This is a genomic window from Pseudoalteromonas sp. OF5H-5 (assembly GCF_021530695.1).
GTDB lineage: Bacteria > Pseudomonadota > Gammaproteobacteria > Enterobacterales > Alteromonadaceae > Pseudoalteromonas.
Window position 1 is genome coordinate 461,372 of the sequence record NZ_JAKGBF010000001.1, and the last position, 57,671, is coordinate 519,042.

Annotated in this window: 48 protein-coding genes (2 of these 48 running past the window's edge); 27 read left to right on the plus strand and 21 right to left on the minus strand. The window is 44.1% G+C overall.

All coding sequences use genetic code 11. The annotated features are described in order from the left end of the window. The 4 genes from clpB to L1271_RS02150 form a co-directional block, all read left to right on the plus strand. Positions 1 to 1,620, plus strand: the 3' portion of a protein-coding gene (clpB, locus tag L1271_RS02135; protein ID WP_235366652.1) for an ATP-dependent chaperone ClpB. 954 nt of this gene lie to the left of the window's left edge; only the last 1,620 of its 2,574 coding nucleotides appear in the window; its start codon lies off the left edge, out of view; the stop codon is at positions 1,618 to 1,620. A gap of 128 nt (positions 1,621 to 1,748) precedes the next feature. Then, positions 1,749 to 2,684 (plus strand): NADP-dependent oxidoreductase, encoded by a 936-nt coding sequence (locus L1271_RS02140; RefSeq protein WP_235366653.1) that lies wholly within the window; start codon positions 1,749 to 1,751, stop codon positions 2,682 to 2,684. Positions 2,685 to 2,812: 128 nt separating this feature from the next. Next, positions 2,813 to 4,390 (plus strand): glutamate--cysteine ligase, encoded by a 1,578-nt coding sequence (gene gshA / locus L1271_RS02145; RefSeq protein ID WP_010606682.1) that lies wholly within the window; start codon positions 2,813 to 2,815, stop codon positions 4,388 to 4,390. 129 nt (positions 4,391 to 4,519) lie between these two features. Further along, positions 4,520 to 5,128, plus strand: a complete 609-nt coding sequence (locus L1271_RS02150; RefSeq protein ID WP_010606683.1) for a transglycosylase SLT domain-containing protein — start codon at positions 4,520 to 4,522, stop codon at positions 5,126 to 5,128. 453 nt (positions 5,129 to 5,581) lie between these two features. Here L1271_RS02150 and L1271_RS02155 read toward each other — a convergent pair whose 3' ends face one another. Beyond that, a complete protein-coding gene (locus L1271_RS02155) occupies positions 5,582 to 6,844 on the minus strand; it encodes an HlyC/CorC family transporter (protein WP_010606684.1) in 1,263 nt (420 codons plus the stop codon). Positions 6,845 to 6,912: 68 nt separating this feature from the next. Continuing rightward, a complete protein-coding gene (locus L1271_RS02160; protein WP_174169988.1) occupies positions 6,913 to 7,719 on the minus strand; it encodes a cytochrome C assembly family protein in 807 nt (268 codons plus the stop codon). 207 nt (positions 7,720 to 7,926) lie between these two features. Here L1271_RS02160 and ffh point away from each other — a divergent pair, with 207 nt between their 5' ends. Then, a complete protein-coding gene (gene ffh, locus L1271_RS02165; RefSeq protein WP_010606686.1) occupies positions 7,927 to 9,306 on the plus strand; it encodes a signal recognition particle protein in 1,380 nt (459 codons plus the stop codon). 60 nt (positions 9,307 to 9,366) lie between these two features. Here ffh and L1271_RS02170 read toward each other — a convergent pair whose 3' ends face one another. Then, the gene (locus tag L1271_RS02170) at positions 9,367 to 11,025 is read right to left on the minus strand and encodes a tannase/feruloyl esterase family alpha/beta hydrolase (protein ID WP_235366654.1); all 1,659 of its coding nucleotides are present in this window, start codon (positions 11,023 to 11,025) and stop codon (positions 9,367 to 9,369) included. Between the two features lie 256 nt (positions 11,026 to 11,281). On the opposite strand from L1271_RS02170, the gene rpsP reads away from it, so the two are divergent. The 5 genes from rpsP (at position 11,282) to tyrA (ending at position 14,601) form a co-directional block, all read left to right on the plus strand. Next, the gene (gene rpsP, locus L1271_RS02175; protein WP_010371051.1) at positions 11,282 to 11,530 is read left to right on the plus strand and encodes a 30S ribosomal protein S16; all 249 of its coding nucleotides are present in this window, start codon (positions 11,282 to 11,284) and stop codon (positions 11,528 to 11,530) included. 17 nt (positions 11,531 to 11,547) lie between these two features. Next, positions 11,548 to 12,081 (plus strand): ribosome maturation factor RimM, encoded by a 534-nt coding sequence (gene rimM, locus L1271_RS02180; RefSeq protein WP_010606688.1) that lies wholly within the window; start codon positions 11,548 to 11,550, stop codon positions 12,079 to 12,081. Beyond that, entirely contained in the window at positions 12,081 to 12,848 is a 768-nt protein-coding gene (gene trmD / locus L1271_RS02185) for a tRNA (guanosine(37)-N1)-methyltransferase TrmD (RefSeq protein ID WP_174169990.1), read from the plus strand. Before rimM ends, trmD begins: the two co-directional genes overlap by 1 nt. Positions 12,849 to 12,881: 33 nt before the next feature. Next, positions 12,882 to 13,241 (plus strand): 50S ribosomal protein L19, encoded by a 360-nt coding sequence (gene rplS / locus L1271_RS02190; RefSeq protein ID WP_017216162.1) that lies wholly within the window; start codon positions 12,882 to 12,884, stop codon positions 13,239 to 13,241. A gap of 211 nt (positions 13,242 to 13,452) precedes the next feature. Next, the gene (gene tyrA / locus L1271_RS02195) at positions 13,453 to 14,601 is read left to right on the plus strand and encodes a bifunctional chorismate mutase/prephenate dehydrogenase (protein ID WP_102057173.1); all 1,149 of its coding nucleotides are present in this window, start codon (positions 13,453 to 13,455) and stop codon (positions 14,599 to 14,601) included. 288 nt (positions 14,602 to 14,889) lie between these two features. Here tyrA and L1271_RS02200 read toward each other — a convergent pair whose 3' ends face one another. After that, positions 14,890 to 15,822: a DMT family transporter gene (locus L1271_RS02200; protein ID WP_102057172.1), complete on the minus strand. Its 933-nt coding sequence runs from the start codon at positions 15,820 to 15,822 to the stop codon at positions 14,890 to 14,892. A 93-nt stretch (positions 15,823 to 15,915) separates the two neighbouring features. Here L1271_RS02200 and L1271_RS02205 point away from each other — a divergent pair, with 93 nt between their 5' ends. From L1271_RS02205 to L1271_RS02215, 3 genes are all read left to right on the plus strand, one after another. Continuing rightward, the gene (locus L1271_RS02205; protein ID WP_102057171.1) at positions 15,916 to 16,833 is read left to right on the plus strand and encodes a LysR family transcriptional regulator; all 918 of its coding nucleotides are present in this window, start codon (positions 15,916 to 15,918) and stop codon (positions 16,831 to 16,833) included. Between the two features lie 505 nt (positions 16,834 to 17,338). Further along, entirely contained in the window at positions 17,339 to 18,814 is a 1,476-nt protein-coding gene (locus L1271_RS02210) for a tetratricopeptide repeat protein (RefSeq protein ID WP_235366655.1), read from the plus strand. A gap of 221 nt (positions 18,815 to 19,035) precedes the next feature. Further along, positions 19,036 to 19,899, plus strand: a complete 864-nt coding sequence (locus tag L1271_RS02215; RefSeq protein WP_235366656.1) for an AraC family transcriptional regulator — start codon at positions 19,036 to 19,038, stop codon at positions 19,897 to 19,899. Between the two features lie 950 nt (positions 19,900 to 20,849). Here L1271_RS02215 and L1271_RS02220 read toward each other — a convergent pair. The 7 genes from L1271_RS02220 to L1271_RS02250 form a co-directional block, all read right to left on the minus strand. Next, on the minus strand, positions 20,850 to 21,707 hold the full coding sequence (locus tag L1271_RS02220) for a sugar phosphate isomerase/epimerase family protein (RefSeq protein ID WP_235366657.1): 858 nt from the start codon (positions 21,705 to 21,707) through the stop codon (positions 20,850 to 20,852). Positions 21,708 to 21,775: 68 nt separating this feature from the next. Then, positions 21,776 to 22,525, minus strand: coding sequence for a gluconate 2-dehydrogenase subunit 3 family protein (locus L1271_RS02225; RefSeq protein ID WP_010606696.1), 750 nt, complete (start codon positions 22,523 to 22,525; stop codon positions 21,776 to 21,778). After that, on the minus strand, positions 22,525 to 24,204 hold the full coding sequence (locus L1271_RS02230; protein ID WP_235366658.1) for a GMC family oxidoreductase: 1,680 nt from the start codon (positions 24,202 to 24,204) through the stop codon (positions 22,525 to 22,527). Before L1271_RS02230 ends, L1271_RS02225 begins: the two co-directional genes overlap by 1 nt. Before the next feature lie 2 nt (positions 24,205 to 24,206). After that, on the minus strand, positions 24,207 to 24,902 hold the full coding sequence (locus L1271_RS02235) for a 3-keto-disaccharide hydrolase (protein ID WP_095727396.1): 696 nt from the start codon (positions 24,900 to 24,902) through the stop codon (positions 24,207 to 24,209). 53 nt (positions 24,903 to 24,955) lie between these two features. Next, complete coding sequence (locus L1271_RS02240) at positions 24,956 to 26,173, minus strand: MFS transporter (protein ID WP_235366659.1); 1,218 nt, start codon at positions 26,171 to 26,173, stop codon at positions 24,956 to 24,958. 14 nt (positions 26,174 to 26,187) lie between these two features. Further along, the gene (locus tag L1271_RS02245; RefSeq protein ID WP_102057164.1) at positions 26,188 to 27,243 is read right to left on the minus strand and encodes a sugar phosphate isomerase/epimerase family protein; all 1,056 of its coding nucleotides are present in this window, start codon (positions 27,241 to 27,243) and stop codon (positions 26,188 to 26,190) included. Between the two features lie 7 nt (positions 27,244 to 27,250). Beyond that, positions 27,251 to 28,411, minus strand: a complete 1,161-nt coding sequence (locus tag L1271_RS02250) for a Gfo/Idh/MocA family protein (RefSeq protein WP_235366660.1) — start codon at positions 28,409 to 28,411, stop codon at positions 27,251 to 27,253. A 157-nt stretch (positions 28,412 to 28,568) separates the two neighbouring features. On the opposite strand from L1271_RS02250, the gene L1271_RS02255 reads away from it, so the two are divergent. Beyond that, positions 28,569 to 29,303, plus strand: coding sequence for an AraC family transcriptional regulator (locus L1271_RS02255; RefSeq protein ID WP_102057162.1), 735 nt, complete (start codon positions 28,569 to 28,571; stop codon positions 29,301 to 29,303). Here the strand turns inward: L1271_RS02255 and L1271_RS02260 are convergent. Together L1271_RS02260 and L1271_RS02265 are read right to left on the minus strand one after the other, a co-directional pair. Further along, positions 29,283 to 30,143: a BadF/BadG/BcrA/BcrD ATPase family protein gene (locus L1271_RS02260; protein WP_235366661.1), complete on the minus strand. Its 861-nt coding sequence runs from the start codon at positions 30,141 to 30,143 to the stop codon at positions 29,283 to 29,285. The two genes, L1271_RS02255 and L1271_RS02260, sit on opposite strands and share 21 nt — an antisense overlap. Then, positions 30,140 to 30,886, minus strand: coding sequence for a copper homeostasis protein CutC (locus L1271_RS02265; protein ID WP_010606704.1), 747 nt, complete (start codon positions 30,884 to 30,886; stop codon positions 30,140 to 30,142). Before L1271_RS02265 ends, L1271_RS02260 begins: the two co-directional genes overlap by 4 nt. 384 nt (positions 30,887 to 31,270) lie before the next feature. Between L1271_RS02265 and L1271_RS02270 the strand changes: the two genes are divergently transcribed. Together L1271_RS02270 and L1271_RS02275 are read left to right on the plus strand one after the other, a co-directional pair. Next, positions 31,271 to 34,255 carry a TonB-dependent receptor gene (locus L1271_RS02270; protein ID WP_235366662.1) on the plus strand — a complete coding sequence of 995 codons (2,985 nt, stop codon included), beginning with the start codon at positions 31,271 to 31,273 and terminating at the stop codon, positions 34,253 to 34,255. A 144-nt stretch (positions 34,256 to 34,399) separates the two neighbouring features. Further along, complete coding sequence (locus tag L1271_RS02275; RefSeq protein WP_235366663.1) at positions 34,400 to 37,240, plus strand: discoidin domain-containing protein; 2,841 nt, start codon at positions 34,400 to 34,402, stop codon at positions 37,238 to 37,240. A gap of 514 nt (positions 37,241 to 37,754) precedes the next feature. Here L1271_RS02275 and pheA read toward each other — a convergent pair. After that, on the minus strand, positions 37,755 to 38,909 hold the full coding sequence (gene pheA, locus L1271_RS02280; RefSeq protein WP_235366664.1) for a prephenate dehydratase: 1,155 nt from the start codon (positions 38,907 to 38,909) through the stop codon (positions 37,755 to 37,757). 371 nt (positions 38,910 to 39,280) lie between these two features. On the opposite strand from pheA, the gene L1271_RS02285 reads away from it, so the two are divergent. Continuing rightward, positions 39,281 to 42,244, plus strand: coding sequence for a bifunctional diguanylate cyclase/phosphodiesterase (locus tag L1271_RS02285; RefSeq protein WP_235366665.1), 2,964 nt, complete (start codon positions 39,281 to 39,283; stop codon positions 42,242 to 42,244). Positions 42,245 to 42,284: 40 nt separating this feature from the next. On the opposite strand, the gene L1271_RS02290 is transcribed toward L1271_RS02285, so the two are convergent. Then, on the minus strand, positions 42,285 to 42,614 hold the full coding sequence (locus L1271_RS02290; RefSeq protein ID WP_017216143.1) for a translation initiation factor: 330 nt from the start codon (positions 42,612 to 42,614) through the stop codon (positions 42,285 to 42,287). 143 nt (positions 42,615 to 42,757) lie between these two features. Between L1271_RS02290 and L1271_RS02295 the strand changes: the two genes are divergently transcribed. From L1271_RS02295 to L1271_RS02310, 4 genes are all read left to right on the plus strand, one after another. Continuing rightward, on the plus strand, positions 42,758 to 43,063 hold the full coding sequence (locus tag L1271_RS02295; protein ID WP_010371095.1) for an STAS domain-containing protein: 306 nt from the start codon (positions 42,758 to 42,760) through the stop codon (positions 43,061 to 43,063). Positions 43,064 to 43,084: 21 nt separating this feature from the next. Next, entirely contained in the window at positions 43,085 to 44,743 is a 1,659-nt protein-coding gene (locus tag L1271_RS02300; protein WP_235366666.1) for a fused response regulator/phosphatase, read from the plus strand. A gap of 127 nt (positions 44,744 to 44,870) precedes the next feature. Further along, positions 44,871 to 45,536 carry a GAF domain-containing protein gene (locus L1271_RS02305; protein ID WP_235366667.1) on the plus strand — a complete coding sequence of 222 codons (666 nt, stop codon included), beginning with the start codon at positions 44,871 to 44,873 and terminating at the stop codon, positions 45,534 to 45,536. 179 nt (positions 45,537 to 45,715) lie between these two features. Then, a complete protein-coding gene (locus L1271_RS02310; RefSeq protein WP_010606712.1) occupies positions 45,716 to 46,906 on the plus strand; it encodes an amino acid aminotransferase in 1,191 nt (396 codons plus the stop codon). Between the two features lie 94 nt (positions 46,907 to 47,000). Here the strand turns inward: L1271_RS02310 and L1271_RS02315 are convergent, their stop codons facing one another. Next, a complete protein-coding gene (locus L1271_RS02315; protein WP_010606713.1) occupies positions 47,001 to 47,315 on the minus strand; it encodes a YebG family protein in 315 nt (104 codons plus the stop codon). A gap of 270 nt (positions 47,316 to 47,585) precedes the next feature. Here L1271_RS02315 and L1271_RS02320 point away from each other — a divergent pair, with 270 nt between their 5' ends. Further along, complete coding sequence (locus tag L1271_RS02320; RefSeq protein ID WP_174170006.1) at positions 47,586 to 47,894, plus strand: ComEA family DNA-binding protein; 309 nt, start codon at positions 47,586 to 47,588, stop codon at positions 47,892 to 47,894. 51 nt (positions 47,895 to 47,945) lie between these two features. Here L1271_RS02320 and L1271_RS02325 read toward each other — a convergent pair whose 3' ends face one another. From L1271_RS02325 to L1271_RS02335, 3 genes are all read right to left on the minus strand, one after another. Further along, a complete protein-coding gene (locus tag L1271_RS02325; protein WP_017216140.1) occupies positions 47,946 to 48,251 on the minus strand; it encodes a hypothetical protein in 306 nt (101 codons plus the stop codon). A gap of 12 nt (positions 48,252 to 48,263) precedes the next feature. Then, positions 48,264 to 48,773, minus strand: a complete 510-nt coding sequence (dsbB, locus tag L1271_RS02330) for a disulfide bond formation protein DsbB (protein WP_102057153.1) — start codon at positions 48,771 to 48,773, stop codon at positions 48,264 to 48,266. Positions 48,774 to 48,972: 199 nt separating this feature from the next. Beyond that, positions 48,973 to 50,472 (minus strand): amidohydrolase family protein, encoded by a 1,500-nt coding sequence (locus L1271_RS02335; RefSeq protein ID WP_235366668.1) that lies wholly within the window; start codon positions 50,470 to 50,472, stop codon positions 48,973 to 48,975. Positions 50,473 to 50,617: 145 nt separating this feature from the next. Here L1271_RS02335 and L1271_RS02340 point away from each other — a divergent pair, with 145 nt between their 5' ends. The 3 genes from L1271_RS02340 to L1271_RS02350 all read left to right on the plus strand — a co-directional run bounded on the left by L1271_RS02340 (position 50,618) and on the right by L1271_RS02350 (position 54,588). Further along, positions 50,618 to 52,375, plus strand: coding sequence for a winged helix-turn-helix domain-containing protein (locus L1271_RS02340; RefSeq protein ID WP_235366669.1), 1,758 nt, complete (start codon positions 50,618 to 50,620; stop codon positions 52,373 to 52,375). 573 nt (positions 52,376 to 52,948) lie between these two features. After that, positions 52,949 to 53,662 (plus strand): fatty acid metabolism transcriptional regulator FadR, encoded by a 714-nt coding sequence (fadR, locus tag L1271_RS02345; RefSeq protein ID WP_010371123.1) that lies wholly within the window; start codon positions 52,949 to 52,951, stop codon positions 53,660 to 53,662. A gap of 320 nt (positions 53,663 to 53,982) precedes the next feature. Then, positions 53,983 to 54,588, plus strand: a complete 606-nt coding sequence (locus L1271_RS02350) for a peroxiredoxin (protein WP_235366670.1) — start codon at positions 53,983 to 53,985, stop codon at positions 54,586 to 54,588. 418 nt (positions 54,589 to 55,006) lie between these two features. Here the strand turns inward: L1271_RS02350 and L1271_RS02355 are convergent, their stop codons facing one another. Together L1271_RS02355 and smrB are read right to left on the minus strand one after the other, a co-directional pair. Beyond that, positions 55,007 to 55,249: a hypothetical protein gene (locus L1271_RS02355; protein WP_045990797.1), complete on the minus strand. Its 243-nt coding sequence runs from the start codon at positions 55,247 to 55,249 to the stop codon at positions 55,007 to 55,009. Positions 55,250 to 55,485: 236 nt separating this feature from the next. Beyond that, positions 55,486 to 56,037: an endonuclease SmrB gene (gene smrB, locus L1271_RS02360; protein ID WP_010371129.1), complete on the minus strand. Its 552-nt coding sequence runs from the start codon at positions 56,035 to 56,037 to the stop codon at positions 55,486 to 55,488. 96 nt (positions 56,038 to 56,133) lie between these two features. Here smrB and prmB point away from each other — a divergent pair, with 96 nt between their 5' ends. Further along, positions 56,134 to 57,069, plus strand: a complete 936-nt coding sequence (gene prmB, locus L1271_RS02365) for a 50S ribosomal protein L3 N(5)-glutamine methyltransferase (protein ID WP_235366707.1) — start codon at positions 56,134 to 56,136, stop codon at positions 57,067 to 57,069. Positions 57,070 to 57,116: 47 nt separating this feature from the next. Then, positions 57,117 to 57,671: the 5' portion of a chorismate synthase gene (gene aroC / locus L1271_RS02370; protein WP_010606720.1), read on the plus strand. The gene runs 543 nt beyond the window's last position; 555 of the gene's 1,098 nt are visible here — the first part of the coding sequence; the start codon lies at positions 57,117 to 57,119; its stop codon lies beyond the right edge, outside the window.

The window sequence follows — 57,671 nt, forward strand, 5'->3', positions numbered from 1 at the left end:
TATCGTCAGTATATTGAAAAGGATGCGGCACTTGAGCGTCGTTTCCAAAAAGTATTTGTTGCAGAGCCAACCGTAGAGGACACCATCGCGATTCTACGTGGCTTAAAAGAGCGTTACGAGTTGCACCATTCAGTGGATATTACCGATCCCGCGATTGTCGCTGCGGCTAATTTATCACATCGTTATATCTCAGATCGGCAGCTTCCAGATAAAGCTATCGATTTGATAGACGAAGCAGGGTCTTCAATTCGGCTGCAAATTGACTCAAAGCCGGAGCAATTAGACAGACTAGAGCGCCGTATTATCCAACTAAAATTGGAAGATAACGCGCTGGCAAAAGAGAAAGATGAAGCGAGTCAAAAGCGTCGCACTGAGATGCAAACGCTCATTAATGAATTAGAAGCTGAGTATCGAGAGCTTGATGAAGTGTGGAATGCCGAAAAAGCCTCACTACAAGGCACACAAGTGATTAAGGCTGAGCTTGAGCAAGCGCGTTTAGATCTAGAAGTCGCGCGTCGAGCAAGTGACTTGCAACGCATGTCCGAACTGCAATACGGTCGGATCCCTGAGCTTGAGCGAAAACTAGACCTTGCTTCTCAGGCTGAAATGCAGGAAATGAGCCTTTTAAAAAATCAGGTGGGTGAAGATGAAATTGCAGAAATTCTATCTCGCTGGACTGGGATCCCGGTCGCAAAAATGCTTCAAGGTGAGCGTGAAAAGTTACTGCAAATGGAAGACGAGCTTCATAAAAAAGTGATTGGTCAAGACGAAGCCGTTAATGCGGTTGCCAACGCTATCCGTCGCTCACGAGCCGGGCTTGCAGACCCAAATCGCCCAATTGGTTCGTTTTTGTTCTTAGGTCCAACAGGGGTCGGTAAAACGGAGCTGACCAAAGCGTTAGCCAACTTTATGTTTGATACGGAAGATGCCATGGTGCGCATTGATATGTCCGAGTTTATGGAAAAACACTCAGTTGCGCGCTTGGTTGGTGCACCTCCTGGCTATGTTGGCTACGAGGAAGGCGGCTATTTGACAGAAGCGGTAAGGCGTCGTCCTTATTCTGTGATTTTGCTTGATGAAGTGGAAAAAGCGCATCCAGATGTATTTAATATCTTGTTGCAGGTCTTGGACGATGGTCGCTTGACTGATGGTCAAGGTCGCACGGTTGATTTTAAAAATGCGGTGATCATCATGACCTCGAACTTGGGGTCGGATGTCATTCAAGAGCAAGCAGGAAATAACGACTACGCGACACTCAAGGAGCGTGTTATGGGCGTGCTTGCTAGTCAGTTTAGGCCTGAATTTATTAATCGCATTGATGAAACTGTGGTGTTCCACCCGCTTATCAATGAGCATATTAAAGAAATTGCGAGTATTCAGTTAGACAGATTGAGTAAACGCTTAACTGAAAAAGGCTTTTCGCTTGAGTTCAGTGAGGCCGCGCTTGATAAAATCGCTGCGAGCGGGTTTGATCCGGTATATGGTGCCCGTCCTCTAAAACGAGCCGTGCAACAACATATTGAAAACCCGTTGGCGCAGGACTTGTTACAAGGTAAGTTTGTGACTGGCGATACCATTAAAGTCGAGGTTGTCGACGACCAGATAGTGTTCAATCACTAATATAGCTAAACGCTCTTACAGTCATTCTGTAAGAGCGTTTTTCCTTCCCATACTGTAAATTTCTTCAAACTCCTTACCCTTTCGCGTATTCTACAAAGATAACAAACTGTCTTCTAAGAACGCCGCATATGATAAATAACTCAACCACTTACGGTATCTACGAATTTGGTGATAGCAATCAGCTGTGTAGTACCACCATTTCTTTGCCAGCACTTACTTCAGGCCTAGTGCGCATAAAAGTAAACAGTGCCAGCATAAATCCTATTGAAGTGAAAACCAGACAAGGCCTTGGTTATGTTGCGGCGCAAAAAGGCGCAGGTGCCTTTTTGCCGCTCGGATATGATCTGTATGGTGAGGTGGTTGAAGTTTATGGCCCAGATAATCAATTTAAAGTAGGCGACCTTGTCATCGGTATGATTGGATTTGCGAGTAATCCCGGAACCTATAGTGATTATGTAGTGGCGCTTGAGGCAGAGCTCATCAAGGTTTCTTTGCAAGAAAATCCAGATATTGCAGGTCTTTGTCTTGCGGGTCTTACTGCAAAACAAGCGCTAGATAAATTTTCGAATCATAATCGTCCACTATATGTATTGGCACCAACCGGTGGCGTGGGGCATTTAGCAGTTCAACTAGCACAGCTTGAAGGTCGAAAGGTAGTTGCTGTCTCGACCCGCCCTGAGCACGAATTGTTGTCAAAGCTTAAGGTAACGGCAATAAGTTATGACGAATTTTATCAGCACCAAGTTGAATGCGATTTACTGGACTTAATTGGTGGCGATATTGCATTACAGTGTGTCGACTCGATGAAGCCGGATTCGCACCTAGTGACTATTCCCAGCGTCACCAAAGAAATGGTCTGTGAGCGAGCTACGACAAGGGGTGTAAGGGCTGAGGGGATGTTGGTTGCGAGTAATTTAGACGATCTTAAATATTTGTATCAGGCGTACCAAGCTGGCAAAATCAGCATAAACGTAAGTCATTACTTTGCGATGGCGGATATTGCGCTGGCTCATCACTGTATGGAAAGTGGTAAGCATGTTGGCAAAGTTATTATTAAGGCCTAAGTGTACTAAAAGTAACCATATTTAAATTGATTGCTCGGTTTAAATCACTCATTTAATGAATACACTTGGTATAATTTGGTTTCGACCCCATAAACTTGAAATTGGCCTGTAGGTTCGAGGAAGAATTTTTGAAACAATTAGACTTAAACACTAAGCTGGACTTATTGTCTGACGGCGCGCATCGCGGCGTTTTCAAAGGTATCAAAAGAGGTATCGAACGTGAGGCATTGCGGATCCAAGGGTCGGGAAAAATAGCGAAAACACCGCATCCAGAAAAGACGGGCCACGCACTGACCAATGGTCATATCACCACAGATTTTTCTGAGTCGCTACTCGAATTTATCACTCCAGTGAGTGAGGACCCACAAGAGACATTAGCGCAACTTTCTGATCTACAGAAGTTTACTTTGGCTAACATGGGTGATGAGTTACTGTGGCCTTTGTCGATGCCGTGCTTTATTGAGGATGAAGAAGATATTGTCCTAGCACAGTTTGGCACTTCTAATATCGGCAAAATGAAAACCCTATATCGTGAAGGGCTGAAAAATCGCTATGGCAGTATGATGCAGGCCATTGCGGGTGTGCACTTCAATATTTCGTTTCCAGAGACCGTATGGCAAAGCCTGCAAGTGATGTCTGAAGATGATAACCCTCAACAATCATTTATCTCCCAGCAGTATTTAGGCCTCATTCGTAACTTCAAGCGTGAAATGTGGCTGATAAGCTACCTGTTTGGCGCATCTCCTGCGCTTTGTCCGTCATTTTTGCAAGGCAAAAAGAGCGACTTGCCATTTAGTAAGCTAGAAAATGGCTCCATATATCTTGAATATGGCACCGCACTTAGACTGGGTGATTTAGGTTATACCAATAGCGCACAAAGCTCGCTTAAGGTGATGTATAACGATCTGGATGAGTATATTGAAGGCTTGCGACAAGCCATTCGTTGCCGCTCCGACTTATATCATGAAATTCCAGACTATCGAGCAGCAGAGCCAAAACAGCTGAATCGCAACATTTTACAAATTGAAAATGAGTTCTACTCACCAATTAGACCAAAACGCAATGCCAAGTCTGGTGAAACGCCGACTCAGGCACTTGAACGTGGTGGTATCGAATATATCGAAATTCGTGCGCTGGATGTTAACCCATTCGAGCACACCGGTGTGAGTCTGGAGCAAATCCACTTCCTAGACGTGTTTTTAACCTATTGTTTGTTAAAGCCAAGCCCTGAACTTTCGTTTGAAGCGCAGAAGCTCGCTGGTAAGAATTTACATCAGGTGGTTAACCAAGGTCGCTGCACAGCACTTGAACTGAGTAAAGCGGGTGAGCCTGTGAGTGTGAAACAGTGGGGCACAGAGATTTTTACAGACTTACTCAAAGTCGCAAAAATGTTAGATGCGAGTACTGAACAATCAGTCTATGTGGCGACGGTGGAAAAATTAATGTTGTCAATTGAAACGCCTGCACTTACTTTTTCTGGGCAGTTGCTATCTCAACTGAAGAGTCGTACCTTAGAACAAGGCTCAATGGGCATTGAACTTGCGAAAAAATATAAGCAACTTCATCAAGATATTAAATATGGTTATTACGATGAAGATACGCTGAAGTCATTTGCACGTCAGTCTTTCGAGGATGAGGCTGCGGTTAGAGCTGCGGATACGGTAGACTTCACGGCTTTCCTTGACGATTATTTTTCAAGGGCATAATGCACAACACAAAAAAAAGCGCAGCCATAAGGCTGCGCAAATAAATTTCAGGGATGAAACAATGCTAAACTGCTGCATTCATAAGTTCAGACCAATGCAAATTGTAAAAGTTCATTAGGTTTCGAAAAAATGCAAAAAAAATTAATTTTAATTAGCCTCGTCGCCGTTTTATCCGGATGTGCTACTGCACCACCTAAACAACCTCATGATATTTGTAAAATTTTTGAGGAAAAAGAAGATTGGTATTATGATGCTCGTGATGCTCAAGAAAAATGGGGCTCACCAAAGCATGTACTGATGAGCATGATGTACCAAGAAAGCTCTTTTCGTCACGATGCGGCTCCTCCTATGGAATATTTCCTGTGGTTTATTCCTGTTGGCAGAGTGAGCTCTGCTTATGGCTACTCTCAAGCCAAAACTCCGACCTGGTCTGATTATATTCGTGAAACTGGAAACTCAGGTGCAGATCGCGATGACTTTGAAGACGCCATCGATTTTATGGCTTGGTTCGTATACAAAACTCACAAAGTAAACGGCGTGTCAAAATGGGACGCTTATGCACAATACCTCAATTATCATGAAGGCTGGGGCGGTTATCGTCGTGGCACTTATAAAAATAAGAAATGGTTAATGCAAGTCGCAAATAAGGTAAAGCATCGAGCTGCGCGCTATGCCGTTCAACTTAAACGCTGTGAAGATGATTTAGATAAGAACTGGTTCGAGCGAATTTTTTCTTGAGGAAATTGCGGTGTTACTTTCAACACCGCAATTGAGTTTACTTGCTTAAGAGTTATACCAATTAGTCTTAATACTTGCTCAATTTGAAGGATAAAATCTGACGCTAACTGCGTTAAAAATTTCTCATTTAGAACAACTAAATAACCTGAGCTGCGGATAATTAATGCCTTTCTAGCAGCCAGTTTTAGCGCTAACTGCGTTGAATTCACTTCCAATAGCCAGCTATTGGTGCGTAAATTCGCCTTGTTTTCCCTAAAACTTGCTGGCTAGACAAGGAGAAAACTAAGTTCTGCTTTAGCAACAATGAGTTGGAACATTCCTTATCCAAACCTCAGGTTAAATAGTAAAATTTTTGCCTTGCCTATATGGATGTAGGTACCTTGGCGATAGCAGGACGTGGTAGCGGTGTTATCGACAAGATTTTCTTGCCTCAACATAGACCACTTAATTAAGCTAATTGGTATTAGAAGAAATTTTCACCATCTTGATCATGTTTTCTTTTATCTCAATGACTTCCATCTTATAACCAGAAATCGTTAAGCCAAGAGGCGCATCTGGAATATCTTCAAGGTGCTCTACAATCAGGCCACTCAGGGTTTTAGGACCTTCGGTAGGTAAGTCCCAACTCATTTCCTTATTTAAGTCACGCACGTTTACACTGCCGTCAACCATAACTGAGCCATCACGCTGCATGTTTACGTCTTCGCTCGGCGCACGCGTCTGCGTGGTGGTAAAGTCACCTACAACTTCTTCAAGAATATCTTCGAGTGTAACCAGACCTTGAATGTCACCATACTCATCAACAACAAGACCAATACGCTCTTTGGCTTCTTGGAATTTAATCAGCTGTGTATTGAGCGAGGTATTCTCTGGTACATAGTAAATCTCTCTTACCGCACGTAGTAGTGACGGCTTATCAAACTGCTCTTTTGTCAGTAGGCGTAGCGCATCACGAGCGTGAATAAAACCAACTGCATCATCAATTTGGTCACGGTAAAGTAGCACTCGGGTGTGCTGCGCATTCGTGAGCTGGCGAGCAATATCTTTCCACTCGTCATTGATATCTATCGCATTGATTTCACTGCGTGGGATCATAATGTCTTCTACGGTCACGTGATCCAAGTCTAAGATAGAAGTGAGCATGTTTTGGTGGTTTGAGGGCAACATAGCGCTCGACTCATTTACCACGGTTTTTAATTCTTCTTTACTTAGGCTGTGCTCTTCAATCTCTTGTGGTGTGATCCCGACCAACCGCAACATACCATTGGTGATCCAGTTGGTTGCCACAACTAAAGGGAACAATACCTTCAACAATACTTTGAGGATAACAGAGCTTGGGAACGCGACTTTCTCAGGGTATAAAGCCGCGAGAGTCTTAGGTGTAACTTCAGCGAAGATAAGAACCACAAGTGTGAGACCAAAAGTAGCAACTGCGATACCCATATCGCCATACAGGCGTAATCCAATGATGGTAGCCACTTGCGCAGCGGCAATATTGACGAGGTTATTTCCAATCAGGATCAGACCAATCAGTCTGTCAGGACGGTTAAGGAGGTTACTTACACGCTTCGCACCACGGTGATTCTCTTTTTCAAGATGGCGTAGACGAATACGGTTGATTGACATGATACCGGTTTCTGAACTAGAAAAATAAGCCGACATCAAAATGAGCACGCCGAGTATGATAAACAAGGCGCTGGTCGATATGTCTTCCAACAGTGGATCCCTTTTTTACTTACGAAAGAGTATTAAGCGTTAGTGAGTTACGATAGTCAAGTTAAAGTTTAAAACCTGCCTAAAATCACTTCTTGTATAAAGCGACTACCAAAGTAACCTAAAGTTACGATGCCAGAAGCCGCTATGATTGAAATCACCACAGACTTACCGCGCCAGCCGAACTGCTTATGCCCAAATGCGACGACGACATAAATAAGCCATGCAACGATAGATAAAATGGTTTTGTGAATAGTCTCTTTGGCGAACATACCGTCTAAAAAGTAAAAACCGGATGCCAATGCCAGCGTTAATAAACCTGTGCCTACAAATAACAGTTGATAAAGCTGCCTTTCCACTTGCATAAGTGGCGGTAGATGGCTGGTCATAATCGCCAAATCCCGCTGCTTTAGACGTTTATCAATAAACATAAATTGAATGGCGTAGAGGGTGGCGATGATAAGTACGCAGTAAGCCAACAATGAAAGTGAAATATGCAAAACGAGACCAACATCTATGTTTATTGTATGCATAATAATATGGTGCGGAATAAACAGGCTTGCTAATAACAAAATAGCGGCAAAGCCATACACCACAGGTAGTAATAGTGTTGCAGGGAAGCGCAAAGATACGGTCGTTACAGAAACGACGATAACCCAACAGGTTAACAAGGCAACGTTGACGGTACTGAGATCTTGTCCTTGATGCGTAAACACTGAATTCACCAACACTAGCATATGAGTCAAAATGGCGACGGTGCTTAATATTAAGGTTTTCTTTTGATCTGGACCTTGTTTGTCAAATAAGCGCGATAAAACATGGCTAGTGGCCATGACGTAAAAGAGACAGGCGATTAATGACAAGCTAACAATCAACATAAAAATAAGTGCCTAATTTTTGCTTTCCTTTTTTAGCTATTGTATTTAAAGCCTCTGCGCTTGCATAGGGTTTTATTTCAATCCGTTAACTTATTCTTATTTTCGTTCAACGAAAGCGTAAAAAGCAGAACAATCGGCTTGAATACTGTATTAGTGGCTCGCATATCAGTATAATGCCCGACAATTTCGAGATTTTGGAACCGATACATGTTTGAAAACCTCCAAGAGCGTTTAGGAAAAACGCTTAAAAACATCAGTGGCCGTGGCCGACTAACTGAAGACAATATTAAAGAAACACTCCGTGAAGTACGCATGGCATTGCTTGAGGCTGACGTTGCCTTGCCGGTTGTGCGCGACTTTGTAAAACAAGTAAAAGAACGCGCGGTTGGTGTAGAAGTCACAAAGAGTCTGAGCCCAGGCCAGGTTTTCATCAAGATTGTTCGCGAAGAACTTGAAAAGTCGATGGGTGAGGCCAACGAGGAGCTGAACCTAAACGCGCAGCCGCCAGCTGTCGTCATGATGGCAGGTCTTCAAGGTGCGGGTAAAACCACCAGTGTTGGTAAGCTGGCTAAATTCCTTAAAGAGCGCAAAAAGAAATCTGTATTGGTGGTGAGTGCTGACGTTTATCGTCCTGCAGCTATCAAACAGCTTGAAACGTTAGCAGCAGAAGTTGACGTCGAGTTCTTCCCCAGTGATATTTCACAAAAGCCGGTAGATATCGCAACGGGTGCTATTTCTCACGCGAAGAAAAAGTTCATTGATGTGGTACTTGTGGATACCGCAGGTCGTTTGCACGTAGATGCAGACATGATGGACGAAATCAAAGATTTACACGCGGCGATTGATCCGATTGAAACCTTATTTGTCGTTGACTCAATGACAGGTCAGGATGCTGCAAATACAGCAAAAGCGTTTGATGAAGCGCTGCCACTTAGCGGTGTTATCTTAACTAAGACGGATGGTGATGCGCGCGGCGGTGCGGCTCTGTCTATTCGTCATATTACCGGTAAACCCATTAAGTTTATCGGTGTGGGTGAAAGAACCGATGCCTTAGAGCCATTCCACCCTGACCGTGTTGCATCTCGAATTCTAGGTATGGGCGATGTACTGTCGCTTATTGAAGAAGTCGAAATGAAAGTCGATAAAGACAAAGCCCAAAAAGTGGCTGAGAAAGTCTTTAAAGGCGACGGTTTTACACTGGAAGATTTTGCTGAGCAGCTGCGCCAGATGAAAAACATGGGCGGTATGATGTCGATGATGGAAAAGCTGCCTGGTATGTCGAACTTGCCAGATGCAGTAAAAGGTCAAGTAAACGATAAGACCTTTAACCAAATGGAAGCCATCATAAGCTCAATGACGCCAAAAGAGCGTGCACGTCCTGAAATCATCAAAGGCTCGCGTAAAAAGCGTATCGCTGCGGGTTCTGGTACGCAAGTACAAGACATTAATAAGTTGCTGAAGCAATTTACCCAAATGCAGAAGATGATGAAGAAGATGAAAGGCAAAGGCGGCATGATGAAAATGATGAAGAACATGAAAGGCATGATGCCGCCGGGCATGTTCGGTGGCGGTGGGCCTAAGTTCTAACACCGTTTTATAGTCTGTATAATGTGAAAGGCAAGCCATGAGGCTTGCCTTTTTGTTTACTTAGTTATTCTTAAAATTGGGCACTATTGGCCTAAAGTTTTCTGCTTTTTTAGGGTCGCCTGTACCAATGTACTGGGCTTCTTGTGGATAGGGGTAAACAGGGCGAGTGAAAAGAATATTGCCCTGCGGATCTTCTTTTTGCGTCATAAGCGCATCCGGTGCTATGCCTGTATCAAGCCAATGCACTAACGCTGCGATGGCATCAAAGGTTTCAGCGCCAGGTCCCTCGATACCACAATGCACCAATCCTGGTGGCAAGAATAGCCGAGCAAAGTCGTAGGTGTTGTCTTTACCCATATAGTTGATAACTGACTCATACCAATCAATAGTTGCATATGCGGGTATTGCAGCGTCTGACCATCCATGTAAAACAATCATTTTGCCACCGCTATTTTTAAATCCAGTGAGATCAGGGTGATCGGCGTCCATAAAGCTTGAGATAGGTGAAAGCTCGCCAACCTCATTGTTATAAGAAAAGTCTCTCCAGTTGCCTTGATTGTATCTTTCTCGAGGAAAAGCCAAGTACTTTAAATACTCGGTTGCAGCATAATAGTGATAAGGCTTGATAAACGGTGCTTCAGGGAACAACCAACCTGTCCATTCAGGTTCAGAGCCATAGGGTAGGCCGCCATAAATGACGTTACCTTGTTGGTCGTAGGATGGTGCATATATGTCCTTAATTGCGTTAACTTGGCGAGGTGTCAGGCATTTACCCGTGGTGTTGTTGCTGCACAGGAGCGTTTGCGGGTCAAAATCGCAGCGTCTTGGGTCGCTTATTAATCCATCAACTAAGCCATCTTTATGATCACAAGCTTGCATGACGGCCTGTGAAATAAAGTTCGTGTAGCTTGCATCGAGCAGTGCGTTATCGTTTTCATCCAAAATAGCTTTTGCGTTATCCATGCAGTTAATTAGATTGACTTTGGTGTAATTAATCGTCGGTCCTCTGGCAATCACGCCATCAAAATCATTTGGGTAACGCTTTGCGGCCATTATCCCTGCATGACCTCCCTTCGAACAACCCGATATAAATGAGTACGTAAGTTGTTTACTATAAAAGCGCTCAATAACCGCCTTTGCTGCAACAGCAACCACATGATTCGCTCGGTAGGCAAAGTCCTCCCTTAATGGCACATTGTTTTTAGCCCACAAACCATCGAATCCGGCAGCAGTATGGCCGCCATCATGAGACATGGTTGCGTAATTACGCATAACGCCAGCCATCGTTGGGTAGTTGGATACTTCGCCACAAAAGCCCATACAGGCATTGAGTAAGAAACGTTGGTTCCAAACTTGATCTATTGGCAACCTAAGCTGAAAACGTATCGTCGGTGCGGCATAGCCTTCAACCAAACAGTGCTCAGGTAAAGAGTTTATTCCTTTTGGTATAGGTGCACCCAATAGGCGACTATACTTATATGTCCAGAGTTCGGTGTCGGCATCTAGGGTTTGGCTTGGTACATATTCTGCGTTGGTGATACTCATAGCAGCATTACCTTGCTCTAGCTGCGAGAAGTCACCAAAACGTAACAGTTTACAAGCCGTTATTTCTTCATTGTTTGCTGCAAGTGTTGAAGTAGCAATGAGCGCAAAAGAAAAGAGTGGTATACCTAGAAGTAGATGTTTAATTGAACGTTTTGCTTTGCGCATTTGGTTCATATGTGTGCTTTCCTTATAAATGAAACAACAGGGATTTTCGACTTTCCAGCAGTGCTGAAAAAGCCAATTTTTTGTACCACTATTGGGACGAATGTGCCGTGCGAAACTTCAGCGGTAACTTTGTAGCAGGGTCTAATAAAGCATCAACTTTGGAATTAACTTGCATTGCGCGTGAAAATGCGTAAAATGCCCGAGCTTCCCGTAATGGGAAGTACAAACTTATTAATGAAAACAGTCAATCTATGTAGAGGACGGTATGGTAACTATTCGTTTGCAACGTGGCGGCGCTAAAAAGCGTCCATTCTATCAAATCGTGGTTGCGGATAGCCGTTTCTCGCGTGACGGTCGTTTCATCGAGAAGGTAGGTTTCTTTAACCCTATCGCTGCAGGTCAGGAAGAAAAAGTACGTTTAGATTTATCTCGTGTTGATCACTGGGTAGGTCAAGGTGCAGCTCTTTCAGATCGTGTTGCGAAGCTGGTTAAAGACGCTCGTAAAGCGGCTTAATAGGCGTAAGTGTAACCATGAGTCAAAGTAAAACCTCGACAATCGTTGTTGGTAAGCTTGGTGCTCCTTATGGCATCAAGGGTTGGCTTAAGGTGCATTCATTTACTGACGATCCCCAAGGGATCTTCGATTTCAGCCCATGGTTGATAGGGCAACAAGGTAAATGGCAAAACCTTGAAGTGAGCGACTGGCGTCGTCACAACAAGGGATATATCGCTAAATTTGCACAGGTAAACGACAGAGACGAAGCAGTGGCTTATACCAATGCTGAAATCGCTGTTTATGCTGAGCAGCTTCCTGAATTACCTGAAGGGGAGTTTTATTGGCGAGATCTCATCGGCATGTCAGTAGTAACCGATAAAGGCTACGACTTAGGCATAGTTGATGACTTGATGGAGACTGGTTCAAACGACGTTTTGGTTGTGAAAGCAAACAAAAAAGATGCATTTGGCCAATCGGAAAGATTAATTCCATTCTTAACAGACTCTGTTATTTTGGATATTAATCATGACGAGAGAAAAATTACGGTAGATTGGGATCCAGCGTTTTAATGAGCGATCAGCAAAAGCTATGGGTTGGAGTGGTTTCACTTTTTCCTGACATGTTTAATGCGATAACTCAGCAAGGCGTAACGGGTCGAGCTGTGAAAAACGGCTTGATTGAGTTTAATTGTTGGAATCCGAGAGACTACGCCACTGATAAACATAGAACCGTGGATGACCGCCCTTATGGTGGTGGCCCGGGAATGTTGATGATGGTTGAGCCTCTTAAAAAGGCTATTCTTGATGCCAAAACGGCAGCAGGAGCAGGCGCTAAAGTAATTTATATGTCCCCTCAAGGGCGAAAGCTAGATCAACAAGGTGCGACTGAATTGGCGCAATCTGAAAAGTTGATTTTAGTAGCGGGTCGTTATGAAGGTATTGATGAGCGGATCATCGAGTCTTATATAGACGAAGAGTGGTCCATCGGCGATTTTATACTGAGTGGTGGTGAGTTACCAGCCATGACATTAATCGATGCAGTCGCGCGATTAGTGCCAGGTGTGTTAGGTCATAACCAATCAGCAGAACAAGATTCATTTTCGGATGGCTTGTTGGATTGTCCTCATTATACTCGGCCGGAAACATTGGATGATAAACAGGTGCCTGCTGTATTACTCAGCGGAAACCACCAAGAAATAGCCAAATGGCGCTTAAAGCAGTCTTTGGGTAGAACTTGGCAACGTCGTCCTGACTTGTTGCGTAACCTAGCTCTGACTGAGGAGCAGGCGGCATTACTTGCTGAATTTCAGCAAGAGAATGGCCAAGCTTGTGGCTAGAAGACAGTTACACCTAGGAATGTGAGAAATAAAATGGCAAAAGTAAACCAAAATATTATTAAAGAGCTTGAAGCTGAACAGCTTAAGCAAGACGTACCTGCGTTCGGCGCTGGTGATACAGTAGTTGTACAGGTACGCGTAAAAGAAGGTAACAAAGAGCGTCTACAGGCCTTTGAAGGTGTTGTAATCGCTAAGCGTAACCGTGGTCTACACTCATCTTTCACTGTTCGTAAGATTTCAAGCGGTGAAGGTGTTGAGCGTGTATTCCAAACGCACAGCCCTCTTATCAGCAGCGTAGCAGTTAAGCGTCGTGGTGCGGTTCGTCGCGCTAAGCTTTACTACCTACGTGAGCGTTCTGGTAAATCTGCACGTATTAAAGAGAAACTTAACTAATACGTCGCATTTATCAAATGCAGATAAAACAGGCCGCTTTATGCGGCCTGTTTTGGTTTTATCCCTCTCATTATTTCCATTCTGTGAATACTCACTGACATCTCAGGCGTCTTGTCACGATATTTTCATGGTTGCTTACTTTTAAAGCGGCGTACTTCTTGTTAGACTCGGTGTATTATTTAATTTACTACTGTACATATAAGTTTACATCATGAATGGGGCTAACGATTTAGAAGCAATACGCGTTGCAATAGATGATTGCGATAGCGAGCTTGTCGCGCTACTTGCAAAGCGCAAAGCATTGACCGAACAGGTTGGAAAAATAAAACAGCAAAAGGGCGCACCGCTACATGTGCCGAAGCGCGAAGCGGAGCTGATCAAAGCCCGGCGCGCAGAAGCGGATGCTAAAGGGGTAAACCCTGATTTAGTTGAAGATATTCTGCGTCGTATGATGCGAGAAGCCTACGAAAACCAGCAAAGTGAACTCGCCTGTGCTGCACCAAAAATGTCGCCGGTCGTTATTGTCGGCGGCCAAGGTGCCATGGGTAAATTGTTTGCGAAACAGTTTAGACGCTCAGGCTACGAAGTACGCATTTTAGACAAAGACAATCAATCACAGGCTACTGAGCTACTGAGTGATGCAAAATTGGTGCTGGTGAGCGTACCAATTAACGCGCTAGAGCAAGTCGTTAACGAGTTACCAGCGCTACCTGATGATTGTATTCTTGCAGATATTACCTCTGTGAAGCAAGCCCCGCTCAAAGTACTAATGAACAAGCACAACGGCCCTGTGGTCGGTCTACACCCTATGTTTGGTCCAGATATATCTCACTGGGTTAAGCAAACTGTTGTGGTGTGCGAAGGGCGTATGCCAAAGCAATGTGAAGGATTAATCAAGCAACTAAAGATCTGGGGCAGCCAGTTGGTACCGATGGATGCTAAAAAACACGACCAATCCATGCAGATCATTCAGGTGATGCGCCACTTAACTACGTTTGTATATGGTCAGTTTTTATCTAAGCAGTGCCATTCATTAAAAGAGCTAAGAAGCTGCTCATCGCCTATCTACCAATTAGAGCTGATGATGGTTGGGCGACTGTTTGCACAATCCCCTGAGCTTTATTCAGATATTATGCTCGCGCAATTTAATGATGTAGAAGGGTTATTGGCAAGCTATCAAGATACCTTTGAGCAGACATTGACCAAGCTACAACAAGGCGATAAAGAAGGTCTAATGCAATCTTTCTCACAAGCCAAACAGTATTTCTCAGAAAGCGCGAAACACTTCCTATCACAAAGCCGAGGCCTGCTTAACAAAGCCAATGACGCGAAAGTGTTGGATTATGAGGAAAGTATTTAGCGCCAAGTTATGCCTCCTACATCACAGTGCGAATAGCGTTGTGGGAGGCTTTACGCCACGATTTTACGTAGGTCGCCATTTATGGCGACAAATAACTTTGATGCTGATACCAAAGAAATTTGTTCCAATCCCTAGCCTGACGAAGCGAAGTATCAAATAACACCCGTTACTATCTGCATCAATGCTGATAAGTCAACTTCAAAGTTGAGTGGTGCGCTGTAAATATGGTATGAAATAATTCTGAATGAATACGCAAGTGTCTTATTCACTTGCGTTTAATATATTCACTCAACTTTTAAAAGGTAAAGTTACGGCTCGGTTTCTTGTCACCTGCTTTATCATCAATGGTAGTGTCAGGCCAGTTAATACAATCAACATACCTGCCAGTTGAATCCCTGTTACACTTTGCCCCATCAGCAAAGAAACCAGAGCTGCGAACACTGGCACTAAATTAAAGTACAAAGAGGCATTGGCAGAACCAAGTGTCTTCACTCCATTGTTCCAACACAAATATCCAACAACAGTGCCAAACACACCTATGTACAGCATGCTCATCAATAACGGCCAGGGTAGTGCAATCAGCTCTTTTACTGGGTGTACTTTTGCCTGAAACCCACTTGCAACAGATAGCCCAATTAGACCAGCAGCCATGGTAAGCAAAGAAAATTCCAGCGGCGGCAGCCAGCTCGATACCTTGGAACCACACACGGTATAACCTGACCAAGCAAGCATGCCCAGCATAATAGTGATATCTCCATGATTAAGCTGTAAGTTCAAAAGGCTCCTCAGGTCACCGTTTACCACAACCAGCAATACACCGCCAAAAGCGACCATCAGCTGCAAAAGCTGAACTCGGGCTATCAGTGTTTTGTTCAGTAACGCAGCCATCAGGGTCGTTACTATGGGACTGAGTGCCATGATTAACGCGCCATTGGTTGCCGAGGTATGAGACAGCCCCGAGAACAACGCCAAATTCAGACCGCCCACGCCTATCACACCTATAACGCCAAGTATGAGATACCTGCTTAACGATAGAGGTATCATGCGCATTCGGGCCAGACGAATAAAAATAAACAGGCTGATCAGCGCGATAGCAAAGCGCCAGATTGACATCGAAAGTCCGGACATGTGCAGCAAAATGTCTTTGGCAACGGGAAAAACACTGCCCCAACAAAATACGCAGATCAGCATCATCACTGTGGTTCGAATTGGTGTACTCATATATCCTTACTTTTCATTGACTTATTGAGCTGCTAGTTTATATTTTCCATTTAAGGTAAAAAATACCGTTTTTTGAGACTTTAAATTCCATTAATGAAAAATAACTATTCACTAGATGATATGCGCTTGTTCTGGGTTGTGACACAACACGGCAGCTTTAGTCAGGCGGCGCAAAGCCTGAACATGCCTGTTTCAACTCTGAGTAGGCGAATCAAACAGCTGGAAAATACCCTCGGACTGAGGCTGCTAAACCGCGATGCTCATCGTGTAACATTGACTGGTAGCGGGGCACAGTATGCCAAGCGCTGTGGGCCTTTGCTAAGTGAGTTACAAGACATCAGTGATGCCTTATCGGCGCAAAGGCACGAAGCACACGGCTGCATTCGCATATCCGCTCCAAGCAACCTCGCTCAACACCAGCTTGCCCATATCTTTAGTGCCTTTTTACATGCGTATCCCGGAATTAAAATTGAGTTATCACTGTCGAACAGAAATATCGATATCGAGGGGGAGCATATCGACATTGCATTTCGGGCTAGCGAGCATTTTCCCCAGGATTGGATAGCTAGGCCACTGGGGTCCGTGGAATCCATAATTTGTGCCAGTCCGGACATGGCATTCAATAGCGACATAGTGCACCCCAAACAGTTACTTGATTTGCCAGTGATCCTTAGTAATCCGGTGCGAGTCTGGAAGTTACACAATCAGCAAAGTGGAGAGCAGTATAGCTATACTCCCAGTACAATGATTCGTCTGGAAGCGGACGACTTGAACGTGGTTTCACAAGCCGTCAGGGACGGTCTGGGTATCGGTTTTATTCCCCGCTTTATAGCGCAACATCAGATAGACCAGAACCTGATGATTCAATTGGTTAGTGATTGGGCGGGTCAGTCAAGAAGGTTAATGATGCTCTATCACGACCGCGTTAATATGCCGTACAGATTGCGCTTATTTATAGATTACATGCTTGAGCACTACGGCTCAATCAATCCAAGATTGAGAGACACATAGTTGATGTTTCCATATATCTTTGTTTTTGTGGATGCCAATGTGGAGCGGTTTGTGAAAGCTGCTTTACGCCACAACCTTATGAGGTCGCCGTTTATGGCGACAAATAACTTCGATGCTGATAATGCAGCTCTAAGCTTCAGGTGAGTGTCAGCGATTTCGCACAAATAGTATTGTGGGAGTGGCTTTACGCCACGATTTTATGTAGGTCGCCATTTATGGCGACAAATAACTTCGATGCTGATACAAAAGAAATTTGTTCTTAGCCCTAGCCTAACGAAGCGAAGTATCAATAACAAGATTTCCAAATTTGAGGTGGGGGTCAGAGACTTCTTCGATTTTCACGCTTGTGCCCAAACTACGTGAAAGCATTCCCTCTTAGTACAGACAACCTACACTTACTGATTAAAATCTATCCCATTGTCAGTCATCACAAAATATCGTTTAATAAGGGCATTCAGCCCCAATCATGATGTTTACGGGGTTAAGCAGTTTAAAAGGAATATTGATGTTAGAACAGAACCCCGAATTAACCCCAGAGACTCAAGCACTGATTGAAAAAGCTCAGAGAGGAGATGCAGATGCTCAGTGCAACCTGGGTCTTATGTATATAAATGGTCAAGGCGTAGCGCAAAGTGATGAGAAAGCGGTTGAGTATTACCAGTTGGCTGCAGAGCAGGGAGATTCGCGCGGTCAGTGCTATTTGGGTCTCATGTATGAATATGGTCAAGGCGTAGCGCAAAGTGATGAGAAAGCGGTTAAGTATTACCAGTTAGCGGCGGAGCAGGGAGATGCGCGCGGTCAGTGCAACCTGGGTGTTATGTATATAAATGGTCAAGGCGTAGCACAAAGTGATGAGAAAGCAGTTGAATATTTCCAGTTAGCTGCTGAGCAAGAAAACGCTCGGGCTATATTTACTCTGGCCTATTGCTACTTTCGGGGAAAAGGTGTCACTCAAAGTTTTACAGAGACCAAAGCTTTGTGTGAACAAGTGTTCAAAGACCCTCTACTAAGCTTTGAAGCCTATGAGCTTCACGATAGAGCTGAGCGTTTTGAACAATCAAAATCAATTAGCGCTTTAAGAGAGGAGATACTCTCTCATTTGAAAGTCAGTAAAAATCTTACGATGACTCACTATACCGCTTTCGACGTTGGCCAAGCAATTTTGTTGGAAAAAAGCCCTTTTAGGCTGGGGCACATTAACGCAGTAAATGATCCTAATGAGGGAAAATTACTCTGGCAGGAATTAGGTTACGAGCCGGAAGAGGGTAACCCCGTGTTTATTGGTTGTTTTTTACCAGACAGCGACAGCCTAAATATGTGGCGCTTTTACAGTAAAAACCACTTAAATGACGATGCCTGCGGCTGCGCCATTACCTTTAATACCGGGCGCTTTTTTGACTATCGTTTAATGAAAGATCAGAGCAACCACACTGAGCAAGAGCTGCGAGTGCCCTCATTTGCCAATACCGGACAATCTCCTCAGGAAAGTGCTGCTTTTTACCGGGTTGTGTATCTAAAGGATAATTTTAAGATACTGGGCCAGGGTGCCAAAAAGCTGCAAGATGACTTTAAAAACCTCAAAAAAGAAGTTGATAAATTTGTTGGCAAGAAACCTACGCCTGAAAAATTACAAACACTTGCCTGGCTACTCGGCCCGCTGCCTTATCTGCTAAAAGATGCCAACTACAAGGATGAGCAGGAACACAGGGTGATAGTCACGCATCTGGACTATGGCGCAAAAGAAATAAAGAGTGAAGATCCCGACTTTGCAAATGGCAAAGCACCGCGCTTATATCTGGAGCTGCACAGAGACGATCATCTGGCTCCAATTGAGTACGTTACGCTTGGCCCCAAAGCGCCGAACAAAGAGATGATGGCACCGTACTGGCGACACCAGTTGGCCAGCAAGTTTGAATCGCAGCTGGAAAGACGCAAGGATAACCCTCTGAATATTAACCCCTCGCGCTGCGCTTATAAGTAGTGCGAGGGGGGCCTCTGTGCCTGTAGTCGGGCGTTTAGCGCGTTCGACCACGAGCTGGCCCGATAGCGCGATTAAATGGTAAAATAGTGACACCCCTCGCTATTTCCATCTTTGTGGATGGATATTTCCTCATTCTCTCTTACATCGAGCAATTTCAATCAAGTATCTTGCTTTTGATATGATTAAGCTTGTCTGCAGTTCTACTAACACATAGGCGCTTTATGCAAAGCAACCTTTTACAGCAGCGTATTTCGCTCGTTTGCGATTATATCAATCAACATTTAGATGATGAATTAACGGTGAGTTTGCTTAGTGATGTTGCTGCTTTATCTAAATTTCATTTTCATCGTGTATTTGTGGCTTTTATGGGCGTGAATGTGGGTAAGTACATTTTGCTGGCGCGATTAAAGCGGGCGTCTTTTCGCCTAGCATTTGAGCGCGATATTAAAATTATTGATATTGCACTCGAAGCAAAGTTTGATAGTGCTGAGGCCTTCTCTCGAGCTTTTAAACGTACTTTTGAACAAAGCCCTTCACAGTTTAGACAAGCTGCAAATTGGCCTAGTTGGTATGACGTTTTTAATTTTTCACCACAAAATTTAGGAGTGCAGACAATGCAGGTCGATATTATTAACTTTGAACAGACTCAAATTGCTTTTTTAGAGCACAAAGGGGCAGCAAAACTGATATTTGAAAGTGCAGGCAAGTTTATTGCTTGGCGACAAAATAGCGGACTTTCACCAATTAATACAAGTCGAACATTTGGCATGCCAAATGGCGACCCAGAAACTATGGCTGAAGACGCATTTCGTTTTAAATTGTGTGGCTCAGTAAACACTGAAGTACCAGATAACACGTTTGGCGTCGAAAGAGGTGTTATTCCACAAATGCGTTGCGCCAAGGTAAGGCATTTAGGGAGTCACGACAATATGGAGCAAACTATACGCTGGTTGTATCAAAACTGGCTAGCAGACAGTGGTGAATTGCCAAATGCGCATTGCTGCTTTTTTGAATATCATAATTTTGTGCATCAAGTGGATGAGTGCGACTTGATCACCGATATTTACCTGCCATTGCAAAATTGATGATAACGTTACTTGGTTTGCATCTATGGCTAATGTATCTGCCTATACGCAAGTTACTAATATTTGTTTGCTTTGTTATAGCAATCATTGTTGCTCTAGCGAAGCAAGTTCTCAGCGCTGCAAGCCGAGTCTGAGCATTTATTATCAAGACTAACCAACCTTCCTAGCTTTGACACTTTACGCAGTAATCTTACGTAGGTCGCCATTTATGGCGACAAATAACCTTGCGACATATGAAGTTGAGCATGTTTTAATGCGATAACTAAACACTATGTGTACTTAACGAGCCAACAGAAGACCCGGATAGATCACCCCTCGCATATAGCAAGTGATTTGTGTGTTGAAATTGTAACCTTTGACTGATAAGTTACTAAAATTATTAAATAAAGCTAGTTTGATAATTGTCGTTTTTTACTTAAAAATAAGTGAGATACTCGAGCGTTCAAGCTAATGGGCTGTTATTTTCCTAAGGAAGTTCATTATCAGCAAACTACTAGAGAGAGTATTAATTCCGTTTGTTGGGGTTCTACTTTTGTTTTGCTTTAGTTGGTTTTTATTATATGAAAAGCCACTTTATGCATTAGGTTTTGGTGGCGTATTTGTATTGTTTTGTGCCGAACATGTTTTCAATTTTTTTAGTCGAACAAAGGTACATGGTATTCAAAAACTATCAGGTACAGTATTTCAAAGGCCTATATCGCTATTGCTGTCAGTTTCTATTTTGCTTTGCTTATATTTTGTATTCGGTAAATAACAAGCTGTTTATGAAGTGGACGTCTAAAGCTTGGCTAGCGCTCATTCTTCGCTAGTGTAGTCAAGCTTAACCCGTCACATAATAGGGCGTTTACCATTTCCCACTCTCGCATCATTCAACAGTCAAGTTCGATCGAACCCCACGATCAAACCTGACAGCGATAATTAACTATTTCAGATAAACATATTCCCGCTTGTTACTCACTCAGTATCTTATCTAAATTCGCTTTTGAGCGGGCGACGCTTTCTAGTGGTGTAAGGCCACTTGGGTATTCTTCTTGTTCGATTACCAGCCACTGTGTACCGCCGTGTTGCTGCATGGTTTGGATGAGCGCTTTCCAGGGGTAGTGGTTTTCGCCAATGATTGGGCTTTTGTCATCTCCTTGATGAGTACGTATTTTAATATGTGTCGATACGGTTCTTCCTGCATATCGCTTAACATAATCGCTGGGTGATTTACCTGCGTAAATCACCCAGCCGACATCGAGCTGCAGTGGGAAATCGCTAGGGGTATTGGTGGCGATATAATCCCAAAACGTGCTATTAGCGTATGGGTTAAATTCCTTCTCATGATTATGAAATCCGATCCTCATATCATAACGTTTGGCAATTTGGTGCACTTGGTTAAGCTGTTTTACAAATGCTTGCACTTGGTTTTTATCCCATGCTCTTTCATCCCAAGGAATAAAGAGCGTGGATACGCCTAAGGTTTTGTAAAAGAGTAGGGTGCTTGCTCGTTTTTCTTCAGCTAATGCGTCAAAACCGATGTGGGCGCTGCTCGCAACTAAGCCGAGTTCGGCTAACCTTTGTTTTAATTTGCTTGGGTTATCGGCATAGCTGCCAAAGTTTCCAGCAAATTCAACGCCATCAAATCCCATGTTGGCGAGTGCTTGCAAGGTGCCATCAAAGTCTCTTGCCAATTCATCTTTTACCGACCACAGTTGAACGCTAACGGGCAAAGGTTGAAGGGAAGGCTGTGCATACAGTGGCGAGATAAAAATTAAAGCAATGAACAGCATTACTTGCTTTAATCGGTTGGTGTTTTCAACAAACATGATCTACTCCTAAAGAAAAAGCAGAGCTAGACTCTGCTTCGGTTAGTCATAACAAAATGACTCAAGGGTTAGTCGCGGTACGCATACTGGCTTAGCCCAAGCTCTGCGAGTACGCCATCTAGATGCGCCTTGGCTTCGGCAGTAGGCCCTGGATAATCACCTGCAATTGGCATATTGCCCAGATAACCTATGTCTTGACAGCCCTCAGGTGTGCAGAAGTAAGCGCCGAGAACGAGATCTTTAAAGCGCAAGAATGCTTTACCTATACGCTGAAATTGCTCTGGTGTTTGTGCATTAAAATAAGCAATATCATCCATAATCTTACTTTGCTGCGTTGCGCTAAGTTGTATAAATGGCTTTTTAAAGCGCAAAGTCGACTCATCGTCAATCCAAGCAAGCGCATGGAGTATTGTCACTCTGTCTTTTTGTTGTCCGTGATACGGTGCGCTTACCCATTCATCGATCACACTCGGTACTTGTACTTCAGAAGCCGATGGATGATTTCCTTCCTTTGGCACAATAAAATCAGCTAGTACTGCAACTAACGTGAGCTGCGCTTCGGTGAGGGTGAGCGGCCAAGGTGATTCTGGCGGCATGATCATGTTTGGATCGGTGCCATACCCTTGAGCGCTAACTGGCTTTATTTCAATATCTGGCCAGTGCCCAGCTGCAGCCGTTTCACCTTCAATGGCCTTACTGCAACCAGCGGTGAGTGTCACCGCAGATCCAGCAGCAAGCAAGCCTAACCACTTTAATGACTCGCGACGTGTCATGCCTGAAATATATTTATAAGAATCAACGCGGACAGGTGTATTCATCACAGCGCTCCTTTATCAATTTGTGCTGCCAACCAGGTGGAGTTTCGCATCGCTAAGGTCATAATGGTTAAGGTGCAATTTTTATGGGGGTTAGACGCAAAGACGCCGGCATCCATCACAAATAGATTGTCACAGTCCCATGTTTGCCCCCACTGATTCGTTACCGATTCTTTTGGTGAGCTGCCCATTCTCGTTGTGCCGACCTCATGAATGATCTCACCGCCTTTTGAAATGGCTTTTTCCGCAGGCGGTAGCTCGCCGACTTTGGCACCCATGTTCTCAAGGATCTGCTTAGCGGTTTTGAGACCATGCTCGATTTGCTTGAGCTCTCTGTCAGACCATTTGAAATGGAACTTAGCAACCGGGATCCCCCATTTATCTTTGACGTTTTCGTCAATTTCCATGTAAGAATTTTTGTTCGGTAGCATTTCTCCACGCAGTGCAAATCCAACATAGGAGCCATAAGCGTCACGCACTTGCTGCTTTAATTTGGGGCCATAACCTTGTTTATTGCCAGACACGCCAGAGCCCGGTTGATTAAAGCCGCTGCTAATTTCAAAGTGATAGCCGCGCGGGAAATTAAGCTCACCTTTCTCATGGGCTTTGTGTCCCCACCAAGGAATAAAAAGGTGGTTACCGGTATGGCCGTCTTCGTTATAACGCGGGCGGCCTTTTAACGCAGGGATTTGTGCACCAAGCCAAGCACCTGTAGAGTCCATTAGATTGCGACCTACCTGACCACTTGAGTTTGCAAGTCCCTTGGGATGTTTTGCATGTTTAGAATTAAGCAAAATACGGGCAGATTCACAGGCGCTGGCCGCCAAAATTACCACATCAGCATTGACTGCATGTTCTTGTGCAGACTTTTTATCGACATAAGTCACACCAGTTACTTTGCCATCTTCATTCACCGCCACTGACTTCACCATGGCATCGGTGATCACTTCAAGGTTTCCTGTCGCTTTGGCCATCGGAATAAGCGAGGTTGTGGTTTGGAATGCCGCACCAATCGAGCAACCGTGGCCACAAGGCGTGGCGTAAAAACACGCTAAGCGGTCGTCTTTGTTACGAGTCAGCACCGCTCTGTGCATGGGAACCGCTGGGATCCCCATTTTTTTCGCGGCAGCTGCAACCAATAATTCGGGTACTCTTGGTGTTGGTGGTGGCTGTAACACGCCAGGCGCAGAAGGGGGCATGTCATCCAAGCCGGTATTGGTACCGCAGATCCCGACTATTTCTTCTGTTTTGTCATACCAAGGCGCAATGTCTTGATATTCAAACGGCCAATCAGCGCCATGTCCATCGCGGCTTTTGCCCTTAAAGTCGTGCTCACTAAAACGTAGCGAGTAGCGACCCCAGTGATTGGTTCGGCCACCGAGCATACGTGCACGCCACCAATAAAAATCGGTGTTTTCTGCGCGTGTGTATGGTTCATCTGGCACTTGCCAACCGCCATCAATCGTCGCGTCGTAAAAACCAAAGTTCTTATCCTTATTACCAGCGCCCATGAGTGGGGCTTCGCTATTGCGACGGAACATCGGGCTTTCTGTTTTTGGGTCGTAATTTCTGCCAGCTTCTAGCAATAAAACTTTGTGGCCTAGCTTAGTGAGTGTATAAGCGGCCATCGCGCCACCGGCACCTGAGCCAACGACCAATACTTTATGATCAAATGTTGCCATGGTTACAGCTCCTTGATCTTAATGTTTTTAAACCAGACTTTGTCGCCGTGATCTTGCAAGCCGATGTGGCCTTTTTTACCTTCAGCAAACCCTTGCCATGTTGCAAATTTACTATTCTTAACCAAAGCATTCCAAGTGGTGCTGCCAATCACGATACTCGTCGTGCTTACACCATTTTGCCAAACTTGTAGGTGACTATCTTGTAGCTTAATGCGAACTTGGTTCCAAGCTTCGGCAGGTTTATGTGCCGTACTTGGCGCTGCAAACAGGTCATAAATAGAACCTGCAAGGTGAGAGTCTATTTTATTGTCTGGGTGTTCTTTGTTATCTAGAATTTGGATTTCTGGGGCGTGGGAGTATATAGCTCCACCTTTTTCATCCGCCAATACAAAGATCCCACTGTTGCCTTTTTTAGAAATCTTCCAATCGAGCTGGAGCTCAAAATTCTGATACTGTTTTTTGGTCAGAATATCGCCGCCACCACCTTGGGTAAGTGTCATCGCGCCGTCCTTAACTTGCCACTGGCTACTTAGGCCGTCACTTTTAAAGTTGCGCCATTGCGACATATCTTTGCCATCGAAAAGCAGTTGCCATCCGGCTTGTTGTTCTTGCGGGCTCAATTGGTTGTCAGTTGTACTAGCGCAAGCCGCACAACTAACAGCCAATGCCAGCGTTAGTATTTTTATAGAGTTGAGCATATTGGAACCTCGTCTGTTCACTTTTTACTTGTTGCTACTTAATACAAAGGGTATTACGCGTATTTCTCAACGCGTTTATTTTTATTGATATAAAGGTAAAGGCCGATAAAAGCGGCAATGAGAATGGCCGGGAATAACAGAATATTTTCAAGCACCGCTTGACCTGCAACTAGTTCTGATTGCTGCGCGGTTAAGTTTGCTGCTTGGGCTTCGAGTCGCGCCGAATCAATCCAACTACCAATTACTGGATTCCACATGCTGACAGCGAACATCCCCGCACCGCCCATTAAAGACATACCAAGTGCGCCTGTTTTTGGGGTATATTCTGCAACACAGCCCAGCATGGTTGGCCAAAAATAAGTGACACCCAAGGCAAATAATATTGCGGCCAAGTAGATTGCTGACCCTTGTGCTTGGCTCATCATGAAAATCCCCGCGGTTGCCAATACCGCAGAGCCGAGTAACACGCCTGTTGGATTAAAACGGTGGACTATTGGGCCGGCAAAGAAGCGACCTAATGCCATCAAGCCTGTGATCATTGCGAGGATCATCATAGGAGAGGCGCCTGACGCTCCCAGTATGCGTTCAATCCACTGTTGTGTACCAAGTTCAGTGGTTGCTGTTAATGTCATACAGCAAATTAAAAATAGGTAGAGCGGAGAAAACAGGTGCTTGAGATTGCTGGTGGTAGAATGATCTGTGCGGTCAAATTCAGGAAACCGTGACTTGACCATCATTGCTCCGTAAATCAGCGTTGGAATTAATATCAAAGCAACTTGCCATTGCCAATTAAAGCCCGATGCAGTCATGGCATTCGATGCCAGAGCACCAATCACAATGCCGCCTGGAAACCAGACATGGAATCGGTTGAGCATGGTCGTGGTGTTTTTCGGATACATTTCGGCAATCAGTGGATTACAGCCAGCTTCCACTGAACCATTCGCAAAGCCGATTAAAAACGTCGAGATCAGCAGTAACCAAAAACCGTCAGCGGTAATGGTTAAAACCAATCCTGCAAAGTGGCAAATAAAGGCGAGGGCAACTAACTTTTTAGCGCCAATGGCGTTGTAGATTGCGCCACCTAACATGGTTGCGACGGGAAAGCCCAGAAATGCCATGGCGTTAACCCAACCAAGTTCTGTATCTGAGAGTCCAAACTGTGCACCTAATTGCCCCAAAATGCCTGCGCGAATAGCGAACGTCATTGATGTGACGACCAGTGCAAGGCAACAGAGCTGAAACACGGTCCGATTATGATTATTATTATTCATGGTCGTAGTCCTGTTTATTTTATGCCGAGGATTTGATTATTGCGTTCGGTATCGGTGCTACTTCCTGCAAAATCATCGAAGGCTTTTTCGGTTGGTCTTATCAAGTGCTGTTTGATAAATTCGGCACCTTCTTTGGCCCCATCTTCAGGGTGCTTAATACAGCACTCCCATTCCAATACAGCCCAACCATCAAAACCGTACTGTGTTAACTTACTAAATATTTTCTTAAAGTCGACCTGTCCGTCACCTAATGAACGAAACCGTCCTGGCCGTTGTTGCCATCCTTGGTATCCGCCGTAAACACCGCAGCGGCCATTGGGGATAAATTCGGCATCTTTTACATGGAACGCTTTGATACGTTCATGATAGATGTCGATAAACGCTAAGTAGTCCAATTGCTGTAAAACAAAGTGACTTGGATCGTAAAGAATATTGGCTCGCGGGTGATTATTCGTCGCCGCTAAAAAGCGCTCAAAAGTCACGCCATCGTGTAGATCTTCACCTGGATGAAGCTCGTAGCAGACATCCACACCAACCTCGTCAAAGCGGTTCAAAATAGGCAACCAGCGTTTTGCGAGCTCCTCAAACCCTTGTTCCACCAAGCCATTTGGACGTTGTGGCCAGGGGTAAAAGGTATGCCAGAGCAAGGCGCCAGAAAAGCTTGCGTGACTAGTTAGCCCAAGCTTAGCACTGGCACTGGCCGCTAACATTAGCTGCTCGGTTGCCCACTCCATACGAGCCTGAGGCGAGCCATGCACTTTTGCTGGTGCAAAGCCGTCAAACATTTGGTCATAAGCTGGGTGCACCGCCACTAATTGACCCTGCAAATGGGTTGATAGCTCTGAAATAGTAAGGCCATGCTCTGCAGCAATACCAGTGATCTCGTCGCAATAATCTTGGCTTTCAGCGGCTTTTTGCAGATCGAACAGTCGCTGTTCCCAACTTGGTAGCTGAATACCTTTATAACCTAGGTTACTTGCCCACTGGCAAATACTATTAAAATTGTTAAATGGCACCTCGTCCGAGACAAACTGCGCGAGAAAAATAGCGGGTCCTTTAATTTGCTTCATTCTTATTTTATCCAATGGTAAAGGGGTGCCACTTAGTGTCTTTTGCACTAGCTGCGACCGCGTTTTCAATAAATGCCATGCCACGGACTGCAGCGTTAATACTTGGCACGTCAAATTCTTCGTGCTGCACATCGGGTTGCAGCTGGTGTGCACGAATAAGGCTGGCGAAGTTAAGGTAGATATTTGCAAATGCTTCCAGATATCCCTCAGGGTGACCGGCTGGCACACGAGTTGCGCTAATGGCTGCTTGGCTAAGTGAACCCACTCCTGTGCGGATCAACTGAGCTGGGGCGTTTGCCGCACGTAACCACAAACTATTAGGCTCCATTTGCGACCATTCGATACTGGCTTTGTCACCATAGATTTTTAAGGTGAGATTATTTTCTTCGCCAAGTGCTATTTGGCTTGCCATCAACACGCCCTTTGCACCGTTGCCAAAGCGCAGTAACACTGTGCCGTCATCGTCGAGCTGTCGGCCGGACACAACCGTGTTTAAATCCGCACAAAGCGCCTCTATCTCCAAGCCACTCACATATTCGGCGAGGTTCGCTGCGTGTACACCGATATCGCCCATACAACAACTCACGCCAGACTTACTTGCATCTAGTCGCCAGCTGGCTTGCTTGCTGTTTTCGTCATCAGCACTTGCAAGCCACCCTTGACTATATTCAACGACGACTTTGCGTATTTTGCCAAGTTCGCCATTTGCGATGCGGTGGCGTGCTTCTTTCACCATTGGGTAGCCGGTATAGGTGTGTGTTAATCCGTACAAGCAATTGCTCTTCTGAAGCTGTGTTTGTAGACGCAGGGCCTCAGATAAATTGAGCGTTGCTGGCTTGTCACTCAAGACGTGAAAGCCGTGTTCGATCGCGGCTGTGGCAATCGGAAAATGCAAATGGTTTGGGGTCACGATGGCAACAAAGTGGATGCGCTCCGACTCTGGTAGTTCCGCCTCTTGTTGTAAGAGTGCTTGGTAGCTGCCATAGCAACGTGCTGGGTTAAGCCCGAGTTGCTGGCCCATTGCTAGGCTTTTGTTTGGATCGGCGCTAAATGCGCCTGCAACAAGTTCAATTTGACCATCTAAACGCGCGGCTATGCGGTGCACTGCACCTATGAAAGCGCCTTCTCCACCACCGATCATGGCCATGCGGATTTTGTTATTGTCCATCGTTTAGCTCCGTCGAGTTATCGAGGTAAGTTAATCTGATGTTATTGATAATAGGTAACAGAGGCGCCAAAGTGATAATAAAAATTCGGTTGACAATGCAACAAAATCGGCGTTTAAAATAAATTATTATAATTATAAAAAGGCGGTAAGTAGGGCAATGGAAGAGCAAACAATATTGAATAAAGCTGGCGTAAATCAATTGATTGCAGCATTTGATCTGATCCCAGACATCCTCTTTTGGGTCAAAGATACAAAAAGTAGAATAGTGTATGCGAACCAACACTTTGTTGAACATCAGGGCTATAAAACCCTAGATCAAATCTTACTGAAAACCGATTTTGACTTTTCACCGCAACACTTGGCATTCCAATACGTTAACGATGATAAACGAGTGATGGAAGGCTTTATCGTGACGGATAGATTAGAACTCAATCAAACCGCAAATGGGGAATTGGCATGGTTTTCCACGTCAAAAAAAGTGTTACTTGATGGCGAGAATGCGATTATGGGCACTTATGGTGTTACACGACATCTAGCGAAAACGTCAAAGGCGTTGTCTCACGTAAGAGCCATTGAAGCGCCCGTTGAATTTATTCGGGCACATTACCATCGTCATATTTGTATCGAAGAATTGGCGGAACTTGCTCACCTGTCGGTAAGCGCACTGGAGCGTAGATTTAAAAAGCATTTAGCCAAAACTCCCAATCAATTTATCAACGAAGTGAGATTGGAAAATGCCCGTAAATTATTGGTCGAAACACGTTTACCAGTATCACAAGTCGCTTATCAGTGTGGCTTTTCAGAGCCAAGTTATTTTAGCAAGCAGTTTCGTCGTTTATTTGGTGAAATCCCGTCGCAATTACGTAAGGAATTAACGTCGAGCGAGCGTTAACGCTGCGACTTCTGGTGGTAATGCCGGTGTCACCAGCGTATCTGCGTACTCAGAAGCTAACCATGGACGAATGGGCGTGGCAATGCCTCCAACTAACGCGACTTTATGTGCCCCTAAGCTCTGCAAATGACGGACATAACGCTCAATAAACCGTGCCGCGCTACTTAAGATTTGCTCAGCATAGGGATCGTTTGGCGTAGCAAAAACATGTTGAGCAAACTGGGCAAAATACTGGGGAGTGGCGTTTAGCGTGAGTTTGACTAGCTGTTCGGTACTGTGGCAATTCATGGCAGCCAAAAACGACTCAATCATCAGACTGCTAGGGGACAGTGTATCAAGCACCTCGATGGCATGCTTCACTAAACTCAAACCGATCCAACTGCCACTTGCACCATCACTGAGTAATAATCCGTGGCCGCCGAACTCCCTAAATTGTCCATGCGTCACCAGACCCGCGCAAAATCCGGTGCCAAGAATGATTACACCGCCATCTTGGTGTTGATGCGCACCAAGGCAAGCTATGTGTGCATCGGTTGAAAATTGAAAACGTGCAAAAGGGGAACGCCATTGCTGCATCGCCTCACAAGCCGTCGTGACATTCGCGCCGGCAAGTCCTGCAAAAGCACTGATGTTGGCAATATCGTGGTGGGGGATTTTTGCGTTTGTCAGCGCTGTCATTGTTGCGCTCAACATTGACTCTTGGGCCTGATGTATTGATGTTGCTATGTTTGCAGGGCCGCTGGTGGCCTCGGCAAGGAGCTGTCCATGTTGATCCTCGAGGCGGACTTTACATTTCGTACCGCCACCATCAATCCCTAAAAATAGCTTCGATGCTGTCATTGTATTGCCTTTTCTGATCCGGTGAGTATTGCATTAACTAGCCTTGGGCAAACTTCATCGCCATGATGCACGCCAGAGTGAGTATGTAGAGAGAGTGGACCAAATTCACTTAAAAGCCAAAGATCCGCGGCGTTTTTCGTGTTGACCCCTCCACCGATCACCACTTCGATTTCAGCATTGAGTTTTTTCAGTAAGGCAATGAGCTGACTGGTACCAAACGCTGCGCCTTTACCACTTTGCCATGTATTGCCGGCGCTTAAGACCCGCTCAACGCCTAACTCTAGCAGCGTCTCGGCTGCCTGCTGCCAGTTTGCAGCGGCATCAAAGGCGCGATGAAAGGTGACAGAAAGGCCTAAGGATTTTGCCGTGGCAATGAGTGCGCTACAGTGGTCAGCCGCTATCTCCTGATTGTCGTCGATAAAACCAAGCGCAATACCGGTTGCACCCGCGCAAGCAATGCCATCTATCTCTTTTTGTAACTGATAGAGCATGGTGTCATCAATAAAAAAATGCGGTGCTTGGCGTAACATCACAATACATTCGCCAAAGCTTGGTAAATACTGGGCAACTGCCGCTATCGCCGTCGGGTTTGGGGTCAAGCCACCGCAACTCAGAACACCACAGAGCTCTATCCTTGTTGCACCTGATGCAAAAGCAATTTGTGCATTTCGCTGCAACAAATGAGGATTATCGCTGCTGAGGCATATTTCCAAGTTTTTACCTGAATAGTTTGCCGAATTCATATTTCACTCTTGAAGTTGAATAATTTTAAAGTTTAAAATGCTTGGTTTTGAATATTTAATTAGTTCAATAAAAACATTTGGTTACACGTGTTTGGAACGTTTTTAAATTGCCTGATATAGAAACTAATAATGAGTTTTTATGTTAATCAGACTATAAACCAAGGAAATTGAAATTGGATCTTTTTTTGACCTAAACGCCGATTTTGTCTTAGTGCAAACCGAAATTCTATTATCACTTTTTGTAGAGCGCTCCTATTCTGAACGAGTGTTTCACAAACCATTAACCCCTATAGGGAAACAAAAAAGGGTCGTCACAAAGTCATGCGTCATGGAGCAGCAAGGGACGTCGTGGCTTTACAAATTATAAAAAACTTGGAGATAGGAATGGCCAATAATAATAACAGACGCCATGTGACAGGAAGGTCACGGCAATTTAGCAAGTCTGCACTGGTCCTCGCTATGTTATCAGCTACTAACTGGGCAATGGCTGAAGAAACCGAAAAAGAGGAAGCGCAGGAAATCGAAACGATTGAGGTGCGTGGGATCCGCGCATCTATGGCCGAAAACTTGGCGATTAAGCGTTTATCAAACGCGATTGTGGATGCCATTACAGCAGAAGACATTGGCAAGTTTCCCGATAAAAATGTGGCGGATTCACTGCAACGCGTACCCGGTGTGGTGATTTCTCGTAGTGGCGGGGAAGGGGAAAACGTCAGTATTCGTGGTCTTTCCTCTGATCTTACTTTTACGCAGTTAAACGGCAACTTTATCGCGTCTTCTCCGGGCTCGCCGTCGCGCTCTTTTAGTTACTCTTTGTTGCCTTCTACCATGGTGCAATCGGTTGAGGTGTTTAAGTCTTCTGAGGCGCGTTTAGATGAAGGTGGGGTTGGCGGCACGGTTATTCTACACAGCCGGAAACCGCTGGATATGGAGGCAAATTCTGGGGCGTTGAATGTTGAATATACCTACGCTGATGTGACTGAAGAGTACGAGCCTAATTTTAGCGGCGTTTATTCTTGGAAGAACGAAGAAGAAACCTTTGGCTTGCTAGTTGGTTATACCAAACAAGACCGTACCAACCGCTCTTTAGGCGGTGATATGTCGGGCGGTGGCGGTTGGCGTTGGGCAACGAGTTCAGACTTGCCAGCAACGGACACGGCGGGCAATGTGATTGCCGATAGTACACGTCGATTTGCAGCGTTAGAAGATGCTTATGGTAACGTTTATGATGGTGTTTGGGCACCGCAAGTTGCAGGTATTGGGGTAACCAAAGAAAAACGTGAACGTCAGGGGCTACAAGCCACCATTCAATGGCGTCCAATAGACGATTTATCTTTAACATTCAATCATTTTCATTTTGAGCTTGGGCAAAATCGCACCACGTCACAAATGTGGATCCCAGAATGGAAGTACAACCCAGATTATCTTACCGGTATTACTCTAGACGAAACCGGTACGATTGTGACTGGCATGGACTTTACCAGTGGCGCTGGTGGCACTGAAGGGAATCTTGAATTTCCTTGGATCATTGGTAGTTATACGGTAGAAAAAGATACCTCGGATACCTACGACTTCGCCTTTGAGTATGCCGGTGACTTATATGACTTACGCGGTAAATTTGGTCACACTGAAGCCAGCGGTGGCCCTTCAGAATCTTGGAGTGCGGCGTATAAAAGCGGCCAACCTGAGAGTCGCAGCGATTCCGGGCAGGTTGAAAACGCCGCTTCATTTGCAGGGTGGCGATTAGGTGACAGAGTGTCGCTGTACGCCGATCCCGCTTTGTTGTCTAACCTTCAGGCTGGTATTGCCGGCGATCCCGATCCGGGTTCGACAGGTTCAAGCTTTGTCGTCAGTGACTTAGAAGAGGACTATGCTCAGTTAGACCTTGATTATCGCGTCGGGTACGGCATCGTTGATACGCTGCGCGTCGGTGCTAAATATCGTAAAGCAACACTACACCGCGAAACCAACAACACCTTCTTCATTACTCAAGATGGGGCTGACAGAATTGCCAGTGGCGAGCTAGATCCATTTAGTCAAGGTGCCATTGATGAAGTGTCTTATCAGTGGATTGGGGGTATGCCAAAACTGGAGGATATTTTGAATGCAACGTCTGAACAAAATATCCCAGGCGGTTTTGAAGTGAATGCGATGCCCACGATCAATTGGGATCGATACCGCGAAATCGTGACCAGTGAATATGTTAAGCACACGCGCCGTGAGCCTGATTTTGTGTTCGACATAGAAGAAGAGATCATGGCCGCCTATCTACAGGCCGATTTTTCTTTTGGAGATTTTAGAGGAAACATCGGGGTACGCTATGTCGAGACCGAAACGCAGATTATGTCGTCGGATAAAATTAACTACTTTTTAGATGACATTGATGATGTCACCGAAGAGGATATTTTAGGTGATGAGCGCCTTATTGACGTTGAAACCACCACCGTGCGTACCGTAACCGACTCGCAATTTTTGCCTAGCTTCAATATTGTCTGGGATGCCAGCGACAATCTTGTCATACGTGGTGCTATCGCCAAAACGATGTCTCGAGCTCCGTTCAACGACATGGGGGCACCAGAGCAGCTGACCTTTATCTCTCAAGAATGGGCAGACGACAGGCTCGAGTTTAGAGGCAACCCTGTGGAGCCAGGATGGCGCGGCTCAGGTGGTAACAAAGCGCTAAAACCATTTGAATCGGTACAGATGGATTTATCTGCGGAGTATTATTATGGCGAAGGATCTGCGGTTGGCATTGCGGTATTCAACAAAGACGTAGATAACTTTATCGTGCCCTTGATTATTACCTCTGTAAGGCCGTTTGAGGGCTTTGATAACCCTTTTACCGGTGTTGAAATTGTACCGCCGGGTGATATTACCGTCACGCCGTTTACCACCACCGCCAATGGTACAAACGCAACCTCTCGGGGAGTAGAGCTGTTTGCACAACATGCATTCGACAATGGCTTTGGTCTCAACGTTAACTACACCCTAAACGATACCAATCAGGCAGACATTAGCGTAGACGGTGAAAAGGTCGGTGAGTCTGCGCTTGTTGGCAGTGCCGATAATCAATTTAACTTCTCCGCCTATTACGAGAATGACACCTTTAGTGTCAGAGCATCATATAACCGCCGAGGAGAAACCGCTTTGGGGCTTGCTGACGGGCTCACTGTATATCAGGAACCATACCAACAAGTTGATGTGAACGCTTCATATAACTTGATGGAAAACCTGATCCTAACCGCGTCTGTGATCAACCTAACCAAAGAAGAACCGAGAACCTTTTATGGTGAAGATTCTAAAGCGAGATTGCGCAGCAGCAGCTACACCGGGCAGCGCTACTATGCCGGGATCACCTATCGATTTTAACTTTGGCGATAACCATAAAGTAATGCAAACAGGGTGAAGTCGTGTCAGCACAACGAGAAACAATATCACGGCTTATCACCTGCTTGTGGTGCGTTTATATCAGCCTAGTCACACGAGTTGGTTGATATGTAAGAAGGGATAAATATGAAAACGTTAAATAAAATAAGAAATGCGATCCCGCTCATTGCCGTTAGCAGTTTATTGGCTGCATGTGGCGGCGGGAGCGATGACCCAAAAGTTGAAGAAGTGCCAGTAACCCCTGCTGTGACGACGGCAGAAGTATCAGGTTCAGTGATAAAAGGCGCGTTGAGCCAAGCCCGCATTTCGGTGACGGCGCTCAATGGCTCTAGCATGATGATGGATGAGAACTCGGCAACCAGTCAATCGGGGGAGTTGTTTATTGAACTGACGGGTAAAGCCGGGTTTGGCATTAATTCCACCATTAAAGTGACCGCCACAACGAGTGAAGGCTCGCAGATGCGCTGCGACGCCAGTCGCTGTGGCTCAGTAGGAATTGGGGAGCAGGTAAGTGGCGATTACATTGCTGGTGTGACTTTGGCTACCTTGAGTCATGTCGCCGTGCCGTTTGGTTCAAATGCCGATGGCAGTGCTGATGCTACCATACAAATCAACGCCTTGACGACACTAGCAACCATGCTGGTAGAGCAGCAAATTGCTGAGGGGCGTAATGTCTCTACTCCCGAATTAATGGCATTGGCAAAAGTGGAGATGTCTGCGTTATTGCTTCGGGCCCTTGGCTGGCAAACCGGGAACATCAATGTTTTTGAGTTACCTGTGGTTAGCGCTGATCAATTAACGAATTTTGAATTAGGAGAAACTTGCGCAACCTCTGACTCTGGTGAGCAAAGTTGCGAGATGACATATGTTTCCGAAAGTGTGCAAAAGCTTTCTCTATTCAATGCCGCGTTTGCACAGTTTGACGAGCAAGGTTCTTTGCAAGGCGTCTTAAGCGACTCAGCTAGCAATCTTAGCGCCGCACTTGGCGGTGATGAAGTTGCACTTGAAGCGCTTCGATTGCCAATTTACAACGCGCTTCAAGCTCACCCATTAACTGCGCAGCTAGATCTTAGTGCCGATAGTATTATGGACTTAGCGTTACCATTATTTGATGAACCGGTATCCACGGGACCGATGCAGCAAGTCGTGACATCAGGTGCCACTATCACAGCAAGAAATGCTATTGGTGATGCTGAGAGTGCAGACAAAGCATTTGATGGCGATACACAAACTAAATGGCTTGACCACAATGACTGGCAGGGGCCACCTACTGAGGAAGCGCCGTCTTGGATCCAGGTGGATTTTCCCACTCAACAAGCAATTAGCGGTGTTTACATTACCAGTGCTAATGATGCCCCAGAGCGAGACCCTGAAAACTTCTCTTTATTAGCTTCTAACGATGAGGGCGCGAGTTGGGTTAATTTGGGTAATGTGGTCGGGGCGTCGTTTGAAGCGCGCTTTGAACGTCAAGGCTTTGTATTTGGCAATGCGCAAAAGTATACAAGCTACCGAATTGCAGTGACAAAGAACAAAAATAACGATGGCTTACTGCAAATTGGAGAAATTCAATTTGTTGGGCCGGTTTATCCGAGCGTTGACCATACGGATACTGAGACGTTTGCGGTCACGGCAAGCAATAGTATCGGTGAGGGGGAAAACCAGGATAAGGCATTTGATAACGATCCAACTACTAAGTGGCTAGATCATAATGATTGGCAAGGCCCGCCTACCGTCGAAGCGCCTTCATGGATCCAAGTAGACTTTAATGAGGCGGTGGCGGTTAATCAGCTTGCGATAACGAGCGCCAATGATGCACCAGAGCGAGATCCTGAGAACTTTGCTTTGTTTGGCTCTAACGATAACGGGGTTACATGGCAGCAGTTGAGTAATTGGGTTGGTGAATCTTTTGAAGCGCGAGGGGAGCGCCAAAGCTTTGCGGTAGCGAATCAATTGCCATACCAAAGCTATCGTCTTGAGATAACCAAGAACAAAAATAATGATGGCCTGATGCAGCTTGCTGAGATTGAATTAATCGGGCCAGAAATCTCTGGATTAGATCATGCACAAGTACAAGGTGCGAGTTACTCGGCGCGTTTTAGCATTAGTGATTCAGAGGGCGCAGCGCAAGCATTTGATAAAAATGTTGAGACTAAATGGCTCGATCACAACGACTGGCAGGGGCCACCCACTGTTGAAAATCCGGCTTGGGTTCAAGTTAGCTTGCCGCAAGCGCAAGCGGTAAATACTTTGTACATTACTAGCGCCAATGATGCACCGGAGCGTGACCCTGAAAACTTCCAACTTTTAGCATCTCACGATGGGGAAGTGTGGCAAGTATTAAATACTTGGGTAGGGGAATCGTTTGAATCGCGTTTTGAACGTCGTGCCTTCGCGTTTGCTAATGGCTTGGCTTACTCACATTATCGCTTGTCTATCAGTAAAAATGCGAACAATGATGGATTAGTGCAAATAGCCGAAATTGAACTCGCTGGACCTCAGTATGCACTTGAAGATTTGTCTGACTTGGCTGGAACAAGCTTCACCGCGCGTAATCGTATTGGAGATGCAGAAAGTGAACAAAAAGCGTTTGATAATGATACCGAGACAAAATGGCTAGATCACAATGAGTGGCAAGGCCCGCCAACAGAGGAATCACCATCTTGGATCCAAGCCGATTTTACTGCGCCACAGATTGTGAGTGGTTTGGCAATCACCAGTGCCAATGATGCACCAGAGCGCGATCCCGAAAACTTCCAGTTACTGGGTTCTAATGATGGCGGTGATACGTGGATAGAAGTCGCGGTTTGGGTGGGTGAGAGCTGGGATGAGCGCTTACAACGAAGAGCGTTTACTTTCTCCAATGCTTTTGCCTATAGCAGTTATCGTCTAAATATTAGCAAAAATGCGAATAACGATGGCTTAGTACAGATCTCAGAAATCGAGCTCCTAGGCCTTAGCGGCAAATAGCCTGAATAACCTAAGGTTAAATAAATCTCAACCAAAAAAGCCAGAATGCGATTTGCGCTCTGGCTTTTTATTTTTCTCAATGAGAGTGACTTAATATGATTGATTATGCCAATTTACTTAATTAACCTGAGCTGCGGATAATTAATGCCTTTCTAGCAGCCAGTTTTAGCGCTAACTGCGTTGAATTCACTTCCAATAGCCAGCTATTGGTGCGTAAATTCGCCTTGTTTTCCCTAAAACTCTCTGGCTAGAAAAGGAAAAAACTAAGCTGTTCTTTAGAAACAATGAGTTGGAACATTCCTTATCCAAACCTCAGGTTAATTAAGAGGTCTATTTTGAGGCAAGAAAATCTTGTCGATAGCCCCGCTACCGCGTCCTGCTATCGCCAAGGTACCTACCTCCGTGTAGGCAAGGCAAAAATTTTGCTATTTAGTTGCTCTAAATGAGAAATTTTTAACGCAGCTAGCGTCAGATTTAATCCCTCAAATTGAGCAAGTATTGAGTCAAATTGGGATTATAATACATCTACGGCTTGCAAAGACTCGCTTTGGTAGCAGCCCAACAAGCGTACAAACTGGGTATGATCTTTTAATTCTTCAAGTGCTATTTGGACTTGTGAGTCCGCAATATTAGCAAGTAAATCAACGTAAAAGACTTCTTCCCAAGGGTTACCAGGTACTGGGCGTGATTCTAGCTTAACCATATTGATATTGTGCTGTTTAAATACCATCAGCGCGTCAGCAAGTGAGCCTACTTGCTGTTTGGTGGCCATAATTAAACTGGTTTTCGTTGGGATTTGAGTAGACACTTGAAGTGCTTTTCTTGCTACCACAATAAAGCGGCTATGGTTTTCGGTCTGATTCGCAAGGCCAGACTTCACCACTTCTAGACCCATATTTTTACCAGCTTGTGCAGAGCCAATCGCGGCACTATTTGGGTGCTCTGCAGCTTGCTTTAATGCACTAGAGGTTGAGTCGCAAGTTTCATGCTGAATATCCCCAAGACCTTGAATAAAACGGCTGCACTGGGCAAAAGGTTGAGGGTGCGCATAAATTTTGTCGATCGCTTGTAATTCTGTGTCTGGCAAAGCCAGGAGGCAATGCTCTACGGTATGCGTTACTTCGCCCACAATAGATACTTGCGCATGTTGCAATAAATCGAATACTTCGTTGATACTGCCTGAACTGGTATTTTCAATAGGTAAGATACCAAAGTCAGCTTGGCCTTTCTCTACCTGCTCGGTGATTTGCTCAAAGCTTTGGCAACCCATTTCCACAAGCTTACCGGGACGACGACTGAAGTATTTATGACAAGCAAGCTGGCTATAAGAGCCTTGTCCACCCAAGTAGGCAACGCGGTGTGTATCACCTACGGCATCGGGGTTTAAGTTCTTTTGCAGCATGGCTTGCTGGTTTAATACAGAGTCTTCTAAGATAGTTTGGAAAACGCTGTTTATATAAAAGGCATCAAGACCCAGAGATTTACCATATCGGATCAGTTTCTCCAGCAATGCCTGCTCACGTGCTTCATCACGGATAGGTTTGTTGTTGGTAATCTTATATTCCAGCACGCCATGACTAATGCGACGTCGCTTTGCCAGTAAAATCAGTAATTCTGAATCTATCTCATTGATGTCATGCCTAAGGGCATCTAATGTATTTTGTGTCATAGGTCCTCACTCCCATTTAGCCAAAAAAAAAGCCTCCCGAAGTTGGGAGGCTTAGCTATTCTTTTTCACTCGCGAACAGTCAAGCCTCTTCACCTAAAGAAGCTAAAAAAGAAATATGTGTTGCTGTTGCGTGTGATGAAATTCATTTATTCAAACCTTACTTTGAAACTGAATACATTATTAGCATAGAACTAAACGAGAAAACAAGTCCTACTTTGGACGTATGGGCAAAAACCTAAGTTATTTGATAGATAAGTGCCCAATCTCAGAGAGTTAAGTACGTTAATCAAACGTAACTTATTGGCGAGTCGAAAAATATTCTGGTATATTCAGGCAACACCACCACTGAAAATAAAAGAATAGGTTAACTTGTGGGCAATCGTCGTCCCCCATCAAGATATGGTGCAAGCTCTTTAAGTGTAAAGCTGTCGATGTTGATTTCGGCCGTGTGTTTGATCGCGGGCGTTTTTGCTGCGGCATTGATGCTAAAATCTGAAGAAAAGCAGTTGATCTATGAAGAGTATGATGAGCTTAAGCGTTTTAGTGCGCAGGTGAACAATCAGTTCTCAAATTACCTCGATCTTAAAGCCAACTTGGCCGAACAAGCCAATTCAGTGGTTTCCAAACACTTACTTTACGGTGTTCAAGATTTATCTGGCGCACAAGCGAGTGTCGACAAGCGTGGCGAAAACTTAGCGAGTACAGCCAAAAATGGCCTTTCTGCAGCTATGTATACTGGCGATTTAAAATTACAGTCAGTGCAAAAGTTATTTTCTGAATCTGAATTGCTTTGGAATATTCTTGCGCCCCCACTGTTACAGGATTTCTTTAATTTTTATCTCTCTACAAAAGACGGGTTTGTCCGTGTTGCGCCTCCTAATGCCCTATTAGCGAAAGACCCTAGGCTGGTAAATAATCAGCTTCATAACTTGCCTGTTTTACATGCTGAACAAAACCCAACGAGGGAAGCGGTATGGTCGGGCGTGTATTTTGATAGGGTTTGGAACAAGTGGGTGGTCAGTATTTTGGTGCCTTTATACCTACATGACAAATATCTTGGGTTAACGGGTAGTGATATAGAGTTGACCACCTTACTCGAAAAACTACCTAAATCTGACCATCAGCAAGGTTTCATCGTTTTTGATAAACAGGGCCGATTATTGGCAGCTCCCGGTCTGTTTAAAACCACCGCTACGACCGGGCAGCTATTGGACCACAACAAACTACCTGAAGACTTGAGTAAAATAGTACAAACTGCACTTATTACTAAGCTACCAAATATCCAAGATGAATTTAGGTATAAAGACAACTGGCATATTATGCACGTGACCCATATTGCCAATTTAGATTGGTACATTGGGATCTACAAGAAGCGGGCGTCGGCTATCTCGGCCATTGAAGAGCTTAAAGTTAAGTTCTTTGGTTTGTTTATTCTGTATGCCATTTTTGTTGCGATATTACTGCATCAGGTTCTATATCAATTAGTACTCAAACGCATCAATGCGCTTGTTAAAGCAGTGAAGGGATTTGGCCGAGGGCAGTGGGATACGCCAACCTTGCCGCATACCGATGACGAAATAGGTCAATTGAACGCCTCATTTAATGACATGAGTGTTGAGATAAAACAGCTTGTAAATGGCCTAAATCAACGTATTACAGAAAAGGAAATCGCTGAAAAGGCGGCAAACCGTTTGTCAAAAGCTGTGGCTTTCTCTGGTACAGGCGTTGTATTGACCAATGAGCATTTTCAAATTGAGTACGTCAATCCAAAAATGCAGGAAATGACGGGCTATGATGAACAGCATTTTATTGGCTCTCCGCTTTTGAGTATTATTTCAAAAGACATGGCAATTCTCATTGATGATATCGATATTGACTTACGCAGTCGCAATCATTGGCGCGGGGATACCATGTTGGCGGGTAACAGAGAGGCGCCTATTTGGGTCAGTTTGAGCGTGTCGCCGATCCGTGAAGAAGGCGGTGCAATTTCAAGTTATGTCGCCTCAGCCCAAGATATTTCGTTTGTAAAAGAAAGCCAGCGTAAAATGGAAGAATTGGCTTACTTTGATACCTTAACTGGCCTTGCCAACCGAACGTTTTTCAGGATGCAGTTACGTAAATCCATGGCGCTTGCCGAACGTGGTCATTACGCCTTTGCTCTATTTTACTTTGACTTAGATGAGTTTAAACGCATCAATGATACCTTGGGACATGACGCGGGTGACCGCTTATTGCTTGAAGTCGCGACGAGATTGAAAAAGCGGCTCCGTGCAGAAGATACCATTGCCAGATTGGGTGGGGATGAGTTTGCGGTGTTACTGAGTGGCATCAATGAGCGAGAAAATGCCATGGAAGTTGCCAATATCATTCAAAAGACACTGGCAGAACCAATAAAACTGGGGAATAACGAAGTGATCGTCAGTGCAAGTATTGGTATCACCATGGCTCCGTTTGACAGTAAAGAAGAAGAGCAGCTGCTTAAACATGCAGATTTGGCAATGTATCAGGCCAAAGCAAAAGGGCGGAACACTTACCATTTCTATAGCCAAGATTTAGACGAAGCTGCTAACGAGCGCCTATATATAGAAAACGAGCTGCGTATAGCAATTAAAGCGCAACAATTTACCTTGCATTATCAGCCACAAGTGAACAGTGAAAGTAGAGAGGTTGTAGGCTATGAAGCGCTTATTCGCTGGTTCCACCCAAGCGAGGGAACTATTCCGCCAAGTAAGTTTATTCCAATTGCTGAAGCGACAGGCCTAATCGTAGAGCTTGGTGCATGGGTGTTAGAAGAAGCGTGCCATTTTTCTCGTCGTTTAAAAGCCGCGGGGAAGATTGCCAACATATCCATCAACCTTTCTGCGAGGCAGTTTAAAGATGCACAATTGATCAGCACGCTGTCAGATATTATAGACAGAACTGAGATGGAGCCGACTCTACTGCACCTTGAGCTTACCGAGAGTATGCTGATGGGAGACGTGGAAGCGGCAATCATACAACTTAAAGATATCAAAGCGCTTGGTGTTTCACTGTCTATTGACGACTTTGGTACAGGCTATTCGTCTTTGAGTTACATTAAGCGTTTCCCAGTTGATATACTCAAAATAGACCGCTCCTTTGTAAAGGATATCCCTGAAGATCCGAACGATATGGAAATCACTGCAGCTATCATTGCGATGGCGCAAAAATTAAATTTGCAGGTTATTGCTGAAGGGGTGGAAACTGAGGCTCAGATGACGTTCTTGGCGAAAAATAACTGCTATATTGTACAAGGTTATTACTACAGCCCGCCGTTAAGTGAAGCCGAGATTTTGCGGTTTGCCCCAGCGGTATAGCGACTCAGCCCCAAAGCTTGGGGCTGAAAATAATAAGCGCTTAACCACCAGCGATTTTCACTTTGAAGCCTTGGCCTTCTAATAATTGCTTAAGCTTTTCTCTGTCATCGCCTTGAATTTCAATAACGCCTTCTTTAACTGCACCACCTTGACCCATTTTAGATTTAAGCGTTTTTGCCAATTTCTTGAGATCGTGCTGTTCACTATCGATGCCAACAACAAGCATAACACCTTTACCTTTGCGCCCTTTAGTTTGTCTTTCAATACGAACGGCGCCGTCCTTAAAAACTTTCCCTTGAACTTCTTGCTTTGGCTCTTTGGTGTCAATACGGCCTACATCTGTGGAGTACACAAGTCTTGATTCTGACATTGATTTTGGTCCTCTTACGGGTTCTTTGCAGAGATCATAGCAAAAAGCAGATTAGATGTTTTTTATTTTTTGCTAAATGATTTTTAAGCGTTATATTTAAATTGGTGAGGGGAAACAAATCAAAATAATTTAGGAGCTTAATGATGAGCTTGAGTAAAAACGCTTCTGCTGACGGTAAGACACTAACCATTCAAATTAGAGGCAAGTTCGACTTTAATTTGGTGCAATCGTTTCGTCAGGCGTATGCGGAGGTGAATGATCAAACCGAAAAGGTTGTTGTTGACCTGCGTGAAACCGACTATATGGACAGCTCCGCTTTGGGTATGCTGTTAAATATGAAAAAAACACTAGGAAGCTCAGTTTCTAGCATTCAAATTAGTAATTGTCGTCCGCAACTTAAGAAAATCCTCCAGATCTCTCGTTTTGATAAGAAGTTTGATATTGACTGAACGCCGATAGATTAGCCCCTCATGAATATCTTGGTAGTCGACGATCAGGTATTAAACTGTAAGCTGCTCAAGGCGATGCTTGAGCAACAATTTTATACCGTTTTTTGTGCGCACAATGGTCGTGATGCATTAAAAATTCTCGAAAGTCAGGACATCGACATCGTGCTGCTAGACGTTGTCATGCCCGTAATGGATGGCTTTGAGACTGCCCCCAAAATAAAGCAATATGCGGGCGACGTATACCTCCCCATCATCTTTATCACTGCACTTGAAGATCAAAGCAGCTTTGAAAAGTGTCTCGCTGTAGGAGGCGATGACTTTATTCATAAGCCGTTTGATAAAGTCATTTTATCAGCCAAAATCAAAGCGCATGCGAGGACTCGTAGGCTCAGCCAACAAAGCAACGAACAACGCCGACAACTAGAATATCACTATAACCAAATAGAGCGAGAGCACGAGATTGTTGAGCACATCTTTAGTAATGCGCTTGCACAACAATCTGAATATCCTGAGATTTGTGAATATCACTTGTCACCCGCGTCAATGTTTAATGGCGATATGTTTTTAATGGCCAAGAGCCCGATGGGTGGCTTTTATTGTTTACTTGGTGATTTTACTGGCCATGGTTTAGCAGCTGCGGTCGGCGCGCTTCCTGCGTCGCGCATTTTCTATACTATGGTGCAAAAGGGGATGGCGGTTAGTGATATAGCCGTTGAGCTCAATACCGCCCTTAATGAGTTATTACCCGGTCATATGTTTTGTGCAGCAGCAATCATTGAATTGAGCAGCTCAGGGAAAAGTGTTTCTGCTTGGCTTGGTGGTTTGCCAGATTTATATCTGGTTGACCGAAATGGTAGCCTTATTAAAACCATTGAGAGCCAACATATGGCACTCGGCATTTTAGAAGTCGATGAGTTTGAACGTAATCTGCTGCATTTTGAAGTTAGCCCCGACCAACGCCTCGTAATGGCGACAGACGGTATCATCGAGTCTGAGTCTGAGCGGGGGGAAATGTATGGTGAACGACGGTTAAAGCGCTTGCTGGCGAGTCGGCAGCATATTTCCACGGATCAAATTATCTCTGAAGTTCGCGAGTTTTCTGGCAATACAGAGCAACAAGATGACTTAAGTATCGCGATTATTAATTGCGTTGCCAGCGAGTCAATTGTTTCTGCGCCTAACCATTATTCAAGTTTGCCGTTTAATATTTCGTTATCTTTAGATGCCAAGCAGATGAAAACGACAGATCCGGTACTTGAGCTGGTGGACTTGCTTAGTGAAGTTGACGGTATTTCGGCGCATCGCTCTAACATCTTCTTACTACTCTCCGAGGCCTACAATAATTCTTTAGATCACGGAGTGCTGGGGTTAGATTCTGAGATTAAAAACAAAGAAGATGGCTTTTTTGAGTTCTATAGTCTGCGAGAGAGTGTTTTGAAGGAGCTAAAAGAAGCGCTAATTATTATTTCTGTGCGCTATAGCCCTGAAGAGCTAAAGCTATACTTCAACATTTGTGATTCAGGTAATGGTTTTGAATCAAGCGAGCGCAATAAAGCGCAGCAAGAGCATAGCCACGGTCGAGGTGTTAGCTTACTTAACGAGATTGCCCAAAGCGTTAGCTACAACAGTGCTGGAAATGAAGTAGAAATGATTTATTCACTCACCTCCAAATCGGTCTAAATTCCACTCAAGCGCATTTCACCTCTGCTTTAGTTTAATATCTATTCCTATTACTCTATGTACCTGTTTTTTAGTGTTGGCAAGGTATAAAGAGCGTGGTAAAGTTGTATTAACTTTAGATGTTTAGATGGCTAAAATGTCAGATTATATTTCATTGAGTGGATTATCTATCTCCCGCGAATTGCTTTTGCTGCAATTAGAAAAACTAGATGCTTATATTGAGCAAAACTCAAGCCTTGCTGTGTGGTCATATCAGATCCCTGAGCTTGGGGAAGGAGGCGCTTGTAGCTTGTTTGGGCACCTTCAGGAAGCGCCTTTTTTTCTGAGTGACTACGTTGAAAAGAACACGGTGAATGAGCAATCGCTTGCTAAGCTACAAACGATAGTGTCAGCGGTAGTTGAATTTACAGCTGTTGATTGGTTTGGCATATACCAAGCAAGAGCGACAAATGAAGGGAAACAACTTCTCAAATTAGCGTACTCTGGCGCGCCGAGTAGACCGCTATTCCCAATAACGGAGGCTTTTGCCGCTACGTCAAATAATATTCAAACGGTATTAAGTGCTAAAGCTCGAGTGATTAATGACATCCCTCAATATGTCGCCAGTGGTGGAGAGTACTACATTTGCGATCCAAAGGTGAAAGCAGAAACCTGTATGCCATTATTCGATGATGCTCAAAATTGTATTGGAATTATTGATGCAGAAGCGTTTTTTGAGTCATTTTTCAACGAAGAAATTTTAGCATTGCTTGCAGCAGCATGTACGAGAATCCCTGAATATTTACCCAAATAATTATCGGAATGTCCGGCTGTAAACTTGACGCCTTTGTGGTGCTGCCAAGTTTACAAAAATGAATAAAATTCTAGATAAATATGGTAACTGAGATGCAAGTCTCTATGTTACCATCAAGTCTACTGGAATCGGGCGTCAGCCGCTCGAGTTTGCATTAATTAAAATAAAAGAGATAAGCCATGTTCTCAGAGCTAAAACCACTTCCAACAGATCCTATTTTAGGCCTGATGGCCGCTTATAAACAGGACACTAACCCAAACAAAATTGACCTTGGTGTAGGTGTTTATAAGGACGAGCAGGGAAACACGCCGGTACTTAAAGCGGTTAAAAAAGCGGAAGCGTTTCGTTTAGAAAACGAAACGACAAAATCTTATATTGGTTTGGCTGGTAATTTAGACTTCTGTCAAAAGATGGAAACACTGTTACTTGGAGAGCATAGTACATTATTGGCAAATCGCGTACGTACGGCGCAAGCACCTGGTGGTACTGGCGCATTACGTGTTGCTGCCGAATTTATTAAACGTTGCAACACCAATGCAACTGTTTGGGTTACGACTCCAACTTGGGCAAACCACATCAGCCTATTTGAAGCAGCGGGTCTAACAGTTAAAGAGTATCCTTACTACGACTACGAAAACAAAGGGTTGTTGTTTGATGAGATGATCAATGCGCTGAAGCAAGTACCTAAAGGTGATGTAGTACTACTTCATGCATGTTGTCATAACCCAAGTGGTATGGACTTAAATCAAGCGCAATGGAAAGTGGTTGCTGAACTTGCAAAAGAGCAAGGCTTTACGCCATTAATTGATATTGCATACCAAGGCTTTGGTACTAGCCTTGAAGAAGATGCACAAGGCCTTAGAACGGTTGCGGATACAGTTGATGAAATGATCATCTGTTCATCTTGCTCTAAAAACTTTGGTTTATACCGCGAGCGTATCGGTGCGTGTTCAATCATTGCAAAAGACAGTGCAACTGCTGATGTTTCAAACTCAGTATTACTTAGTGTGGTTCGTAGTATCTATTCAATGCCGCCAGCACACGGTGCTGATATTGTAAATACCATTCTAAGCAGTACTGAACTTACGCAAATGTGGTACGACGAACTTGACGAAATGCGCGGTCGTATCAATGGTCTACGTACGTTGATCAAAGAAAGCCTAGCTGCAAAAGGTGTTGAGCAAGACTTCTCGTTCATTGACCGTCAGCACGGTATGTTCTCTTTCTTGGGTATTAATAAAGAGCAAATTGACAGACTACGCACTGAATATGCTATCTATATGGTAGGCTCTAGCCGCGTTAACGTAGCTGGCGTAAGCAAAGACAATATTGACTACTTTGCTGACGCAGTGGCAAGCGTGATTAAATAATACCACGCTACACAGCACAAAATAAAAAACCGCAGAACATGCGGTTTTTTATTTTCAGCCTAAACCACCCACTGAAGTAAGTGGTTATTATCATTTAGGCTTGCTTAATTTTGGTCACTTTATCTGGATCTGACGCTTTTTCGTTTTCAGATTTGTTTTTGGTATTGGCCTTTGGTGCTACTTTGCCACCTTTTAACACAGACACAAAGTCATCTTTTTGTTTTGCAATTTCAAGCGCTAGGGATTCAACTTGTTGTTCACTTAGCGGCACGTCAACTTTCGTTAGCATGTCTTCCAATGCTTCAGCTACATCTAGCATCTTATCATAAGCATCAGCTTCTTTTTTAGACGTGAAAGTCATACGCTCGACTCCATTTCTTTCAACAACATATTTGATGATAACGGCCATGGTTATTCCCCTAGTCACTGTTTTTTTATACAGTAAATCGAATCGAGTGATTAAGCAAGTTATTTTGAAAATTTTTCAAGTGCTGTTGAGTGAAGTAGAATTAATTAAATTCATTAAAAACAAAAGCTTAATGTTTATTTTGATTTTTGAAAGAATGAATGTTTTTTGACAAAGTCAATATTCCAATCTTTATTTAAAAAGCTTCTGCAATCACTCACCGAGGTAAATGCAGTAAGCTTTGGATACTTTTTACGCACAAGGAGTGTATATATGTTCAATAAACCCACCATACTTTCTATTTTATTGGCGCTAGGTTTAAGCTGTTCAAGTGTGCTCGCAAAACCTACGGATCAAGCAAAATCTGTCTCTCAAACACAGCAGCAAAGTGCTGTACTCGATATTAATTCCGCTGACGCTTCGGCGCTTTCAAGTTTACCAGGGATTGGTATTCGTAAAGCTGAAGCCATCGTAGAGTACCGTAAGAAAATGGGGCGCTTTAAAACAACAACGGAGTTGCTGGAAGTAAAAGGAATTGGGAAAGGAATATTGGCAAAACTGGAGGGGAAAATTAGAGTCTAGTCGTAGTTATTGTGTGCGAGCTTAGTTGCTCGCACACAGGTAGATTGAAGATCAGGGCTTATTCGAGGCGTTAAACTCAGCGATTGCCTGAGCTAACTTGGGTTTGCCAAATTGTATTTCCAGTGGTGTGGTCAGTAGCGGATAAATTAATCCTGCCACGAGTAAGACAGGTAATAACAGCCAGCCTTCAAATACGACCAATGAGGCAAAAAACGGTGTGAGCAGTAGCAACTTGGCTATTCTTAACACGACCTTTGTTTTTGCATCAAGGTGGCTAAGTGCAAGACGTAAGATCATCTGCTTGTCACGTAATTTAAACGCTCTCAGTTGCTCAATTTGGCTTAACCTAAAATGCATGAATGTGATATCTCAACTTCTTTTGGTAACGTGGAAAAATAAGAAAAGAATAAATGCAACACTATAAAATGCAAAGATAATTTCCATCCATCCAGGCATAGATAATCCTGCAAAAGACCAATCTATGTTGCCGCAGTCACCCGTTGCAGCAAAAAAGCTTGGCAGCCATTCATGCAGCGGCATAAACGCAGGAAAGTTTGGTACAAAGTCACAGGTAAAAGCAAATGGATCCGTTGTGGTTTGCATATTGATATGTTCACGGGCGATAAAATAACCCCAAATACTGCCTACACCCCACGAAACAAATGCCAGACTACGCAGTGCGAAAGAGCGAGGAGAAATCATACCGATTAAACCAGCTGCTAATAACCCCAACATAGCAAAACGCTGATAGATGCACATAATACAGGGCTCTAAACCCATACCGTATTGGAAATACAGTGCAACGGCTTCAAAAATAGCAGCGGATAGTGCTAGCAATCCCCAAGATTGCCTAGAGAGATGAAAAGATGAAATCTTCATTATAGAGAAACCCTTTTTGTTTTATTATGCTTTATCTGGCCGCGTTAGAGCAACCTTACTTCGGCTGTGTGCGCTATCTTTGCGACGATTTTTCGACTCTTGTTACCAGCAGAAGTTCGAAAATATCAGAATAGATCACTTGATTAAGTCAATTGAAGTGAGACCGACATTATCAGCATTTCTATTCTGGCGTATTTACTCACTCACTTTTCTCGAGGGCATCGATATGAAAAGTAGCACGTTCAATGGCGGAGCCATGTAAGATAACATATTCGATATCGTTATAAGCCGCGACTGACTGCAAAGGGTTACTATTTAAAAGTAATAGATTTGCCACTTTCCCAGCTGCGATACTGCCGTACTGGTTGTCTATCGCAAATGCTTTCGCATTATTAATGGTAGCAGCAGATAGCAAGCTAACGAGGCCTACTCCGGCTTGATCCATCATCGTTAATTCTTGATAAGTCGATAAGCCAGGTTGCGAGACATAAGTTGGTGCGGGTGGCGTATCTGAGCCAAGCAGCAAGGTTGCGCCATTTTTATATAGATAATTTAGTGCTCGTTGCCCTTGTGAGAAAACTTGCTCAAGTTTAGCCACCTTTTGTTGATTACTTATTTCACCCCAGCCTTGACCCATTTCTCGAGAAAACCAGCGACCAGGTTCACTTTGATACCAAGCAATTTGAGACGGAGGTAATACGGTACGATATTCAGATGAGAAGGTGAAAGTGTTGTCAGTCACTTTCGCCAGAGCATTCATCACATTTAATGTGGCTTGATAGGCGATGTCTTTTTCGATGATGGTATCCAGCACAGCTTTTACATTGGTTGGTAGTTCGCTTTCGCTAGGGGCTGTATTTGGCGCTAACCAGTTCCAAAGTCCATGCGCCATAACGTTGATATTGGCATCTACAGCAAGTTGTTGCATATCAACGGCATTCGCATGTGCCATTACGGGTAACTTCAATGAGTTTGCGGACTCGACTAATTGTTTAGCAGTTTCTTGGTTAATAAGCGGTATAGCACTGTTTTCTCCAAAGCCATCTTCAAAGTACAGTTTGGCACAAGTTGCACCGTCAGATTTCATTCGCGTCAAGGGCTGAGCTCCTTGGTGAGCGTGTGCTTGAGATGGCGTTAGCTCATGAGCAGGATCGCTGTGTTGTGCAGCAAAGTAGGGTTTATGTTGATGTAGCTTTGAGTAACTAAGGCCTTGAGCATTATACCCTTGGTAAACCGGCATTGCGCCACAAAAGTAGGCGTCGGGTGCGGGGCCATTTGCTGTAAATTCGGTTATGCCGATTGCAGTGTTTGACGGGTCAATAACTTGCGTGACGCCATAGTAAAGATAATTAGCGCCTTGCCGTTGTAAAAATGCTGCCTGCATTTGGCGAGCTCTAGGAGAAGTGTTAAGCAATCCCGGCATAGTTTTTAGGTGGACATGGCTATCGGTTAACCCTGGTATGAGGTATTGACCATGAGCATCAATGACCTGTGCTGCATCCGGTTTTTGACTTGAGTCAGAGACTTGTATAATTTTGCCATCTTGGATGGCGAGCCAATGATTGGAAATGATATTGACTTGGTGCTTATCAATAGGATTTAAAATGGTAGCATTGTCGATACGAAGGTCCACTGCTGCAAATAATGCATGAGAAGACAGGGCGCAACAGGCCGCAAATATTAATGTTTGTTTTTTCATAATGAAAACCAGTTAGTGTTGTATTAGATGCCTTCGAGCATAACTGGCGAGGTACTTTGTGTTTTAATTTTCATATAAATTAACTCTGAAATTTTTCTTAATTTAATTAAAACTATAACAATCAATAATGTAAGGTGTTCGTGGGTTGAAAAATTTGCTTTTGGGAAATTGGCTTGTCGTGCCTAAATTGAACCAGATTGTGGAGTATCCGACTGGCCGTGAATATACCGTCACTCCAAAAGTGATGAAATTACTGTTGGTGCTGGTCGATGCGAAACCTGAGCCTCTGAGTATTGATACCCTCTTCGAGTTAGTTTGGCACCCGAAGGTGGTGTCTGACAATTCGGTCTATCAAGCTGTTGCGCAGTTAAGAAAGATTTTAAACACAGATCCGCAATACGAAGAATACATAGAAAGAATATCAGCTCAAGGTTACCGCATTCATCCAAACATTGCGCTTAGAGAGCATAAAGCGGCTGTGATGCCTGTGAGCAAAAAGCGAATTTGGCTGCTTGGTGTCACCATTACGTTGCTCGCTCTCATCGCTATTTTTGCTTTTTATATTCAAACTGATCAAAAGCACAAGACACAAAACAACCCGTATTTTGATGAGATCACTCTTGCCACACACCTATCCCAAAGTACAGCGGTGGAAGAGTTAGCGCGAGCGAAAACGATTTATCAACAAGTGTTATCTAAACAAAGTGATAATGTCGAGGCACTTAGTGGCTTGTGCAATGTCTTTATGGGGCTAAGCGTATATGGCGCGGTGTCAGAGTATGAATCGCTTGCCTTATGTCGGCCATTGTTAGAAAAAGCACGGATCTTAGATGATACAAATATTGAAGTGATAACTTCTCTTGCACGCTTTGCGGTGATGGAGAATGAAATTGACCAAGCACAGAATTATTTTAAGCGCGGATTTGAGCTCTCAACCAAGCATGCTCGCCTATGGCATTGGTACGGTCGATTTCTTCGGGACCAACACAAAATACCCGATGCAATTGCTGCGCATAAACAAGCGTATCAGTTAGCACCAAACGATGCGGTTATTATCCGAGGGTTAGCCTATGCCTATTTGAATTTTAGAGAGTTAGTACTCGCTCGAAAATATTTTGATCGTAGCGTTGCCGTAGCCCCTCACACCAAAAACAATCCGCTCTATGCGCTAGACTTTTATCCGCTTAACCAGAATAGGGCAAGACAATATTTGTTGTGGTACCACAACAATCACATCAGTCATAGTAAATTGTACCCCGCGCAGCAGTTGAGCCACATATTGGTGTTATTGAGTTTAGGGCGAGCAGAAGAAGCTGAGGAAAAATATCAGCAAGCCGCAAATTTAGGTTCAATTTCTACAGCATTTAGACTCTATGTTGAATCTGGGATCGCATGGCGACAAGGCGATTTCGAAAAGGCCGAAGAACTCTTAAAACAGCGATACGAGCTCGACTCAAAGGGTAATCATTATGTGATGCCTTATATTCTTGCTTTACTTGCACGGCAGAAAATGCAACCTGCGCTAACGCTTTTTGAACAGCATTTTGCTGATATCGCGGCGTTTACATTGCCAGAGGCAGACAATGTAGGGCAATACCTTACTTATGCCCTGATGCTGAAACGTACAGGTGAACAAAGCAAGCTTAAGCGAGTAACACAGTTGTTAGAACAATACCTTAATCAAGGAAATCAGCTAGATGCAGCTTTATCTCCATATTGGTCCGCACTTAACAATGACGCAGCAGAAACACAACAAGCACTGACGCAGCTGCTCAACACTGGCTGGTTACCCGACTACAATGATAGTTTTTTTGCTACGGATCTTTATCTCGCTTTGACATCAGAGCACGAATTTAAACAAGCATGGCTGAATAAGCTTGAAAGCAGACAGAACGAGCTCTAAAACGTTAGGTTACGCATACATAAAATTCGCTATGTGATTTAAAAGTAGGGAGCGAATTTTCTTGGTGATTCCTTGAATAGGGGTTCTGTATTTCGGCAGACTTTGATATTGGCTTTTAAAAACAAGGTTCGATTTTGTTGCCTGTGAGTTTTGGTTTCCTTAAGCTGCTTTGTTGTTTGCAAGTAACGCTCAAAAGTAAATTGCAAAAGATGTCCAATAACATTATTACATGCCGCTTTGTCTGTTTATTTCGCAGTCGTTTCGTGTGCACTTTAAGGAGAAGCATTTGAGTTATACAAAATGAAAGCAGAGGCAGGATGGTCTGATGGGGAGCAATTTGTTTACATTAACAGCTCAGTGTTGAGCGAAGATGAGCCTGTTATGGCCAAGTCTATATCGCCTTAAGTGAGTTCGAAGCCTCACACCGCGTAACAATCTCATCTGCATTAAACATGGCTATTTTCAGCTAGGGTGATTTGTAGCTTGTTAGTTGAGCTTCATCTGGTACAATCAGTGGATTAACAAGCACAACCTGCCAATCAAGGCATTGATGTAATAATAAAGTGGTGTGAGATGAGAATTTTCAAAGCCAAGAGCCCAGCTGGATTTGCTGAAGAATATATTGTTGAGTCAATTTGGAACGGCGAATTCCCTCCGGGATCCATTCTACCTGCTGAGCGTGAGCTTTCTGAACTCATTGGTGTAACAAGAACAACACTGCGCGAAGTATTACAAAGGCTAGCTCGAGATGGCTGGTTGACTATCCAACACGGTAAGCCAACCCGAGTAAATAACTTTTGGGAAACGTCAGGGCTTAATATATTAGAAACCTTAGCGCGTCTCGATGAAGACAAGATGCCTGAGCTGACCGATCAGCTGCTGTCAGCACGTACTAATATTAGTGCTATCTATACGCGTGCGGCGATAAAATTCAATCCGCAGCGTGTTATCGATATTTTGTCTAAGCATGAAGAGCTAGAAGACACCGCAGAAGCGTTTGCCGATTATGACTACCAAGTTCACCATGAGCTGGCAGGTGCTGGGCAAAACAAAATTTATGTGCTTATTTTAAATGGCTTCAGAGGGTTATACTCAAAAATTGGTTGCCATTACTTTTCTGATTCAAGAACACGAGGACTGGCGAGACAGTTCTATGCAGATTTAACCAAACTGGCAGAAAATCAAGAACACGATGGTGCTATTTCATTGATGCGTAAGTATGGTCACCAATCGGGTGAAATTTGGCAGCAGATCCGCGGCGATATGCCAGAAAATATCATGGACTAATGTCCACTGAGTGATAGACATCTTAAAAAGGCTTCTTCGTGAAGCCTTTTTTGATCTCCGAATGGCATTTTGAGCGGAGGCATTTTTGTCTCATCGAATTTATAGATTGGTGCTATCGGTAAATTCGATTGTTAATTATGGCACTTGCCAAATACACTAGGCGCAGTTTTTGGCGATGAGAATGACAAAGAGACTTTGGTTATGAATCTAGCTAGGGTTGTTTTTTCATAAGCACGCCACAATATTATGAACAAGATATTTTGGTCTCGACACGAGATACCAAATAAGATTGGAAATAAACCTAACTATTGGAGATAAAAATGGGTGTATTAGTAGGCCGCAAGGCACCAGACTTTACAGCAGCAGCAGTACTAGGTAACGGTGAGATCGTAGATAGCTACAACCTGCACGAGCGTATTAAAGGTAAAAAAGCGGTTGTTTTCTTTTACCCACTAGACTTCACGTTTGTTTGTCCTTCAGAGCTAATCGCGTTCGACAAGCGTTACGAAGAGTTCCAAAAGCGTGGTGTTGAAGTGATCGGTGTTTCTATCGATTCTCAATTCTCACACAACGCATGGCGTAACACTCCAGTAAACGAAGGCGGTATCGGTCAAGTTAAATACGATCTAATCGCTGATGTTAAGCACGAAATCTGTCAAGCATATGACGTTGAGCACCCAGAAGCTGGTGTTGCTTTCCGTGGTTCTTTCCTAATTGATGGTGAAGGTAATGTACGTCACCAAGTAGTTAACGACCTACCACTAGGCCGTAACATCGATGAAATGCTTCGCATGGTTGATGCACTAGCATTCCACGAAGAGCACGGTGAAGTATGTCCAGCTGGTTGGACTGAAGGTAAAGCAGGTATGGATGCAAGCCCTGAAGGTGTTGCTAAGTTCCTATCTGAAAATGAAGGCGCACTATAATTTAGTGTCGACTTTGTGATATCTCGCTGATATCAAAAAGAAACCCGCCAATTGGCGGGTTTTTTAATGGCTACTGATACCTCAATAGCTTTCTCAGGGTAATACCAAATGTATTTAGCAAATAAGCTATTTGAAGCGGAGAAATAGCTTTAGTAGCTAGGCAAAAATTTTGCTATTTAGTTGTTCTAAATGAGAAATTTTTAACGACGCTAATATGCTATTTCATCTTTCAAATTGATTAGAAAATTAATTCAATTGGTATGATACTTTGACTACTCGGCTACCTTGCCTACTTTAGCAAGTGCCATGCTAGTTAAAGTTGATAAACTGACCCAGTGATTTTATCAGTTGAATGCTTAGGTAAGCGGCAAATAAACTGATCACGGGAGTTGCGAGCAGACTCAGAAATTCGAGTTCATTAATCATTAGTCTCTTCCTTTTTTTCTTGCTCGTTGTTATTGGTTGTTTGAAACGCTTTCTCTAAAGACTGTTTGGTCTCAATTTTTATTTCTTCTAGATTCGCTTTGATTGACTCAGTGATAGCTTGCGTTACTTTGGTTTTTACTTCTTGAAGTAATGAAGCATCAATTTCTGCAGCTGTTGTTGTCATGCTTGCTGTAAACAATAAAGTTGTCATGGTGATTTTCGCTAAAGTAGTCATAATAAGTTTCCTTGTAATTTGTTAGTCGCAATAACTATTACAAAGGTTGTGCCAAAATGAATTTAAATTTTATCTTATTGATTTTTATGTGCTTTAATTTTTATTTTGCACAGGGGAATTAGTGAAATGGTGAATTTGACCAGTCTATGATGGGTGAAATGGCTAAGATTTAGTTAAATTTATTAAGGCTGGATTAAGCGAAGCAAGAAAGGATAAAAAACAATGTTTGGGCCGAATTAACGGCCAAAGTTAGGGTCATCAGGTAGGTCAACCAAGATTAATACCGCCCCTTTACCACCATATTCTAAAGGTGCTTGGTGCATCGCCAGTATATCTGGATGCTGAACAAGATACTGCGGTACTTTATGTTTAAGCACACGCTCACCAATTCCATGCACCACGCACGCACAAGCAATATGCTGCTTCTTACAAGCATGAATTAATGCTGCTAGCTCTTGTTTTACCGTTTCTTTATTTAGCCCGTGCAAATCTAAGATGAGTTCGGGCGCATAGTCACCACGCCTTAGCTGCTTTGCTAAATAGCGATCAGCCCCGGGCTTTACGAAATTGATGGTTCCCGAGGTATCAATATCAGGAATATACTCGTCAGAAAAGTAAAACTCAGATTGCTGCTGCTTGACCTGTTGCTTCAGCTCAATGCTCTGAATTTTTTTCTTTTGTTTGAGCTGCACCTGATCTTGTTTGAGGGGTTTTACACCATTCAAAGACTCACGAAACATCGCGAAATCGTCATTTAGGTCAGCATTAGTGTTAGATTCTCTGTTCATGATGGCATTTTAAATAAAAAAAGCATAAAAACCTAGCTTAAAAACCGCTACAATAGCGCCATATAGTTTGATCTTTAGAGAGTCATCATGACGGAAATGTCGCAACCACTTATTACCGAAGAAATGGCCGTTGAAGCCTTTCAAGACTTACATAACATTCAGGACTGGGTACGCTGGACAGCGAGCCAGTTTGTGAGTAACGAGGTGTTTTTTGGTCATGGTACGGATAATCCTTGGGACGAAGCGGTCAGTTTAGTGCTTCCGGTGTTGCATATGCCAATTGATGCCCCCAAAGAAATCATGCATGCGCGTATGACACAAAGTGAAAAAGCGCATCTGATGGAGTTTATCAAAGCACGTATCGAGCAGCGTATTCCCGTCGCCTACTTAACCAATCAAGCTTGGTTTGCTGGTATGCCGTTTTATGTTGATGAGCGCGTATTAGTACCACGCTCACCATTTGCAGAGTTAATCGCAAAACATTTTGCCCCCTGGGTAGCTGCACCGAATAAAGTAACGCGTATTTTAGATATGTGTACGGGTTCTGGTTGTATTGCGATTGCATTGGCCAAAGCATTTGAGCGCGCACAAGTAGACGCAGTAGATATTTCTTTTGAAGCCTTAGAAGTGGCTGATCACAATATTAATCAGCATATGATGCAAGACAGAGTCTTTGCTATCCAGTCTGATGTATTTAGTGGTGTACCGGGTCAAAAGTACGATTTAATCGTAGCAAACCCTCCTTATGTTGATGCAGAAGATATGTCAGATCTGCCAGAGGAGTTCCATCATGAGCCAGAGCTTGGCTTGGCGTCAGGAGAAGATGGCCTTGATGTGACCCGCACACTACTTGCAGAAGCGGCCGATCATCTAAATGATGATGGTTTGTTATTTGTCGAAGTTGGCAATTCTATGGTACATATGGAGCAGCAATTTCCTGAAGCGCCATTTACTTGGTTAGACTTTGAGCATGGTGGTTTAGGGGTCTTTGTCGTATCCAAACAACAACTATTTGAATACTTTAAAAACTGATAGGGAGCCAATGCTCTCTATCGTCTATTTAGGAATGAGGAAAAACGATGGCAGGCAATAGCATTGGCCAATTATTTAAGGTGTCGACCTTCGGTGAAAGCCATGGCGCCGCGCTTGGTGGCGTGGTGGATGGTGTACCACCAGGGCTTGAGATCACTGAAGCTGATTTACAAATCGATTTAGATAGACGCAAACCAGGCCAAAGCCGCTACACAACGCAGCGCCGAGAGGGCGATGAGATAAAAATTCTCTCGGGTGTGTTTGAAGGCAAGACCACAGGTACGAGCATTGGATTGTTGATTGAAAATACCGATCAACGTTCAAAAGATTACTCAAACATCAAAGACTTGTTTCGCCCGGGTCATGGCGACTATACCTATTGGCACAAATACGGGCATAGAGATTATCGCGGTGGTGGTAGGTCGTCGGCACGTGAAACTGCCATTCGAGTTGCAGCAGGTGCAATTGCGAAAAAGTATCTCAAGCAAGTCCACGGCATCGAGATCAATGCCTGTCTTTCTCAATTAGGCCCGATTAAAGCCGAGCATTATGATTGGTCAGCGGTTGAGACCAATCCATTTTTCTTTCCCGATGAAGCTAAG

Bases quoted from the DNA above. Each gene is read 5' to 3' on its own strand.
- L1271_RS02150 (WP_010606683.1), top strand. From the start codon at position 4,520: ATGCAAAAAAAATTAATTTTAATTAGCCTCGTCGCCGTTTTATCCGGA.
- L1271_RS02295 (WP_010371095.1), top strand. From the start codon at position 42,758: ATGAGCTTGAGTAAAAACGCTTCTGCTGACGGTAAGACACTAACCATT.
- L1271_RS02300 (WP_235366666.1), top strand. From the start codon at position 43,085: ATGAATATCTTGGTAGTCGACGATCAGGTATTAAACTGTAAGCTGCTC.
- fadR (WP_010371123.1), top strand. From the start codon at position 52,949: ATGAGAATTTTCAAAGCCAAGAGCCCAGCTGGATTTGCTGAAGAATAT.
- L1271_RS02160 (WP_174169988.1), bottom strand. From the start codon at position 7,719: ATGTTGATTGTTAGCTTGTCATTAATCGCCTGTCTCTTTTACGTCATG.
- L1271_RS02220 (WP_235366657.1), bottom strand. From the start codon at position 21,707: ATGTTTGTTGAAAACACCAACCGATTAAAGCAAGTAATGCTGTTCATT.
- pheA (WP_235366664.1), bottom strand. From the start codon at position 38,909: ATGACACAAAATACATTAGATGCCCTTAGGCATGACATCAATGAGATA.
- L1271_RS02235 (WP_095727396.1), bottom strand. From the start codon at position 24,902: ATGCTCAACTCTATAAAAATACTAACGCTGGCATTGGCTGTTAGTTGT.
- L1271_RS02265 (WP_010606704.1), bottom strand. From the start codon at position 30,886: ATGAATTCGGCAAACTATTCAGGTAAAAACTTGGAAATATGCCTCAGC.
- rimM (WP_010606688.1), top strand. From the start codon at position 11,548: ATGAGTCAAAGTAAAACCTCGACAATCGTTGTTGGTAAGCTTGGTGCT.
- L1271_RS02250 (WP_235366660.1), bottom strand. From the start codon at position 28,411: ATGGACAATAACAAAATCCGCATGGCCATGATCGGTGGTGGAGAAGGC.
- L1271_RS02260 (WP_235366661.1), bottom strand. From the start codon at position 30,143: ATGACAGCATCGAAGCTATTTTTAGGGATTGATGGTGGCGGTACGAAA.
- trmD (WP_174169990.1), top strand. From the start codon at position 12,081: ATGAGCGATCAGCAAAAGCTATGGGTTGGAGTGGTTTCACTTTTTCCT.
- L1271_RS02325 (WP_017216140.1), bottom strand. From the start codon at position 48,251: ATGCATTTTAGGTTAAGCCAAATTGAGCAACTGAGAGCGTTTAAATTA.
- L1271_RS02315 (WP_010606713.1), bottom strand. From the start codon at position 47,315: ATGGCCGTTATCATCAAATATGTTGTTGAAAGAAATGGAGTCGAGCGT.
- L1271_RS02350 (WP_235366670.1), top strand. From the start codon at position 53,983: ATGGGTGTATTAGTAGGCCGCAAGGCACCAGACTTTACAGCAGCAGCA.
- L1271_RS02215 (WP_235366656.1), top strand. From the start codon at position 19,036: ATGCAAAGCAACCTTTTACAGCAGCGTATTTCGCTCGTTTGCGATTAT.
- L1271_RS02240 (WP_235366659.1), bottom strand. From the start codon at position 26,173: ATGAATAATAATAATCATAATCGGACCGTGTTTCAGCTCTGTTGCCTT.
- L1271_RS02320 (WP_174170006.1), top strand. From the start codon at position 47,586: ATGTTCAATAAACCCACCATACTTTCTATTTTATTGGCGCTAGGTTTA.
- L1271_RS02355 (WP_045990797.1), bottom strand. From the start codon at position 55,249: ATGACTACTTTAGCGAAAATCACCATGACAACTTTATTGTTTACAGCA.
- L1271_RS02140 (WP_235366653.1), top strand. From the start codon at position 1,749: ATGATAAATAACTCAACCACTTACGGTATCTACGAATTTGGTGATAGC.
- L1271_RS02225 (WP_010606696.1), bottom strand. From the start codon at position 22,525: ATGAATACACCTGTCCGCGTTGATTCTTATAAATATATTTCAGGCATG.
- L1271_RS02305 (WP_235366667.1), top strand. From the start codon at position 44,871: ATGGCTAAAATGTCAGATTATATTTCATTGAGTGGATTATCTATCTCC.
- L1271_RS02335 (WP_235366668.1), bottom strand. From the start codon at position 50,472: ATGAAAAAACAAACATTAATATTTGCGGCCTGTTGCGCCCTGTCTTCT.
- L1271_RS02255 (WP_102057162.1), top strand. From the start codon at position 28,569: ATGGAAGAGCAAACAATATTGAATAAAGCTGGCGTAAATCAATTGATT.
- L1271_RS02270 (WP_235366662.1), top strand. From the start codon at position 31,271: ATGGCCAATAATAATAACAGACGCCATGTGACAGGAAGGTCACGGCAA.
- L1271_RS02230 (WP_235366658.1), bottom strand. From the start codon at position 24,204: ATGGCAACATTTGATCATAAAGTATTGGTCGTTGGCTCAGGTGCCGGT.
- L1271_RS02310 (WP_010606712.1), top strand. From the start codon at position 45,716: ATGTTCTCAGAGCTAAAACCACTTCCAACAGATCCTATTTTAGGCCTG.
- dsbB (WP_102057153.1), bottom strand. From the start codon at position 48,773: ATGAAGATTTCATCTTTTCATCTCTCTAGGCAATCTTGGGGATTGCTA.
- L1271_RS02275 (WP_235366663.1), top strand. From the start codon at position 34,400: ATGAAAACGTTAAATAAAATAAGAAATGCGATCCCGCTCATTGCCGTT.
- L1271_RS02170 (WP_235366654.1), bottom strand. From the start codon at position 11,025: ATGAACCAAATGCGCAAAGCAAAACGTTCAATTAAACATCTACTTCTA.
- L1271_RS02205 (WP_102057171.1), top strand. From the start codon at position 15,916: ATGAAAAATAACTATTCACTAGATGATATGCGCTTGTTCTGGGTTGTG.
- ffh (WP_010606686.1), top strand. From the start codon at position 7,927: ATGTTTGAAAACCTCCAAGAGCGTTTAGGAAAAACGCTTAAAAACATC.
- tyrA (WP_102057173.1), top strand. From the start codon at position 13,453: ATGAATGGGGCTAACGATTTAGAAGCAATACGCGTTGCAATAGATGAT.
- rplS (WP_017216162.1), top strand. From the start codon at position 12,882: ATGGCAAAAGTAAACCAAAATATTATTAAAGAGCTTGAAGCTGAACAG.
- L1271_RS02200 (WP_102057172.1), bottom strand. From the start codon at position 15,822: ATGAGTACACCAATTCGAACCACAGTGATGATGCTGATCTGCGTATTT.
- L1271_RS02210 (WP_235366655.1), top strand. From the start codon at position 17,339: ATGTTAGAACAGAACCCCGAATTAACCCCAGAGACTCAAGCACTGATT.
- L1271_RS02245 (WP_102057164.1), bottom strand. From the start codon at position 27,243: ATGAAGCAAATTAAAGGACCCGCTATTTTTCTCGCGCAGTTTGTCTCG.
- rpsP (WP_010371051.1), top strand. From the start codon at position 11,282: ATGGTAACTATTCGTTTGCAACGTGGCGGCGCTAAAAAGCGTCCATTC.
- smrB (WP_010371129.1), bottom strand. From the start codon at position 56,037: ATGAACAGAGAATCTAACACTAATGCTGACCTAAATGACGATTTCGCG.
- prmB (WP_235366707.1), top strand. From the start codon at position 56,134: ATGTCGCAACCACTTATTACCGAAGAAATGGCCGTTGAAGCCTTTCAA.
- L1271_RS02290 (WP_017216143.1), bottom strand. From the start codon at position 42,614: ATGTCAGAATCAAGACTTGTGTACTCCACAGATGTAGGCCGTATTGAC.